Source organism: Tessaracoccus sp. MC1865 (genome assembly GCF_017815535.1).
Classification (GTDB): domain Bacteria; phylum Actinomycetota; class Actinomycetes; order Propionibacteriales; family Propionibacteriaceae; genus Arachnia.
This window is the reverse complement of record NZ_CP072596.1, coordinates 2,862,312-2,918,928: the sequence shown is the minus strand read 5'-3', so window position 1 is coordinate 2,918,928 and position 56,617 is coordinate 2,862,312. Positions and strand designations below refer to the sequence as shown.

The window sequence follows — 56,617 nt, the reverse complement described above, 5'->3', positions numbered from 1 at the left end:
ACGCGGCGTGAGGCTTGTCCACCACTGCCTGAGTCTTGTCCACAGGCCTGTGGATGAAGCTGTGGACAGGGGATGGGCGCGGCGTAGACCAGCCACCAGCAGGGTGAGGCCCAACCCGACCGCGCACCCCATGGCGGCCGCCACCATCACCCCCACAGCGACGCCCCGTCGAACTCCGCGAGTTCCGCGGACATGGCGGCCTCAGGCTGGAACCACTCCTGCTGGGAGGCGGTTGCCGCCCGGTAGACGAGGTGCGTGGCGGGGCGGCCGGCTTCGACGGACCCGGTGAGTTGGCGCACCTCCGAGACGAAGCGGCGACGCTGACCGCCGCGCCACGTGTCGTCGGTGAGTTGCACGTGCACGAGGAAGTCAATGTGGTGCGCGATCTGGTTCATCGCGTCCTCGATGCTGAGCACGCGTCCCTGCGCCACCCGCGCGGCCAGACGGTCGATGGTGGAGGTGGCCGAGTGGGAGTGCGTGGTACTCAGCACCCCCGCGCCCGATTGCAGGGCCTCAAACATGGCGCCAGCCTCTGCGCCACGCACCTCTCCGACGACCAGCCGGGTGAGGTTCTGCCGCAGCGCCTCGGGGATGAGGTCTGCGACGGTGTAGTCGCCGACCCCGACGCCGCCGGAGGTCTCGCCCATCCCCACGCGGGCCTGGAGGGCGAGGACGTTGCGACGGTTGTGCAGCAGGTGGGTCAGGAGTTCGTAGTCCGTCTCCAGGGTGCCGAATCGTTCGTTGGGGTGGATGGCGGCAATCAGTGCCCGCAGGAGGGTGGTCTTGCCGGCCCCCTGGTCTCCCGAGATCACCACGGATTTCCTGGCGAGCACCGCCGACTGCAGCAGCCTGGCGACGTACGGCGGCAACATGCCGGTTTCGGCCAGGTCTGACAGCGTCACGTCGGTGAGCCGGTGCTGCCGGATGACGACGCTCGGCCGGTACGACAGGCCGAAGCCGATCGCGTGCAGGCGGAAGCGGCTCCCGAGGGCGAGGGTCATCGTCGGATGGAGGTCGTCGAAGGGGCGCGGCGGCGAGGCGGTCTCGCCCAGGAAGCGGATCGCGTCGACCAGCTCCTCGTCGGAATCCGCGACGGCGGGGTGGGCCACCCGCCTGCCGTCGCCGTACTGGATCATCACGGAGTCGCAGCCGTGGATCTCGATGTTCTCGGCCTCCGGGATCTCGAAGAGCGGTTGGAGCCGCCCGTAGCCGAAGATGGCGCTCTCCACGGCGTCGGCGTAGCGCGTCTCGAGTTCCATGGGCCACAGCGCCTCGCCGGAGTCGCCGAGTGCCTGGGCGTGAGCGTGGACCACGCGTCGGATGATGGAGCGGCCCTGGACGCGTCTATCGGCCTCAGGCATGGGCTGGCCGTGGCCGTTGAGCCATTCGGAACCGGCGAGCGAGATCGCCTCGGCCGCCTCCCGTCGGAGTGTCACCACCAGCTGCCAGTCCACGGTCGACGGCGGCCCAGGGAGGCGCGGTGGCGTGGCGGGCGAGCTGGCACCGCGTGAGGCCCGCGTCGGCAGCGTGGGCCCGGCCGGGGAGGCGCCGAGCCTGCCGAGCGCCCCTGACAACGGTGGGAGTTCATGCACGCTCATCTGGCACCTCCGCTCACCAGCGTCGCCACCTGTCGCGCCCGGCTGAGTCGATCGGAGACCGCCTTCGCGTCAGCCCTCAGCCGGCCCATGAACGATCCCTCGAAGAACCGGCGCGGCTCGCGCTCGCCGTCACTCAGGACGTCGGCGGACTTCGGCTCCCACGGCACCTCGGCCCAGACGGGCACGGCGAATTGGGCCGCGATCTCCGAGGCGGAGTACGGCCGTCCGGCGCCCACCACGGCCAGGCCCACAGCCGGCTGCTGAGGAAGCGCCGCCACTTGGTCACTCAGCGTGGGCAGGTGGATCCGCGCCCCCGCCAGAGAACGAGTGAGGAACGGACGGTCAGCAGGACCACGTCCGTGGCGCTGAGGAGCCCCAGCGGGAGGCCGCCCGTCGAGAGGCGACCCGCGTCGATCAGCACGTCCACGCCCTGGCCGTCGAGCGATTCGAGCGCCTCGCCGAGGACCGGCCACACATGCTCGAAGAGCCGGGACGCGCCAGGGGAGGTGAACCCGGGGAGGAACCGCCGTTGCACGTCGCCGCCGTCGACGAGGGGGAGGGTCTGGCGCCACAGCTCTGGGGCCAACGGGCTGCCCTCCCGGTTGAGGTGCGCGAGGCTCATGAGGCCCCGGCCCCCGTGGTCCATGCCCCGCAGATAACCGGCCTGCACCGACTGGCCGGGTTCGCGGTCGCAATCTGCCAACAGCACGTGGCGCGGCCAGGTGAGCGCGAGGCCGAGCGACGCCGTCGTCACGCCGGGGGCGCCGGTGGCGGAGGTGAGGAGGATGACAGCCATCAGCCCTCCGTCGTCACGACGAGGGCCACCTGATCCGCTGCCGACAGCCTGGCGACGGTGTCGGCCTCCCCGTCTGCCACCTGGACGTCGAGCGCGTAGCTGGCGCCGTCGTCGAGCAGTTGCGGGCGGGTGGCAACCAGGGCGTCGACGGCGGTGTCGGCACCGTCGAGCAGCCCGACCAGGCGCACCGTGGTGCCGGGCGGCAGGTCGCTGGCCGGCAATTTACCGGGCGCCAACCGGAGGCCCACGAGGGTCTGTCCTGCGGGGAGCGGGTCCTCACCCACGTGGCGGCTCAGGGGGAAGGACCCCTGAGGCAGATCTGTGCGCGCGATCTGCCCGACGAGCAACTCCAGCGATTCGGCACCCTCCGCCGCGACCGCCAGCGAACCGGGCACTTCGAGCACCATGAGGTCGTCGCGGTCCACCACGTCTCCCCTGGCCACATCGGTTGCCATGGCCACGACGGCCCGTTGGTCCGCGTTCATCGTGTAGAGCAGCGCGGCGCCTATGCCGCCCAGCGTCACCAGCAGCACACCCAGCGCGATGAGCTTCGGGCTGCGCCGGGCTCGGAGTTGGACCGCCTCGGGCCGCGGCGCCGAGGGCGGTGTGAGGTCTGGTTTCGTCGGTCTGTCCGTGTTGAGCATTGGCCCCCTCCTGCGAACGCGAATCTAGGCCGCGAAGGGGTCACTTCCTGCACTCAGCGCGAGGGCTGTGGATAACTCGGGCGGGCATCGGCAATCAGCCGCCGTGAGTGATGGCAACCGGTAGCATTGGCCGGGCTTGATTTCCTGAGAATTCTAAGGAACTCTTGTCTTGTCGGAATCGACGAAGATCATCGGAGACAACACGTGCGCACATGGATCGCCTCGCTCGCAGCGCTGGCTGCTGTAGCGGTTGGCTCGATCGCCGCCACCACCGCGGATGCGCTGCCGATCGCCCCTGAGCCGGTCGTCCCCGTCACCGGCATCCCCAGCCCCTGCGCCTCCACCTTCCCGTTCCCCGACGGCGCGTCCATCGAGGACATCCAGGCGCAGCTCGCCGCCAACTTCGGGTTCAAGCTGGCCGGCTCGCAGTGGACCGAGGCGCGCCGCCCGTCGATCAAGATCCTCTGGGAGACCCTCGACGCCATGGAGTGCACCTCCTACCGCACGGATCTGCAGAGCAAGGTCACCGGCACCGTCGGCATCAACACCACCAACATCCGCGGCTACGCGTGGGGCGACTGGAGCCTCACCAGGAGCGGCTACGTCTCCCTGGATTTCGCCAAGTTCCAGCGCGCGCTGGATTCCGGTGACGAGGGACGCCTGACCCGCCTCGTCGCCCACGAGCTGGCCCACGTGCTCAACTCGGACCGCTACTCGGAGCCGGCCTACTGGACCGACTTCACAAAGCTGTACGCCAAGGAAGGCCGCTTCTCGGAGTACGCCGGCAGCAAGGTCACCGAGGTCTGGGCAGACGTCATCGGCTACTACGTGGGCCGCTGCGCGCTGGACAACCCGTACGATACGGGCGAACACGACGCGTACTACGCCTACGCCAAGGACGTCATCTTCGGCGGCAAGGAATTCGGCCCGCCCCCCGGCGAGCCCATGAACTGCACCGTTCCGGACGCCAGCGCCGAGGCGCCCATGCCCGGGCCGGAGTCCGACGCCGAATGGCTCGTCGGTTTGGGCGGCGAGTAACCTCGGGTTCATGCCTGAGGTCATCGCCTACGCCATCGACTCGCCCACCGGCCGGTACGAGAAGACCACCATCACCCGCCGGGAACCCGGCCCCACAGAGGTCTACTTCGAGATCGCCTACGCGGGCATCTGTCACTCCGACATCCACACCGCGCGCTCCGAATGGGGCGACACCACCTACCCGCTCGTCGCGGGTCACGAGATCGCAGGCGTGGTCACGAAGGTGGGCCCAGAGGTCACCAAGTTCGCCGTCGGCGACCGTGTCGGCGTGGGCTGCTTCGTGGACTCCTGCGGCGAGTGCGAGATGTGCCGCGACGGCGAGGAGCAGTTCTGCACCGCGCCCGCCGGCCAGCGCACCGTCGGCACCTACAACGACCGCGGCCGCGACGGCGAACCCACCGCCGGCGGCTACTCGCAGGGCATCACCGTCGAGCAGGACTACCTCATGCGCGTGCCGGACGAGATGTCGCTCGAGCACGCGGCGCCGCTCATGTGCGCCGGCATCACCACCTACAGCCCGCTGAAGCACTGGGGCGCCGGGCCGGGCAAGCGGGTCGCCGTCATCGGCATGGGCGGGCTCGGCCACGTCGCCGTGCAGTTCGCCGCCAAGATGGGCGCAGACGTCACCGTATTCGGCCGCACGCTCGCCAAGCGCGACGACGGGCTGAAGCTCGGCGCGTCGGATTACGTCTCCACCCAGGACCGCGACGCCATGAAGAAGATGCGCGCCTCCTTCGACATCGTGCTGTCGACCATCTCAGACGGCGTGGACCTCAACGTCCTCGTCGGCCTCACCAGGCCCCACGGTGTCGTCGTCAACGTCGGCCTCCCGTCGGACGGCAACGCCACCGTCGGCCTGGGCCGCCTCATCAGCGGCAACCGCGTCATCGCCGGCTCCAACATCGGCGGCATCCGCGAGACCCAGGAGATGCTCGACTTCTGCGCCGACTACGAAGTCCGGCCCATCATCGAGGTGATCCCGGCCAGCCAGATCAACGAGGCCTACGACAACGTGGTGGCCTCGAAGGTGCGCTACCGCTACGTGATCGACGCCTCGACGCTGGCAGACTGAGCGCGCCTCAGCTCTCCAGCACCAGGCGGAGTTGCTCCAGCGCCCAGTCGATCTCCGTCTCGCCGATCACCAGCGGCGGCGCGATGCGGATGGTCTGCCCGTGCGTGTCCTTGACGAGGACGCCGCGCGCCATCAGCTTCTCGCTGATCTCGCGCCCGGTGCCGAGCGGGGGATCGATGTCGACGCCCGCCCACAGGCCGGCCACGCGAATGGCCGTGACGCCGTGCCCGAGCAGCCTCCCGAGCCCCTGGGCGAGATGCTCGCCGAGCCTGCGTGCACGCTCCTGGAACTCGCCGGTCTCCAGCATCTCCACCACGCGCAGCCCCACCGCCGCGGCCAGCGGGTTGCCGCCGAAGGTGGAGCCGTGTTCCCCGGGGCGCAGCACGCCGAGCACCGCGCGGTCCCCGACGACGGCGGAGACGGGCAGGATGCCTCCGCCGAGCGCCTTGCCCAGCAGGTAGAGATCGGGCGCGACGCCCTCCCGGTCGCAGGCGAAGGTCTCGCCGACACGGCCCAGTCCTGACTGGATCTCGTCGGCGATGAACAGCACGTTGCGCTCGTCGCAGATCTCGCGGATTCGCCGCAGGTAGCCCCGGGGCGGGATGATCACGCCCGCCTCACCCTGGATCGGCTCGATGAGCACCGCCGCAGTCTCCTCCGTGATGGCGGCGGCGACGGCGCCGGCGTCCCCGTAGGGCACCTCGTCGAAACCGGGCGTGAACGGGCCGAAGTCGTTGTGCGCCACGGGGTCGTCGCTGAAGCTGATGATGGTGGTGGTGCGGCCGTGGAAGTTGCCCGCGGCCACGATGATGCGCGCCTTGTCCGTGGGGATGCCCTTGACGCGGTAACCCCAGGCGCGGGCCACCTTGATGCCGGTCTCGACGGCCTCGGCGCCGGTGTTCATGGGCAGCACCAAGTCCTTGCCGCAGAGCCTCGCGAGCGCCTCGGCGAACGGCTCGAGGCGGTCGGTCATGAAGGCGCGGCTCGTGAGCGTGACCCGCTCCAGTTGGCGGGTGGCGGCGTCGACGAGTGCCGGATGGCGGTGGCCGAAGTTCACCGCCGAGTAGGCGGCGAGAAGGTCGAGATAGCGCCTCCCGTCCACGTCGGTCATCCAGACGCCCTCGGCGGACGCGATCGTCACCGGCAGCGGGTGGTAGTTGTGGGCGACGTGCGCCTCCGCACCTTCGGGGTGCGGGCCCGCCGTCGCCATGTGGCTGCCGCGCAGCTCCAGGGTGCAGCACTTGATGCCGCCGCCCCCGAGCAGCAGCTCGGACAGGTCGAGCGGGATGGGGTTGTAGCCGCGTGCGCGCAGCTGGTTCGCGAAGTCCTCGGCCCCGGGCGCGATGACGACGTTGTAGCCGTCGCTCACGCAGTTCAGCCCGAACACGGCACCGTCCTCGTCCGACACGCGGATGGCGTCGGGGTAGCGGTCCTCGAGGATGGCGCGGCTGGCCGCGTCGAAGGCCCCGGGCAGGTACGCGATGTTGGCCCTGGCCGGCGCCCCGTGCTCCGTGCCCTGGACGGGGTCGAGCACGGCGATGGCTGTGTCGAGGTGGTAGTAGCGCGCGTCGATGAGGTTCAGCGAGACCACGTCGCGGCCGAAGATGGCCCCCACTTCGCGGTGGCTGTCGTCCGTGGAGCGGAACCCGGTGCCGGCCAGGATGGTGTTGCCGACAAGGAGGAAATCTCCCTCGCCCTCGTTGACCTCCGTCGGCTCCACTGTGTCGAAGCCGTGGGTGCGGAACCACTCGGCGAACGCCGGGGCCTCCCCGGCCCGCTCCTCGAAGAGGCACTTCGGCAGGTAGGCGCGGCCGTCGATGAGGAAGCCGCCGTTGGCCGTGTAGACCATGTCGGGATAGCCGGGGACCGGTTCGATCAGCTCCACCTCGTGGCCCAGGCTCAGATACAGGTCGTGCAGCTTCTGCCACTGCGCGATGGCGCGGGCGGTGTCGGTGGGCCTGCCCGGCTCCATCCAGGGATTGATCGCGTAGGTGACCGTGAAATGCTCCGGCCGGCACATCAGGTAGCGACGGTGCTGGGCGGTGCGTCGCTCCATCGCGCGGATGGGGGTGGGGGCTGGGGCCGTTTCCGTCGTGGACATGATGCTCCTCGGGAATAGACGAGGCGGACGCTGTCCCAGGGCCCGGCGGAACTTCCACCCGCCGCCCATCAGGAGCGGGCGGGGAAGATGCGACACGGGCACGCCAATTTCATTCTGGCATCCGTCCCCGCGGTTTACCACCCCCATTTCGGGGGTCGCGGTGAGCCGGTCGCGACCTCGTAGGCTGGGGCCCATGAGCCGCTTCACGGTCACGCTGCACGCCGATTGTCCGCCTCCCGAAGCGCTCAGCCGCGTGCTCGACCTCCGAGCCCACAGCAGGCACATCCCCTTCACCACCTTGGCCCCCGCGCCCTCGTTCGCCGAACTGGAGACCGGTGTGCGGTTCGTCGCCCGCACCGCGATCGGGCCGTTCGGCTTCGACGACCCCATGGTCGTCGAACACATCGACGCGGGTCCCGGCCGCTGCTCGGCCCGGCTGCGCAAGCAGGGGCGCGCCATCCGTGGGCTGATCCGCGTGGAGTGCCTGCCCGACGACGGCGGGGCCACCGTCATCTGGCGGCAGGCGGTGCACCTGCCGTGGTGGCCACGCAGGCTCCACTGGCTCGCCGTGCCGGTGCTGCGGGCCGGCTACCGCCGGGTCCTCCAGCGCTTGCTTTCCGAATCACTGGCTCCGTAACCGACACGAGTAGGGTTCGTTTTGTGAGTACAAGCGGGTACGGCCGAGCGGCCTGGGTGGTGTGGGGCGTTGCCCTCCTCGCCTACGCGGTCGCCGTCATGCACCGCACCTCGCTCGGCGTGGCCGGGCTCGAGGCCGCCCAGCATTTCGGCACCACACCGGGCATCATCTCTACCTTCGTGGTGCTGCAGCTCGCGGTCTACGCGCTGGCCCAGGTGCCCGTCGGGCTGCTGCTCGACCGGTACGGATCGCGCGTCGTGCTGACCGGCGGCATCCTGGTGATCGTCGCTGGCCAGATGGTGCTCGCCCTGGCCACCGAGCTGCCGCTGGCCTATGTCGCCCGGATCCTGCTGGGCGTGGGCGACGCCTGCATCTTCAACGGCATCCTCAAACTCCTGCCCCGCTGGTTCGAACCGCGTCGGATCCCGGTGCTCACCCAGATCACCGGCATGTTCGCCGGCTTCGGCCAGATCGCTTCGGTGATCATCGTGCTGCCGGTGATCCAGCTCCTCGGCTGGCGGCTGGGGCTCCTCATGGTGTCCGGCGCCAGCGCGCTGGCGGTGCTGGCGATCATCGGGTGGGTGCGCAACGCCCCGCCGGGGGAGGACGCGGGCATCGTCGTCGACCCGCTGCGCGAGATCCCGGGGCGGATCGCCGACGTGACGCGCCATCCGGCGACGCAGCTCGGCTTCTGGGTGCACTTCACCTCCGGCTTCTCGATGAACGCCTTCCTTTTCATGTGGGGCATGCCGTACCTGGTCGTCGCCCAAGGACTGTCGCAGCTCCAGGCGTCCGGGCTGTTCACGGTGCTGTCTGTCGCGTCGATGTTCGCGGGGCCTGTCATCGGCGCCCTCACCGCCCGGCATCCGCTGCGCCGCAGCACGCTGGCGCTCATCGTGGTGTGCTCGTTGATCGTGGTGTGGGCCGCGGTGCTGCTCTGGCCGGGGCGCGCCCCGGGGGCGCTGCTGTTCCTGCTGGTGCTGGTCCTCGCCGTGGGCGGACCGGGCACAGGCATCGGCTTCGACTTCCCCCGCACGTCGTTGCCGTCGACGCGGCTGGGGGCGGCCAACGGCATCGTCATCACCGGAGCGTTCACCGGCGGCACCCTGCTCATCCTGCTGATGGGCGTGTTCCTCGACTGGATCGCGGGCGGCAACGCCTACACGCCGGAGCACCTGCGCCTGGCGTGGGCGCTGCAGGCGCCGTTCTTCATCGTCGGCATCGGCGGGATTCTGCTCAGCCGCCGGAAGCTCCGCACGCTGATGGAATCCCAGGGTGTCCTCGTGCCGAGCTGGCGCGAGGTGCTCGAGAGGCTGCGTCGCCGCCGGGGCTTGGGCGACTGACCCGCATCCACGGGGTCAGAAGAGACCCTCCGGCTGGGGCGGCGGGGCGTGCGACGGATCCACGTCGTTGAACAGCTTCGAGACGGAGCGGCCGTTGTGGATCCGGTCGATGGCGCTGGCGAACAACTGAGCGACACTCAGGCACGTGAGGCCCGGGAAGTTCTCTGGTGCAGGCACGGTGTTGGTCGACACGATCTCCTTGATGGCGTCCACGCTCAGCAGCTTCTCGACCGCGTTGCCGGTGAACAGCCCGTGCGTGCAGGCGACACTCACCTCGGCGGCGCCGAAGGCCTGCAGCGCGCGCACGATCTCCACGATTGAGCCGCCGGTGGCGATCTCGTCGTCGAGCACGATGGCGCGCTTGCCACGGACGTCGCCGACGATGGCGTCGATGACCACCCGGTCGTCGGCCAGCCGCTGCTTCGAGCCCGCGGCGACGGGGAGATTGAGCAGCCGCGACAGGAGAGTGGCCTGCTTGGCGTTGCCCAGGTCCGGGGAGACGACGACGCAGTCTGTGAGGTCCCGCTCGCGGTAGTGGTCGGCGATGACGCCCAGCGCGGTGAGGTGGTCCACCGGCACCGAGAAGAAGCCGTGCACCTGCGGTGCGTGCAACGCCATGGTGAGCACCCGGTCGACGCCTGCCGTCGCGAGCATGTCGGCCACCAGCTTGCCGCCGATGGAGATGCGCGAGGCGTCCTTCTTGTCGGAGCGGGCGTAGGCGTAGTGCGGGATGACGGCGGTGATCTGACCTGCCGACGCGCCGCGGGCGGCGTCGATCATCAGGAGCAGCTCCATCAGGTGCTCCTGGGTGGGAGGCACCAGCGGCTGCACGATGTAGACGTCGCGTTGGCGGCAGTTTTCCAGCAACTGGGCCTGGAGGCAGTCGTTGCTGAAACGGGAGATCTTGACGCCGGAGCGCCTCAGCCCCAGGTGGTCACAGATCTCGTCGGCCAGCTCATGATGCGCCGACCCGGAGAACACGACGATGCCCTTCACCGGCAGGCCCCTATCTTGTTGGACTGGCCTCAGCCTACCCAGCCGCGCAGGGTCCAGGGTCAGGCATTCACCGACGGCCAGCTGCACGCCGCGTTTCCCACTGGTCGTCGGAGCCTCGGCAGCCACGCCGCGCCGCTCTGCTGGTCGGCCGCCCCCGTCGCTGAGTACTACTGGTTGTAGGATCGCGGGCATGTCGCACCCACATGCCATGCACCAGCCGCAGTCGAAGGGAGTGGTGCGCACCCTGCACCACGACGCCGGCGATCGGCCCCACGTCCTGGTGTGGGAGGTCACCCGGGCGTGCCAGTTGGCGTGTCGGCACTGCCGGGCTGACGCGTTCACGCGGGCGGACCCGCGCCAGCTGACCACCGAGCAGGGCAAGGCCCTGCTCGACGACTTCGCCGCCTACGGCACCCCGAAGCCCATCGTGATCTTCTCCGGCGGCGACGCTTTCGAGCGCCCCGACCTGGAGGAGCTCATCGCCTACGGCACCTCCATCGGGCTGCCCATCGCGCTGTCGCCGTCGGTCACCCCGCTGCTGACCGACGAGCGGCTCGCGTCCGTCCGGGAGGCCGGGGTGAAGGCGTTCTCGCTGTCACTCGACGGCGCCACCGCCGAGACCCACGACTCGTTCCGCGGCATCGAGGGCACGTTCGACGACACGATGAAGGCCGCCGAGCTCGTGGTCAAGCACGGGTTCCGGTTCCAGGTGAACACCACCATCTGCCGCAACAACCTGCGGGAACTGCCGCAGCTGCTCGCCACCACCATGAGCATGAAGGCGCACATGTGGTACGTGCTGTTCCTCGTGCCGATGGGCCGCGGCTCCAACCTCGAACCGCTCGACCCGGAGGAGATGGAGGACGTGCTGCACTGGCTGCACGACGTCTCCGACCGGGTCGCCGTCAAGGTGACGGAGGCGCCGAACTACCGTCGGGTCGCCATCCAGCGCGACGACCTCCGCGCCGCGGGCCGGCCCATGCCGGAGCGGGGCGAGCTGCACGCCTGGCTGACCGAGGAGACCGAGCGTTTGCTGGGCAGCGTGGGCGAACGCCGCACGCCGCGGCCGCCGATCGGCGTCAACAGCGGGCGGGGTTTCGCGTTCGTGGACCACATCGGCGACGTCTACCCGTCGGGCTTCCTGCCCCACAAGTGCGGCTCGGTGAAGGAGCAGTCGTTCCGCGAGATCTACGCGGAGGCGCCGATGATGAAGGCGCTGCGGGAACCGTCGTCCTACTCCGGCAAGTGCGGAATGTGCGAGTTCAACTGGATCTGCGGCGGCAGCCGCGCGCGGGCGCACGCCATGCTGGGCGACCCGCTCGCGTCGGACCCCACCTGCATCTACCAGCCTCAGGGGGCCTGACCGCACATCCCTCGGTGGTCGACGGGGTCACCTCGGGCCGGATCGCCGTGGGCAAGGGGGCGCCCTTCTCGCCCATGTGGGACCCCACCCGCCGGAGATGTGGTCTCCACCGAGCCAGTCGTCGGCGGGCACCCCCAACGCCCGACCTACCGCGAAGGGCGCCCCCTTGCCCACGGCTAAACGCAAGCTGTGCCGGATGGTTACTGTCGGCGCCTATGAACGGGCCCGGCGCGACCGACTCGCGGACCGGTCAAGAGTTGGCGGAGAGCAGCAGCGCTTCGCCCTGTCCTCCACCCCCACACAAGGCGACACCCGCACGCCCGGCGCCCCGGCGATGCAACTCCATCGCCGCATGCAGCGCCAACCTGGCCCCGGATGCCCCGACGGGGTGGCCCAGCGCGATGGCACCGCCGTGCAGGTTCGTCCTCTCCCACGGGAAGCCCAATTCCTTGAGCGACGCCAGGCCGACGGCGGCGAAGGCCTCGTTGATCTCGAGGAAGTCCAGATCGGCCACCTCCCAGCCAGCGCGCGCCAGCGCAGCGGCCAGGGCCTTGGACGGCTGCTCGTGCAGCTGCGTGTCCGGCCCGGCGACCTGCCCGGCCTCGCCCACCACGCACAGCACCGTCAGCCCGTTCGCCTCCGCGTACTCTCGGCTCGTGACCACCAAGGCTGCGGCGCCGTCGGAGATCGGCGACGCGTTGCCCGCCGTGATCGTCCCGTCCTCACGGAACGCCGGCCGCAGCTTCCCCAGCGTCTCGACGCTGGAATCGGCCCGCACGCCCTCGTCGCTGTCGAGCACCAGTGGTTCACCCCGTCGTTGCGGGATCGACACCGGCGCGATCTCCTCGTCGAACACCCCGTCGGCCGCGGCCGCAGCGGCCCGTGCGTGAGAGTCGGCCGCCACCGCGTCCTGCTCTTCCCGGGTGAAGCCGTGCCGTTCGTTGCCCTGCTCGGTGAGCAGCCCCATCGAGATGCAGTCCGCGGCGTCGTCCAGCCCGTCGGAGGCGACCGAGTCCTCCAGCGCAGCGGCCCCGTACTTCACCCCCGCGCGCACCCGCGCCAAGTGCGGCGCGTTGGTCATCGACTCCATGCCCCCGGCCACCACCACGTCGGCCTCGCCCAACCGGATCAGGCGGGCAGCGTTCGTGACGGCGGCCAGCCCGGAAAGACACACCTTGTTGATCGTCTCGGCGGGCACATGCAGGCTCAGCCCTGCCGACACCGCCGCCTGCTTCGCCGGGTTCTGCCCGCAGCCGGCCTGGATCACGTGACCCATCACGACGTACTGCACGGCCTCCGCCTCGACCCCGGCCCGCGACAGCGCGGAACGAATCGCGTGCGCCCCCAGCTCGACGGCCGTCAGCGAGGCCAGCTGCCCCAGCAGCCGGCCCTGCGGGGTGCGGGCCCCGCCCACGATCACGACGTCCCTCATGCCACTTCCTCCAGCTCCACCGAGAACTCGGCCCCGGTCTTGGTCTCAATCTCATCAGCCGAATGACCGGGGGCGATGCGTCGCAGCACCAGCGCGCCGTCGACCACGTCGAATACGCAGAGGTCGGTGATGATCCGCTGCACCACGCCCCGGCCGGTCAACGGCAAGGTGCATTCGGCCACGATCTTCGGCGACCCGTCCTTGGCGACGTGCTCCGTCAGGACGATCACCCGGTCGGTGCCGGCCACCAGGTCCATCGCGCCGCCCATGCCCTTCACGAGCTTGCCGGGGATCTGCCAGTTCGCCAGGTCGCCGGCGCCCGAGACCTGCATCGCGCCCAGGATGGCGGCCGCCATCTTGCCGCCGCGGATCATGGCGAAGCTCGTGGCCGAGTCGAAGATAGCCGCGCCCGGCAGCAGCGTCACCGTCTGCTTGCCGGCGTTGATCAGGTCTGGGTGTTCGTCGCCCTCGTACGGGAACGGGCCCATCCCGAGGATGCCGTTCTCGCTCTGTAGCACCACGTGCACGCCCTCGGGCAGGTTGTTGGCCACCAGGGTGGGCATGCCGATGCCCAGGTTCACGTAGTCGCCGTCCTGCAGTTCGGCGGCCGCCATGGCCGCCATCTCGTCGCGGGTCCAGGCCATCGTCTAAGCCTCCTGACGCGCACGCACGGTGCGCTGCTCGATGGGCTTCTCGCGCCCGGAATACTGCGCCACGTGGTGCACGTAGACACCCGGCAGGTGCACGGCGTCGGGGTCGATGCCGCCCAGTTCGACGATGTGCTCGGCCTCAACGAACGTCACCCGCCCCGCCGTCGCGACATTGGGGTTGAAGTTGCGGGCCGTCCGGTTGAACACCAGGTTGCCGCTGACGTCGGCGGTGTGGGCGTGCACCAGCGACACGTCGGCGACGATGGCGCGCTCCAGCACGTACTCCCGGCCGTCGAAGGTCTGCACCGGCTTGCCGTCGGCGATGATCGTGCCCACGCCGGTGGCTGTGTAGAACGCGGGGATGCCGGCCCCGCCCGCACGCAGCCGCTCCGCGAGGGTGCCCTGCGGCACGAACTCCACCTCCAGTTCGCCGCTGATGTACTGCGCCATGAACGTCTTGTTCTCGCCAACGTAGGACGCCAGCACCTTGTGGACCTGTTTGTTGTCGAGCAACATGCCCAGGCCCACGCCGTCGACGCCCATGTTGTTCGACACCACGGTCAGGTCCCGGACGCCCGAATCCCGGACGATCTCAATCAGGTCCACCGGATTGCCGGACAACCCGAAGCCTCCGACGGCCAGCGTCATCCCGTCGAAGAGGTGCTCCGTCAGCGCCTCGGCGATGTTGGTCCGGACCTTGGTCATGGGGCCACCTCCTGGTGCAGCACGGCATCGGCGACCACGGCGGCTCCGCGTTCCGACAACGTGATCGTGTAGTGATTGACCCCCGGCACCTCCACGACGGTGAACTCGGGCAGCCGGGCCGCCCACCGGGCTGCGTAGTCAGCGGGGAAGAGCCCGCCCGGCTCGTCCATCATTCCCCGCTCGGCGCGCAGGAACACCGTCGGCACCGCCAGGCCCTGCAGCGCGTCGAGGAACGTGTTGCCCTCGGCGCGCACCAGGTCCTGGTAGTCGCCGGCCATGGCGTCGTAGCTGGTGGAGGGCCGGTAGGGGGCCTCGTCGCCGTGCAGGTCGTAGCGGACGTAGCGCTCCACGTCCGGCGTCCACGTGGCGAAGGCGGGGTGCTGCTGCCAGAACGCCACGTACTCCTCGGGGGAGTCGAACGTCATCGACAGCCGTTGCGCGGCTGGGCCGAGGATCGCCTGCAGCGCGTCCTCCGGGGCGAGGCCCTCGGGCATCGGCAGCGGGAGGCCGCCGTCGACGAGCACCAGCCGGTCCATGAGCTGCGGGTGCCGGTGGGCGAGCGTCACGGAGACGAACCCGCCCATCGAGTGCCCCACTGGCAGCACGTGGTGGATGCCGAGGTGCTCCAGCGCGGCGGCCACGTCGTCGGCGTGCTGTGCCATCCCGTGCGGCCCGGGCAGGGCGTTCGACCGCCCCCTCCCGCGCAGGTCCGGGGCGACGATCCGCCACCCGGGCAGGTGCCGGGCCAATGGTTCCCAGGCGCGCGATGACGAGGTGATGCCGTGCACGGCGAGCACCGTGCCGACGGGGTCGGCCGAGGGTTCCCAGACGTGGCAGTAGAGCCCGCCGGGCACCGTGACGTCTCGGCGGCTCATCGCGCGATCCACCCGCCGTCCATGACATAGCTGGCGCCGGTGGCCATGCGGCCGTGCGGGCCGGCGAGGAACGACACCAGGGCGCCCAGGTCGCCGGGCTCCACGAACTCCTTGACGGCCGGCTGCACCAGCATCACCTTCTCGATCACCTCGGCCTCGGAGATGCCGTGCGTCCTGGCCTGGTCCGCCACCTGGCCCTCGACGAGCGGGGTGCGCACGTAACCCGGGTTGACGCACACGGAGGTGACCCCGTGCGGGCCGCCCTCCAGCGCCGTCACCTTCGACAGCCCTTCCAGGCCGTGCTTGGCCGACACGTAGGCAGCCTTGAACGGCGAGGCCACCAGGCCGTGCACCGACGAGATGTTGATGATGCGGCCGAACCCCTGCGAGTACATGTGCGGCAGCGCAGCGCGGATGAGCAGGAACGGCGCCTCCAGCATGATGCGGTGCAGCAGCCGGAACGCGGCCGGGTCGAACTCCTCGATGGGGGAGACCCGCTGGATGCCGGCGCAGTTGACCAGGATGTCGCAGTCGAGGCTCAGGTCCTCGAGCGCGGCGGTGTCGGACAGGTCGACGACCCAGGCCTCGCCGCCCAGTTCCTCGGCGGTCGCGCGTGCGGCGGCCTCGTTGAGATCAGCGACGACGACGCGCGCGCCGTCGACGGCCAACGCCTGTGCGCAGGCGAGCCCGATGCCGCTGGCGCCGCCGGTGACGAGCGCCTTCCGGTCGCTCAGTGGGGTGCTCATGCGTGTCCTCCTCGAGGTTGCAGTGCGTTGGTGACGAAGTCCATGACGGCCTCGAACACGTCGTCGGGGATCTTGGCGGCAGGGTGGCCGGCGTCCCAACTGAGGTAGCGCATGCCCACCACTTCGCCGACGCCCATCAGCGCCCACGCAGCCACCTCCGGGTTCGCCACCGAGATCTCAGCCCGCCCTGCCGCATCGGCCAACGCCTCGGCGTAGCCCTCGAAGATGCGGGTGTAGTGGGTGCGCATCGCGTCGGGGGCCACGAACCAGGCCTCGCGGATGAGGGGGTAGACCTCGGGGTGTTCGGCGAGGAAGTCGAAGTAGGCGCGGAACCCGCCGCGCTCCGCCTCGAGCCGGTTGGCGGCGCCGTCGCTGCCCTGGCGCATGGCGTTGCGCAGCTGACGGTTCAGGTCGACGACCACCTCGTGGTAGAGCTCAGCCTTGCCGGGGAAGTAGAGGTAGAAGGTGCCCATGGCGACGCCCGCGCCCTCGGTGATCTTCACGATCGACGCCTCGTGGTACCCATGGGTGGCGAACGCGGTGCGCGCCGACTCCAGGATCTTGGCCTTGGTGCGTTCACCGCGGGCGGTGCGGGGGGTGATGGTCGTCATCGGCGACTCTCTTCTCTCAGTGCCCGGCGGCTGACCTTGTCGATGCCGGCGGTGGGCAGGGCGTCGGCGAACGTGATCCTCGCCGGGGCTTTGAAGGCGGCCAGTTGCGCCCGCACGTGGGCGATCAGCTCGGCGCTGTCGACGGTGGCGCCCGGGCGCAGGACCACGTGGGCGTGGCCGACCTCGCCCCAGATGTCGTCCGGCACGCCCACGACTGCGGCCTGGGCGACCGCGGGATGCGTCAGCAGCGCCTCCTCCACCTCGACGGGGGCGATGTTCTCGCCGCCGGAGATGTACACGTCGTCGGTGCGGCCGAGGATGGAGTAGTAGCCGGCCTCGTCGCGGGTGGCGAGGTCGCCGGTGTGCAGCCAGCCGTCGCGCAGCGCGTCGTCGGTGGCGACGGGGTCGCCGAGGTAGCCGGCGAACAGCCCCGGCCCCCGCACCAGCAGCTCCCCGGTGGCCGGCCCGACGACGGGCTCGCCGTTGACCGGCTCTGCCAGCGCCACCTCCACGTGGGGGTACGGGCGGCCCGCCGAGCCCACCCGCTCGAGGGCGTCCTCGGGCGGGAGGCACAGCACGTTGGGTCCGGCCTCGGTCAGCCCGTAGCCCTGGGTGAGTCGCACGCCGCGGGCGTGCCAGGTGCGCAGCACGGCGGCGGAGGCGGGGGCGCCGCCCACGACTGCGGTGCGCAACGTGGAGAGGTCGGTCTCGGCGAAGGTGTACTCCTCGCTGAGCCGCCGGTAGTGCGTGGGCACGCCCATCATGGCGGTGATGCCGCGCGCGGGGATGAGCTGCAGGATGCGGCGGGCGTCGAACGTGCGCTCCAGCACGACGGTGGCACCCACCGACCAGGCCAGCAGCGGCTGCACGTTCCACCCGCCGGCGTGGTGCTGGGGCAGCACCGAGAGCACCACGTCGTCGCGGTTCAACGGCACGACGCGCGAGAAGGACAGGTTGGTCCAGAAGCACGTGTCGTGGGTGAGGACGGCGGCCTTGGGGCGGCCGGTGCTGCCGGAGGTGAAGATGATCAGCAGGGGGTCGTCGTTGTGCGGCCCGCGGCGCGGCCCTGCAGGCGTGTGGTGGGCGCGGGGCGGCACGCCGTAGGTGTCGAACCTGGCGGTGTTGATGGGCTCCGGCAGCAGGGCCAGCCCTTCCCCCGCGACGGTGGCGTAGGCGTCCTCGACCACCACCAGCATCGGATCGGCGACCCTCAGGGCGTGGGCCAGTTCCGCCGGCGCCGAACGCCAGGACAGCGGGACGAGCGCGATGCCCAGGCGGGCGCAGGCGAAGAACCAGACCACGTGATCGGTGCTGCTGCCGGTGACGGTGGCGATGCGGTCGCCCGCGCGGTAGCCCCCGCGGGTGAGCCGCTCCGACAACCGCCCGACGCGGCGCTCCAGACCGGCGTAGGTGGTGCCCACGCCGCGGTCGTCGACGGCCACCCGGTCCGGGTAGGAACGGGCGCTGTCGGTGAGCCAGCGGTCGATCGTGTGGTCGGTGTTCACGCGATGTCCTCCAGCGCCTCGCGCGGGTCGTTCCCGCGTCGGCGGCCGGCGAGGCGGTTGAGCGTGCCGGACACGCCGCCGGGCAGGAACAGCACGATCAGGATGAACAACGTGCCCAGGATGAACATGGGCTCCGACAACGGGATCCGCAGGATGGCCGGCAGGTCCGCGATCGCCGGCGAGCTGGCCAGCGCGTTGAGGCGCTGGTTCAGCAGCGTGTAGATGATGGCACCGACGACGGCTCCCCACCGCGAGCCCACGCCGCCGAGGACCACCATGGTGAGCAGCGAGATGGTGAACTCGGTGGACACCGCCGTCGCGGAGGCGCCGGATTGGAGCAGCAGGAACACCATGCCGGTGAACGTGGCCAACGTGCCGCCGACGGCGAACGCGATGAGCTTGACCAGGTACGGGCGGCCGCCCAGCACGCGGACCCGGGTGTCGTTCTCGCGCACCGCGGCGACGTTGTGGCCCAGGCGGGAGTTCTCGATCCAGGCGACGATCACGTAGACGACGGCGACGGTGACCAGCGCCACCCAGTAGAGGTTGCGGGTGTTGATGACGCCGATGAGGAAGTCCGGCACGTTGTCGCTGGCCATGGACAGGCCCTCTTCGCCGCCGGTGAGGCGACCGGGGTTGCGGCGCACCAGCACGTTGCCGGCCTGCGCGAACGCCAGCGTCACCATGGCGAACGAGATGCCGCTGACCCGCAGGCTGATGGCGCCCAGCACATTGGCGACGAAGATGCCGATGACCAGCACCACGGCCCCCGCCGCCAGCAGCGGCAGCTCTGTGTTCCGCAGCACGATGGCCAGCCCGTAGACGCCCACGCCGAAGTACAGTGCGTGGCCGAACGACAGCAGGCCGGCGACGCCGAAGATCAGGTGGTAGGACAGCACGACGGCCACCATCAGCATGGTGAACGCCATCAGGTGCATGGAGCCGGCCGAATACGTGGGGCCGGGCAGGATGCCGAGGCCGGGGATGGCCAGCAGCGGCGCCACGAACAGGGCGACGACGACGACAAGGGCGATCAGGTAACCGCGGCCTTCGCGGGGGAGGAGCCTCTTCATGCTGCGGCCTTTCCGAGGAGGCCCTGGGGGCGGACGAGCAGGACGACGCCGAGCAGCAGCACCACGATGAAGTCGCCGACGCCGAGGTAGAAGTTGGCGAACTGCTGGAGCAGCGCCACCAGCACCGACGCGATGGCCGCCCCGGCGAGGGACCCCATGCCGCCGATGACGGTGACGATGAACGCGAAGATCAGGAGCGAACCGCCGAGCAGCGGCGAGACGTAGCCGAAGAAGTGGCTGGCGAGCACGCCGCCGATGCCGGCCGCGATGCCGCCGATGGTGAACACCAGCGTGAACGCCTTGCGCACGTCGATGCCGAGCGCGGTGACCATCGAGCGGTTCTCGACGCCGGCGCGGATGATCAGGCCGTAGCGCGTCTTGTTGAGGAACAGCACCAGGCCACCCAGCACGATGAGCGCCGCCAGGATGGTGACGAAGCGGTCGTTGGGGATGCGGGCGCCGAGGATCTCGGTGGTCTCGCGCAGCCAGCCGCTGGAATCCAGGAAGATCGGGTCCGGGCCCCAGATGCCCTCGAACAGCGCCACGGTGGCCAGGGACAGGCCCACCGTGACGAGCAGTTGCTCGATGTGGCGTTTATAGAGCGGCCGGATGAGCAGCAGTTCGGTGGCCGCGGCGAAGAGACCGCCCACAACCGCACCCACCAGGATGGAGCCGAAGAAGCCGGCGAACGTGCCGGCACCCAGCCGTCGGCCCACCTCGAACCCGGCGAACGCGGAGAGGGTGAGGAACGAGCCGTGGGCGAAGTTCAACACTCCCATCAGGCCGTAGATCAGGCTGAGGCCGGAGGCCACCAGGAAGTACAGGGCGCCGAGGCCCAGCCCGGTGAAGGTCAACAGGACGAGCGTGCTCACTTCGTGGCCTCCCCATGGACGCCGAGGAACCGCTGGACACGTTCGGTGTCGTCGAGCAGTTCGCGGGCGTCGCCGGTATGGACGACGCGGCCGGAGTCGATGACGATGACGCGGCTCGCGAGACGGTTGATGACCTGCAGGTTCTGTTCCACCAGCAGGATCGGGACGGTGCGGGCGGCCTCGTCGAGGACGGCGGCCACCTCCTGGACGATCTTCGGCGCCAACCCCTTCGTCGGTTCGTCGATGAGGAGGAGCCGGTTGTCGTTGATCAGCGCGCGGCCGAGCGAGACCATCTGCTGCTGGCCGCCGGAGAGGGTGCCGGCCCGCTGCTGCGCGCGCTGCTTGAGCTCCGGGAAGAGCTGGGTGACGAACTCCCACCGCGGCTCGTCCTGGCGCGCGGCGAGCGTGAGGTTCTCGTGCACGGTCAGCATGCTGAAGACCTCGCGGTCCTCCGGCACGTAGCCGATGCCGCGCTGGACGATGCGGTGGGTGGGTTCGTGGTCGATGCGTTCGCCGTCGAAGGTGACGGTGCCGGTGCGGTCGTAGAGGCCCAGGATGCCCTTGAGGGTCGACGACTTGCCGACGCCGTTGCGGCCCAGCACGGCGGTGACCCCGCTGGCGGGCACCTCGAACGTGATGTCCTCGACGACCTGCTGGCCGCCGACGGTGGCGCGGAGGTGCTCAACGGTGAGCAGGCTCATGCGATGTCTCCCAGGTAGGCCGACTGCACCGTCGGGGTGGCCATGATGGCGCCGGGCTCGTCGAACGCGAGGAGTTCGCCGTGGTGCATGACGGCGACCCTGCTGACCAGGCCGAGCACCACCTCGAGGTGGTGTTCGACGATCATGACGGTCTTGCCCAAGTTGTTGAGGTCGCGGATGACCTCGGTGAGCCCCGGCACGTCGGCGTGGGCCACGCCAGCCATGGGCTCGTCGAGGAGGATCACGCTGGGGTCCTGGGCGAGGAGGACGGCGATCTCGAGCTTGCGCTTGTCGCCGTGGCTGAGGTCGCCGGCGAAGCTGCGGCGGGACCCCAACTGCACGATGTCGAGCATCTCGCGGGCAAGACGGGTGGCGTCGTCGGCGCTGCGCGGGAACTTCAGGATGGAGAGCGAGCCGCCGAGGCGCTGTTGCGCCGCGAGCCGCACGTTCTCCAGGACGGACAACCGTGGGAACAGGCTGGAGGTCTGGAAGGTGCGGCCGAGGCCGGCCCTGGCCCGGGACGCCACTGAGTGTTTCGTTACGTCCTTGCCCAGGAGGAGCACCCGGCCACTGCTGACCGGATTGATGCCGCTGATCAGGTTGAACAGCGACGTCTTGCCCGCACCGTTGGGGCCGATGACCCCCACCATCTCCCCGGGGGCGACGGCCAGACTCACGTCCCGCACGATGCGTGCGCCGCCCACCTGCCAGCAGAGGTCCCGGACCTCCAGCGCTGGTCCCACAGCTGTCTCTTGCATCATTAGGATCCGCTCACGACGCTTCCGGCGGGGCCACGTCGGCGCCGTCCATGGTTTCGACGAGCTCAGGCACCCACTGGCCGCCCTCGTCCTTGAGCTTCACCACGAACATCGGCTGGATCATGGCGTGGTCCGATTCACGGATCTGCTGGGGGCCCTTCGGAGCGTCGAACTCCCAGCCCTCGAGCGAGGCGATCATCTCTTCGACGTCGTCTCCGCCGCCCTCGCGCACTGCCTGGACGATCATCTGCGCGGCGACGAAACCGTCGGGCGAGAACAGATCGGCCTTGTGGCCACCCTCGTCGAGGAACGACACCATCGCGTCGTTGACCTCGTTGTCCGGGGCACCGGGGAAGTAGTGGTTGAGGAAGTTGATCTTGTCGGAGGCCTCACCGTACGCGCCGTAGGTGGAGAGGTCGCCGAGGCCGGTCATCACGTTGGTGCTCTCAAGCACGCCCTGCTGCGACAGCGCCTGCCACATCGCGCCGGAGGTGGCTCCCGCCCAGGCGACGAAGACCAGATCAGGCTTCGCGTCGAGGATGCGGGCCGCGAACGGCGTGAACTCGGTCTCGGCCTCCGGCACGAGGAGTTCGGAGACGACGGCGCCCTTGGGCTCCAGGATCGCCTTGGCGGCTGCCACGTTGCCCTGACCGAACGCGCTGTTCTGCGCGAACACGAGCACCTTGGAACCGTCAGAGATCTGGCCGGAGGTGGTGGCGACGTCCTGCAGCGACTGGCGGCCGGAGCGGAACGTGTAGCGGTTGATGCCGGTGATGGCGTCGGCCGCGGCCGGGCCGGAGATGTAGAGCACCTTGTTCTGCTCGGCCTGCTCGGCGAGCGGCCCGGCGACACCGGAGGAAACCGTGCCGCCCATGATCTGGGTGCCGTTGCCGATGGCCTCCTTGGCCGCGGCGACCGCCTTGTCGGGGTCACCGCCGTCGTCGGTGTAGGTGATCTCGAGCTCGCGGCCGTCGACTGCGCCGGAGCCGTCGGTGGCGTAGTCAAGGCCTGCCTGGAAGCCCTGGTAGTAGGTCTCGCCGTAGGCGGCGAGAGGACCGGTCTTGGAGTAGATGATGGCGACCTTCACCGGATCGCCGGTGGCGGTCTCGGAGGCGCTCTCCGAGGCCTCGGCCGACGCGCTGCCGCTGGCGCCGGAGGTGGTTTCGCCCCCGGCGCTCTCTGAGGTGGTGGCGCCGCTGGCCGTGGTGTCGGCCGGAGCGGGAGTGGTGCTGGGCGCACAGGCGGCCAGCATCATTGACAGGCCCACAGCTACTGCTGCGAGTACGGGCTTCTTTGTCCGCATGGGGTTCCTTCCGCTGAACATGAAAGGTGATTCAGGTATGAGGATCGTGCCCTGTGCGCAGAGGGCCTGTCAAGGGTTTCAGGTCACGTTTCGATCACGACGGGTGAGCGCCGCGTGAGTCGCTTCCCTTCCGGGGGTGGGGCTAGTGGTCGGCCAACTGATGGAGGTGGGCGTGGATGACCTCCCACACCGTCGGGTCGCTCACGGGGCGGAAGTGGCCCTCGACGCTGAGCGTGACGTTCGTGGCGTCGTCGAGATGCGAGCCGCCGGGGATCATCTGGTCGAACGCCGGGGCCAGCGACACGATCCGACGGTTGACCTCCCGCTCGGCGATCAGCGCCGCGAGCTCCGGGTGCTCCGGGTGGAACAGCCCGAGGGGTGAGCGCCGCAGCAGGAACATCCGCTGCAGGCGGTTCCAGAGTTGCGAGCCACTGAACGGCGTCGCCACGGCCACCATGCCGGCCAGCACGCCGTCGGATCTGGGGCTGAGCAGCATGGCCTTGCCGATGAGCCCGCCCTTGGAGTGGGCGACGACGACGGCGTCGCGCACCTCGAGCGACTCCAACGCGTCGAGGCCCTGGTTGACGGACGCGGTGAGCCCCCGCAGGTTCCAGCCGAGCGCCGGCAACTGGTGGACCGTGTGCCCGTGGGAGACGAGCCACTGCTGCAACGGCGCCAGGTATCGCGGGTTCTCCAGGATGCCGGGGATGAGGACGACGGCGGGGCCGGTGCAGTCGCCTGGGGTGCCGGACGTCTCGTCCCTGCGGGCGCGGAGCGAGAGGTACTGGTCGCGCAGCGCCACCGCCCAGTCCTGGGCGGCGACCCGGACCGACCGGGGGCTGCGGAGTACCGACCAGGCCGAGACAGGCGGGTGGGGCGCAGCCCCGCCGGATCCAGATGCGGCGTCGTCCCGGACCCCGGATCCAGATGTGGGGTCCTCGGGCCCGGACGAGGCCAGGATCAGCTCGGCCACCCTCTCGGCGTGGGTGTGCATCGCCTGGTGCGCGCCCGGCACCACGGCGACCTGGGCGCGGCCGCCGGCCCGATCAGCCAGTTCCTCCAGCCAGCGGCGCGGCGCCATCAGGTCGAGTTCGCCCGCCACGAGCAGCGTCTCGACGTGGGTCAGGGAGATCCGGTCCTCGATGGGGTAGTTCAGCATCGCGGGGAAGATCTGCCACATCCACTTCGGCCCGCAGCTGAGGAAGGCCCGGACCGACGCGGCGGCCGAGCTGGGTTTCTCCTTCAGCGCCGACTGGCTGAACTGGCGCACGAGGGTGCGCGCCCGGCGGCTCGTGCGGTCGACCACCGGCGACAGCAGCACCATGCGGGAGCAGAGCCCGGGTTGCTGGGCCTCCGCCTCGACGACCACCTGGGCACCCATCGAGTGCCCGATCCACACGGCCCCCTCGACCCCCAGCTCGGCCACCGCGCGGCGGGCCAACGTGGCGAACTCGGCGATCCGGAGCGTCTGGTCCGGCTCTGGGGTGGGCCCGAAGCCGGGCAGGTTGAGCAGCACCAGCCGGCCGCTGCGCCCCAGCGCCTCGGCCAACGGCTCGAAGTAGCTGGACGCCACCCCCAGCCCGTGCACCAGCACGAGGGTGCGAGCGTGGTCACCGGTGGACGTGAGGGCCTGCAGATGGAAGCCGTGGACGTCGATCGAGGTGCTCGTCAGGTGCATCGCCCCAGCGTAATCACCCGACGGGGCGCGCGGCCCCGTCCTGGGTCAGCCCACGCGGGCGGCAACGAGCTCGTCCTCGGGAGGCAGCGTGTGCTTCGGCGGCTCCTTCACGAACAGCGCCACGATCAGGCCGATCAGCAGCACCAGGACGATGCCGAGGATTCCCCAGTGCTGCGCGGACTCCTCGTCGCCGGCGCCCGTCACCGCGAGCCCGAGCGCGATCGCCAGGCCGAACATGAGCGGGGCCAGGAAGCTCACGGCCCGGCCCGTTGTCGCGTAGAGGCCGAACATCTCGCCGCTCATGCCCTTGGGGATGAGGCGGGCGAGGAAGGAACGGCTGGCGGACTGCGCCGGGCCCACGAACAGGCACATGGCCAGGCCGAGGCCCCAGAACACGGGCTTGCCGCCGTCGTGGAACACGAACACCCCCAGCCCGAGCAGCACCAGCGCGACGAGCGAGCCGATGATCACGCTCTTGGGGCCGAGGCGGTCGTCGAGCAGGCCGAAGAGGATCGTCGAGACGCCGGCCACGACGTTGGCGGCGACGCCGAAGATCACCACCTCGCTGAACTCGAACCCGAAGGTGCCGGCCGCAAGCACGCCACCGAAGGTGAAGACGCCGGCCAGCCCGTCGCGGAAGAGTGCTGCGGCGATCAGGAAGAACAGCGTGTTGGGCGCGGTGCGGGACAGCCGCTTGATGGAGCTGAAGAGGGCCCGGTAGGAGCCGACGATGCCCAGCGACGGCGCGGGATGCGCCGGCCGGCGGTCCTTGATCGCGATGAAGATCGGGATGGAGAAGACCAGCGTCCAGGCGCCACACAGCAGCATCGACAGGCGCACCTGGTCCGCGTCGAAGCCGGAGCCCATGAGCGCGATGATGAGCAGCAGGATGGAGATGCCGCCCAGGTAGCCGAGGCCCCATCCGAGGCCGGAGACGCGGCCCACGTTGCGCGGGGTCGACACCTGGTCGATGGCCGCGTAGTAGTTGACGTTGGCGATCTCGGAGACGACGTTGCCCGCGCCCAAGAGGATGGCGCCCAGCAGGAAGTACTCGGGGGCGGGCGCCACGAAGTACATCGCGGCGCAGATGGCGGCCAGCAACCAGGTCTGCCATCTGAGGTGGAACATCCGCTTGCCGGAACGGTCTGATCCCTGGCCCAGCACCGGGGCCAACAGGGCGATGAACAGCCCGGCGATCCCCGTGGCCCAGGCCAGCTTCATCGTGACCTCGTCCTTCGGGCCGAAGGCCGAACTGGTCAGGTAGACCGCGAAGACGAAGGTGGTGATGACCGTGGCGAAAGGCTGTGTTCCCCAATCCCACAGTGCCCACGAAAAGACCTTGCCCTTACTGGCCTGCGCCGAGGAAAGGGCACCGGTCGTCTCGGGCGACGGCGTGATGTCTGGGATTGCGGATGTGCTCACCAGCGCAGATTAACGCGCGCGAGTTAACTTTCGGTGAACCCATGCCAACACACCCAAAAGTATGAGAGAAACCCATATACCTGCCCGTGGAAAGGCGTTACGGTGATTATGTGGGCTGCCGTCCACGCGAAACTGAAACAAGGAGGAACCATGCGAATCGGTTCTGGCATCATCCTCATGGCCATCGGCGCCATCCTGGTGTGGGCCGTCGATGCTGAGGTGCCTTACGTCAGCCTCGACATGATCGGCTACATCCTGATCGCCGCCGGCGTCATCGGGCTCATCTGGGCACTTCTGGCCTCGCAGCGCACCCGCGTCACCGAGGCCCGCACCGTCCAGGATCCCAACACGGGCGAGACGGTGCACCGCGCTGAATCGCACGACGGTCTCTGATTAGAACTCAACAATAAGGGTCCGCTCCTTCGGGGGCGGACCCTTCGTTTTGGTGGGACCCCTCCAGACTTGGACGATCGATTTTGTGGACTCGATCCAAGTTGTAAGGTGGGGGCGCAGCCATAGGAACCCACACCGGCGCCCACGACGGTCGCACGGGGGTAGAAGGAAAGGCATACGCATGACCGACAACGGAGTCCTCAAATACGGGGATCTCGAGCTCGATCTGCCGATCGTGGAGGCCACACAGGGGAACAACGGTTTCGACGTCAGCAAACTGCTGTCGAGCACGGGGCTCACCACCCTGGACCCTGGCTTCGTTAACACAGCGTCGTGCACTTCGGCCATCACATTCATCGACGGCGACAAGGGGATCCTGCAGTACCGCGGGTACCCCATCGAACAGCTCGCAGAGAAAGCCACCTTCATCGAAGTGGCCTACCTGCTCATCTACGGCGAACTGCCCACCCAGGCAGAACTCGACGAGTTCTACGGCAAGATCTCCCGCCGCATGACCCTCGACGAGCGACTCCGTGAGCTGTACCGCAGCTTCCCGCGGGGGGCCCACCCCATGCAGGTGCTCGCTGCCGGTGTCACCGCATTGGGTGCGTTCCACCGCGAACACCTCGACGTGCACAACCCGGAGCATGTGGAGGAGTCGTCGCTCAGGCTCCTCGGCTCCATGCCGACGCTGGCGGCCTACGCCTACAAGTCGTCCATCGGCGCGCCGTTCCTCTACCCCCAGACCAAGCTGGGCTACGTCGAGAACTACCTCCGCCTCTCCTTCGGCACGCCGTCGGAGGAGTACGAGATCGACCCCGACGTCGTACGTGCCTTCGAGACGCTGTTCATCCTCCACGCAGATCACGAGCAGAACGCCTCCACCTCGACGGTGCGCCTCGTCGGCTCTGCAGACGCCAACATCTACGCCTCCATGAGCTCCGGTGTGGCGGCCCTGTCCGGCCCGCTGCACGGCGGCGCCAACCAGGCGGTCCTCGAGATGCTGCGTGAGATCAGCGCCGAAGGCCTCAACATCAAGGACTTCGTGTCCCAGGTGAAGGACAAGAAGTCCGGCGTGAAGCTGATGGGCTTCGGCCACCGCGTGTACAAGAACTACGACCCGCGGGCCAAGATCATCAAGGGCCACGCCGACACGCTCCTGCGCAGCACTGACAAGAACAACCACCTCCTCGACATGGCCCTGGAGCTGGAGGAGACGGCGCTGAACGACGAGTACTTCATCGAGCGCAAGCTGTACCCGAACGTCGACTTCTACACGGGCCTGATCTACGAGGCGATGGGCTTCCCCGCGTCGCACTTCACCGCTCTGTTCGCTCTCGGCCGGCTCCCAGGCTGGATCGCGCAGTGGCGTGAGCAGCATGCGGACCCGCATCGCAAGATCGGCCGCCCGCGCCAGATCTACGTCGGTGAGAAGGAACGCGACTACCGGCCGATCAACGAACGCTGATCCCGTCCAACCGCCTCTGACAAGGGCCCTGGTCTACCAGGGCCCTTGTTTTGTGCCCGTTGGGCTCGAAGAGCTGGCGGCCGACGACGGATCGGGTGCGGCTGCGTCGTTCCTCGCCTCGGCGGCCGAGCGCAAGAAGGCCACCACCACCTACCGCGTGGACGGGCTCAACAGTCTGACCCCGGTGGCTGACAGGTACATCCCGAAGGTGGGCGACACCCGCTTCGACACCTTCCTCCAGGAGGCCTATGGCCGCTACCTGACGTGGCTGGGCGTGGAGCCCTACGCGTCGGAGACGTTGCCGGGCACGCCCGCGCGGTCCGCCAGACTGGGCCAGTGCCAGACCAACGCCATCGAGCGGATCGTCGACGGGCCACGCCGAGCACTCCGGGGCGCTTCGAGCCGAAGCCGCCATACACGGCGCCCGGCGTCTTCGAGCTCAACGGCCGCCAGTGGATGACCACCTGCGAGCCCTACTCGCAGACCGAGCGGTGCCGCACGGAGATCTGGGCCACGATCGTCCGGGTCCGGGGTGGCGAGTACGTCCGCGAGAACGCCTGGGCGTTCAACAACCTGACGTACCTGCCCTACATGACGCGGGCGGCGTGGAAGGGCAACCCGCTCGGCGACGCGGGCGCGACCGACGACGGGGTGTCCACCTCGGGTGGGCGCCAGTGGCGCACCGAGTGCGACACCGCCGCCACAGGCCGCGGCGCGTGCCGCAGCTACACGTGGACGACGGTGTACGCGGCCACCGCCAAGCCGGGCGGGGGCTACGCCTTCAGCCAGTCGAACCAGTGGGTCTTCAACAACATCGTGATGTTCCGTACCGGCTCTGAGCCGACCTCGGGCGACAGCGACGGCCCGAAGTTGTACTCGGCCGGTTCCTGAAAACCGGCAAGCGAGGGACGAGCGCAGCGCTCACGAAGGACCCCCGAAGGCGATCTGACACCTGAATGAGGACCCCGGAGTTGAAGGACTCCGGGGTCCCCACTCATGGAGGCGTTCCAGTCAGCCGGCCGCGGGGTCCTCGTCCGGGGAGCCGACCTCAGCGAGCTGCAGTGCCCCCGTCGGGCAGTTGCGCACGGTGGTGCGGAGGCGCTCTTCGCGTTCGGCGTCATCGGCGACCGACGGGTTGATCCACGGACGGTTGGCCGTGTTGAACACCTCGGGCATGGTGCGCACGCACTGGCCGTTGTGGTTGCACAGCGCGGAGTCGAACGTCACGTCCACCAGCGGGCCGGTGTAGCGCTTGCGGCCGTGCGTGGGGATGTCGCGCTCCGACGCGGGCCTGGCCACGGCGACCGCGCCCACCATCTCGCCCTGGTCGTTGCGCAGCGCAGCGAACGTCATGTCGATGTAGACGCTCCCGCCGTCCTCCCGCAGCGACTTGGTGCGGCGGGCTTGGCCGTCCGACGCCAGCGCGCCGCGCAGCATCGCGGACGAGAAGCCCCGGTGGTGCGCCTCGCGCAGTTTCAGCGGGATCATGAAGTCGACGTCGCGCCCCAGCGCGTACTCCTTCGACCAGCCGAACAGGTCCACGCACGCCCGGTTCCAGGCGCGCACCAGGCCGTCCTCGTCGATCACGATGATGGCGTCCGTGGCGCTGTCCAGCGCCCAGCCCGCGACCTCTGCGCTCAGCGCACCGTCGGCGGCGGTCCAGTTGATCATGTGCCCTCCTGATCTCGCGCCCCATCATTCAGCAACCGGCGCGGATAAGTCCAGGGAACCGGGAGAAAACCCGCCTCCAGCCGCATGCCATACCTCCGCGCTGCGCGAGAGGAGTTCTTCCAAGCTCGGCGCGTCAGAATGTGCTCCATCAGGGCAGGGTGGTGCCTTGGGCGGCGGGGTGAGTTCGCGTAGTAGGTGGCGGGGGTGTTGTCGTGGTGTGCGGGCTGGGTCGATGTGCCGGGGTGGGGTGAACCACGGCATCCCTGTGTCCGGATCCAGGTGCACTTGCCACTGCGATTCGGCTGATTGTTGCGGGTCTGGCTCGACGAGGCGGTGGTGGTGTGGACACAGCAGGACTGCGTTGACTATCGAGGATTCACCGCCGGCCCACCACGGGATGATGTGGTGCGCTTCGCAAGAGGCGGGGCGGACGGTGCAGCCGGGGAACGCGCAGCCGCCGTCGCGGAGGATGAGTGCGGTGCGGATGGCGGGGGTGAACAGGCGATGCTTCCGGCCGACGTCGAGTGGGCGGGAGGTCCCGCCGAGGACGGCGGGGATGAGGTCTGCGTCGCAGGCCAACCGGCGGGCGTCGCCGGCGGAGAGCCCGTCGAGATCGTCGGCGCCCACGATGCCGGCCCTGCCGAGCCCGGTGAGCAGGGTGTCGTAGTTCAGGGTGACGGTGACCTGCGGCCTGTCCCCACCGTGGGCGGGCAGTTGCCCGGTGGCGGCGGCGGCCTAGACCAGCAGCACCAGGGCATCGGCGCGGCGGACCTCCCGGCTGGGCAGTTCTCCTGCCTCGCGGTAGGAGGACAGGGGCGGCTCGATGGCGTCGAGTTGCGCCTCGAGCAGGTGGGCGTGGGCGGTGGGCAGCAGCGCGGTGACTCTGGTGCCGCCGTGGTGGTCTGGGGTGAAACGCAGGTACCGGTTGCGCAGGGCGGCGCGGTCTTGGGCGTCGAGGCGTTGTTGCGCGGCGGCGTCTGCGCCGTCGGGGTCGACCAGTTCGTGGAGGCGGGTGGCGAGGGCGCGCAGTTCGGCCGGGCCGAGGGTGTCGACGTGTTCGAGGATGGCTTCCTGGCACTTCGCCAGGTCTGCGCGGGTGAGGGAGCGGGGGAGTTTCCGCAGGCCGTCGATGATGCCCTCGGCTTGGGCGAGGGAGATGACGCCTTCGTGGAGGGCGGCGGCGATCAGCGGGAACCGCTCGGCGAGGTCTGTGGCGAGTTTCAGGGAGGCGACCGCCTGGCCGGTGGTGGTGCGTACCGAGTGGCGTACCTGGTCGATGACGGGTGCGGCGGCGGCGAGCCGGGCCTCGTGGATGAGGTGCAGCCGCAGCCCGGCCAGCTGGGCTTCGGCCTCGGCTACCGCGGCCACCATGCCGGCGAGCCGATCGACCGTGTCGTGGCCGGTGCTGAACGTGGGCACGGCGTCCCAGAGCGCGGCGATGTACCGCTGCCCCAGATCACGCATGTCGTCCATACACACTATTAAAATAGACAGCACTGACAAAACCGTGCCGGATTGGCCCAAGGCGGGAAATCCTCGAGGGGCCGTGGATGCTGCGCGCACGAGCGAGCGCCAACGATAGGAGCCACGTCGCGCGAGTCAAGGTGCGATAGTCCAGGTACATGCCGGGACCCGTCACACGCTGACGGGCTCAACCAGCGTTGCGCTCAGCCCACCAGCTTTTCAGCAGCTCGACGGCGTCGTCGTGGTCCATGGGCCCGTTCTCCGTGCGGTGTTCGAGCAGGAACGCGTAGGCGGCGCCCACCTCGCGGCCCGGCTTGATGTCCAGGATCTCCATGATCTGCGTGCCGTCCAGGTGGGGACGCAGCGCGCTGAGCTCCTCCTGCTCGGCGAGCTCGTCGATGCGCCACTCCAACTCCTCGTAGGCCCGGCGCAGTTTGGTGGCCTTGCGCACGTTGCGGGTGGTGCAGTCCGCCCGGGTCAGGATGTGCAGGTGCTCGAGTTCGTCGCCCGCGTCGCGCACGTACCGGCGCACCGCCGAGTCGCTCCACTCACCGTCGGCGTACCCGTGGAAGCGGAGGTGGAGGTCGATCAGCTTGGCCACGGACTTCACCACCGTGTTCGGGTACATCAGGGCCTTGAGCCGCTTGGTGGCCATCTTCGCGCCGACGACGTCGTGGTGGTGGAACGTCACCTTCGACGCCTCGAAGCGGCGGGTGGGCGGCTTGCCGATGTCGTGCAGCAACGCGGCCAGGCGGTTGACGATGTCCGGCTCGTGGCCGCGGGCCTTCTCGAGCTCGATCGCCTGGTCCAGCACGGTCAGCGAATGCTCGTAGACGTCCTTGTGCCGGGAGTGCTCGTCGATCTCGAGCTGCAGCGCGGGCAGCTCAGGCAGGATGATCTCCGCCACCCCGGTGCGCACCAGCAGGTCGATGCCCTCGCGGGGCTGGTCGGTCAGCAGCAGGCCGGTCAGCTCGGCCTGGATGCGCTCGGCCGAGACGATCCCGATCCGCTCCGCCATGTCCTTCATCGCCTGCACCACCTCGGGCGCGACGGTGAAGCCCAGCCGGGCGGCGAACCGGGCGGCGCGCATCATCCGCAGCGGGTCGTCGGAGAAGCTGGCCTCGGGTGTGCCGGGGGTGCGGATGAGGCCGTCGGCGAGGTCCTCGAGGCCTCCGTACGGGTCCACGAACTGCCGCGTGGCCACGTTGATGGCCATGGCGTTGATGGTGAAGTCGCGGCGCACGAGGTCGCCGTCGATGTCGTCACCGAAGTTGACCTCGGGTTTACGGGACTCGCTGCGGTAGATGTCGGCCCGGAACGTGGTGATCTCGATCTGCCACTCGCTGTCGGCGGTCTTCTTGTGGGCGCCGATGGTGCCGAAGTCGCGGCCGATGTCCCACGTCGACGGGGTGAACTTCTTCAGCAGCGCGTGCGTCTGGTCCGGGCGGGCGGAGGTGGTGAAGTCGAGGTCGTGACCCAGTTGGCCGAGCAGCGCGTCGCGCACCGAGCCGCCGACGAGGTACAACTCGTGGCCGGCGTTGCGGAACAGCCTGCCCAGGTCATCGATGACGGGCGCGATGCGCAGGAGTTCCTGCATCGCGTTGGTCTGGGCGGCGGTCAAGCTGGGCACGGGCGTCGATTCTACCCTTCGCGCGCAGGGCAGAATGTGGCCATGCCTGATTTCTGGGAGAAGCTGCTGTTGGCCGGCATCGTGATCGCGGTGGCGCTCATCCTGCGCCTCGTCCTGATGTTCGCCATCGGCCGCACGGTCAAGAGCCTCGCCTCGCGCGAGCGTGCCGTGGGTGACGACCTGGGCACCCGGGCCCGGCGCATCCTCGCCCGCGCCAGCGGCGTCAGCGCCGAGAGGCACCGCCAGCGGGTGGAGACGCTCGGCTCGCTGTTGCGCAACGTCGTCGACATCGTGCTGCTGGTGGTCGTCCTCCTCACCGTGTTGGCCACGTTCGGCGTGCCGATGGGCCCGCTGATCGCGTCGGCCGGTGTCGGCGGCGTGGCTCTCGGCTTCGGCGCCCAGTCGTTGGTGAAGGACTACCTCTCCGGGGTGTTCATGCTGGCCGAGGACCAGTTCGGGGTCGGCGACCTCATCCGCGTCGGCGACCTCACCGGCACCGTCCAGGAGGTCACCCTCCGCGTGACGAAGCTGCGGGACGCGACGGGCACCGTCTGGTACGTGCGCAACGGCGAGGTGCTGACGCTCGGCAACGTGTCGCAGGGCTTCTCCACCGCCACCATCGACGTGCCGGTGGCCATCGACGAGGACCCGGAGAAGGTGCAGGACCTGCTGCGCGCCGCCGTCGGACGGATGGATGAGGAGCCGGAGTTCGCCGAGCAGTTGCTCGAGGCGCCGACGGTGCTGGGCGTGGGGGCCATGGAGGGCGGCACCATGACGGTGCAGGTGCTGATCAAGACCGGCCCCAACCAGCAGTGGGCGCCCATGCGTGCCGTGCGGGCCCGCGCCCAACGGGCGTTGGCGGAGGCCGGGATCCGCGGCCCGATCCTGCCCGGCGGGATGAAGCCGCCGTCGCTCTGACGGGCCACCCGCCAGGCATGCCGAGGCATATCTGAGTTGTGCATCGACTCCGCTGTACAACTTCACTCTGCCCGACCCGCGGCTCGGCCCAAAGCCCCGATTCGGTCTGCTTGAGCGCGACACTTACCCTGGAAAGGGTCGGCTCTGCGGGGTCGGCGTGGTTGTCAACGGTGAGAGGGACACATGGCCACGACTGGCAAGAAGGCTGCGGCGAAGCGTACTGCGGGTAAGAAGGGTGCGCAGAAATCGCGCGCCCGGAAGATCTGGGGGCGCATCGGCATCACCGCCCTGGTGCTGTTCATCATCGGTGGCCTCGTGGGCATCGGCGGCTTCGCGTACCTCTACAACACCACGGACCTGCCGGACCCGAACTCGGATTTCACCACCAACACGACGTTCCTCTACTACCAGGACGGCGCCAACCAGCTGGGGTCGCTCGCGGTGCAGAACCGCGTCACCATCCCCTACGACGAGATGCCGCAGTTGATGAAGGACGCCGTCATCGCGGCGGAGAACCGGTCCTTCTGGGAGGACCCGGGATTCTCGGTGCCCGGCATGCTGCGCGGCGCCTGGTCGATCGCCCGCGGCGGCGAGGTGCAGGGCGGCTCCACCATCACGCAGCAGTACATCAAGATCCTCTACCTCGATTCCAGCCGGACGATGTCGCGCAAGGTGCGCGAGCTGTTCCTGGCCACCAAGATGGGCCGTGAGATGCCCAAGGAGGAGATCCTCGAGGGCTACCTCAACACCATCTACTTCGGCCGCGGCGCGTACGGCATCCAGGCCGCCGCGAAGTCCTACTTCCTCAAGGACTCGAAGGACCTCACCGTCGGCGAGTCCGCCGCCCTCGCGGCCATCCTGAACAACCCCGCCGGGTTCAACCCCTCGGGCGGCCAGGAGAAGCTCGACAGGCTGCTGGGTCGCTATCAGTACGTGCTGGACGGCATGCTCGAGATGGGCGCCATCTCGCAGGCCGAGCACGACGCGGCGCGCCCCGCGCTGCCCACGTTCCCCGAGGTGCCGGTCAACGACCGCTACGGCGGCCCCAAGGGCTTCCTGATCAAGATGGTCGAGGACGAACTGCTCGCCAACGGCTTCTCCGAGGGGGAGATCCAGGGCGGCGGCCTCAGGATCGTCACCACGCTCAGCAAACCCATGCAGGAGGCCGCCATCCAGGAGGCCCAGCGCTACACCGCTCAGGCCGCGGCCGACGCGGAGGGCACGCCTGACCCGTCCAAGCTGCACGTGGCCATCTCCTCCGTCGACACGGCCAGCGGCGGCGTGCTGTCGCTCTACGGCGGCGCCGACTACGTGAAGAGCTCCCGCAACTGGTCGCTGACCAAGCGCCCCGCCGCGTCGACCTTCAAGCCGTTCGCCACCATCGCGGGCCTGCGCAACGGGTTCTCCCTGCAGTCCATCCTCAAGGGCGACACCTTCACCCCCCGCGGCGACACCCAGCCCGTCCGCAACGAGTTCAGCAACCAGTACGGCCCGGTCACGCTGCGCAAGGCGACGGCGGACTCGATCAACACCGCGTTCGTCGACCTCACCGAGCAGATGGAGAACGGCCAGCAGGAAGTGATCAAGGCCGCCAACGACGCGGGTGCCCCCACCGGGCCCGCCTGGGAGGAATCCGGCAACCGCATCGCGCTGGGCTTCGGCGAGGTCAGCCCCGTCGACATGGCCAACTCCTACGCCACGCTCGCCAACTCCGGCCAGCGCAACGCCACCCACATCGTGAAGCAGGTCCTGGACCGCGACGGGCAGGTGGTCTACGAGGCCAAGCCCGCCAACGAACAGACCATCGACGCCAACGTGGCCGCCAACGTGACGGACTCCCTGCGCTCCGTCGTCCAGGAGGGCACGGGTCGTCGCGCCCAGGAGTTGGGCCGCCCGGTAGCGGGCAAGACCGGCACCAACGGCGTCGAGGACGCCATCACGTCGGCCTGGTTCGTGGGCTACACCAAGCAGATCTCGACGGCGGTGATGTACGTCGCCGGCGACGGGGGCAACGAGGACCTCGAGCCTTACAAGCGCCCCCAGGACCGGACGTTCTTCGGCTCCAGCTATCCGCTCATGACCTGGGTGTCCTACATGGCCCGCGCCACCGAGGGCATGCCGGTGGAGGAGTTCGACGAGCCCAAGGACATCAAGGCGGACAAGGGCGAGACGACCGACGAGTCCGAGCCGCCGGCCAGCGAGGAGCCCTCGCCGTCACCCACCCCGTCGCCGACGCCGTCCCCCACCCCCACGCCGTCGCCGACCCCTTCGGAGGAGCCGACGGTGGAGCCCACGCCGTCGCCCACGCCCACCGTCGCGGAGACCACGGAGGCGCCGGCGACGACGCCCCCGGCCACCACGCAGGCTCCGAAACCGAAACCGAAGCCGAAGCCCACCAAGGAGGAGACCGAACAGCCGGCCCCCACCGTGGCGCCGGAACCCACCGCGGAGCCGACGGTGGCGCCGTCGCCGACGGTCACCGCGGCTGTGCAGGACGCGGTGACGACGGAGCCGTAAACGTCGGGGCGGCTACAGTGAGCGCGTGAAGAACGCGCTGCTGCCCGGCCTCGGGGGCCCCATGGGCCGTCATGCCAACCCGCGGGGTATCTGGTTCAACCCGTTGCCGTGGGCCTTCCTGTTGGCAACGGCCGTGTTCCTGGTGCTGTTCGTGCGTCACGTGCCGTGCGTCCAGACCACGGCGCACCAGCAGATCGACATGTACAAGGTGCTCTGTTACACCGACATCCAGTCGTCGTGGCTGGGGCAGGGCTTCGGGCGGGGCAACTCGCCACTGGGCAGCGCGACGATGCTGTTCGCGCCGCTGATCGCCGCAGCCATCCTGGTCACGCGCAAGACGGCGACGGTGCTGTTCGATGCGCCCATCCGCCGCAGCGCCAGCCTCGCCGACGAGGTGGACTCCAGCGTCGTCTTCTTCGGCCTGACGGTGCTGGGGCTCTTCGTCTGTTTCCTGATCCTGGTGGCGTGTGTCGCCTGGCTGGGTCGTCGCAGGCCCGGACGCCCGTCCTGGGACGCCCTGATCGTGGCCGCCTCGCCGGTGGTGCTGGCCGTGGGGCTCGTCAACTGGGACCTGGTCCCGGTGGCGTTCACCGCGCTCGGCCTGGTGCAGGTGGCCCGCGGGCGGCTGCTGGAGGCGGGCATCGTGCTCGGCCTGGCCGCCTCAGCCGGCACGATGCCGATCGGCGTGATCCTGGCGGTACTCGTCAGCCTGGGCCTTCGGGGAGGCTGGCGCAGGGCCACCGCGTTCATCGCGCCGGCCCTGGTCACGTTCTTCGCCGTGCACCTGCCGCTGCTGCTCCAGAACTTCGACCGCGTCTACCTGTACTACCACGGCGAGATCAACAAGGGCACCAGCTACGGCTCGCTCTGGTACGTCCTCGAGCTGATGTTCGGCCTGCAGCTGCGGGAGTCCGGGCCGCTGCTCTTCGTGGTGCTGCTTCTGGCGCTGGGCGCCTTCATCGCCTACCTGTACGTGGCTCAGAAGCGGCCGCGGGTGGGTTCGATGGTGGCGGTGGTGGTCTTCGCCACGCTGCTGATGGGCCCCGCGTTCCCGCCGCAGTCCGCCCTCTGGCTGCTGCTGGCGCTCGTGCTGGCCCGCCCGTACAAGCCTGAACTGATCGCCCTGTCCATCACCCAGGTGGCCTACTACATCGCCATCTGGGGGTGGCTCGGCGGGTGGCTGACCACCAACCAGAACGGTCCGTTCATGCTCTACTGGGCGGCCATCCTCCTGCACGTCGCGGTGGAGGTGTGGATCTTGGCCGAGGTGGTTGCCGACGTCGTGCGCCCTTCCCGCGATCCGCTCCGCGACCCGGTGCTCCCCGACGAGAAGGACTACCTCGCCGGCTTCGAGCGCCCCACCGCCGCCGCGGTGGTCTGAGCCTCAGCTCCCCTCGGGCCAGTTGTCCGGCGACTCCCGTCCGCCCTCCACCACATCCTCCTTCTTCAGGTTCGCGACGGAATCCTCGGGCCGGTAGCCCAGCTCCAGCATGGTGTTGGTGAGGTCCCAGCGGCGGTTCGGGTTGTCCGAGATGGCGTAGTAGAGGCCGTAGCCGACGTTCTCCGCCTCGATCGCGCGCCGGAACACCCGCTCAGTGTCGTCGCTGCTCAGCCACATGGCGTGGAGCAGTTCCTCCTCTGCCGCCAGCGGGTCCTCCGTGGACCAGCCGATGCGCAGCGAGATGAACTCGATGCCGTACTTGTCGTGGTAGTACCGGCCCAGCGCCTCGCCGAAGACCTTGGACACGCCGTACAGCGAATCAGGCCGCGGGAGGTGGTGGGGGTAGACCGGCCAGTCCTCGTCGCGGTCGTACATGCCCATCGCGTGGTTGGACGAGGCGAACACGAACCGGCGCACGCCCGCGTCGCGGGCCGCCTCCAGGACGTTGCGGAAACCGATGATGTTGGGGCCCACCACCTCGTCCCACTCGGCCTCGGGGGAGGCCTGACCGGCGAGGTGGAGGACCACCTCGACCCCGTCCATGAGCGCGCGCACCTCGTCGTAGTTCTCGAGGTCCGCCGTGCGGAGGCGCTTGGCCTGCTCGTCGTTGGCGGGGGTGCGGCCGTGGGAGACGACGTCGTAATCCGCCATGAGGCGCTCCTCGAGGAGCAGCCCGATCCCGCCGGTGGCACCGGTGATGAGAATCCTGCGCTTGTTGTCAGCCATGATCCATCTTCACAAATGACCGGGCCAACCGCTCAGGTCCAGAAGATCTCGTCCGGGGTCGCCGTCGTCATGCGGGTGGTGACCGGCACCTCGTCGCCGACCTTCGTGAGCGGGTACTCGCCGGGCACGAACACCATCGACGAGTGCATGTGCGGGGGTTCGGCGAAACTCCGCTTCTTCCCGCCGATCTCATACGGCGACAGCGTGCGGCCGACGGCGTCCAGCAGGCCCTGCGCGAGAGTCACGCCGCGCTGCTTCAAGGAGCGCTGCGGCACGGGAGCCGCCATGGCCACGCCGTGGGCGGTGCCGCCGGAGACGATGACGATCCACCCGTCCTTCGGCGCGGGCACTCCGTGGTAGCCCAGCACCTGCCCCTTCTTGATGCGGTGCACGTCGAGCACGGTGGCGGTGGTCCGGTAGGCCTGCTTGTCGCCGAGCCAGAGCCGGGTGCCGACGCGCAGATAGGTGGGCACGCTCACGCTCGCCGCGAAGGTGCGGTAGTCGTCGACGCTGAGGTGCGACAGCCACACGGGGCCGGTGCGGGTGGCCAGACCCGTCTGCGCGAGGCGGTTCGCCTCCGCGAGCGAGCCGTCGGCCGGGAGGTGGACGGCCCAGCCCTCGAACCAGAGGTCGCCGAACGCGTCTGCTGTCAGTTGGCGCGGATCCAGCCCGTGGCGGTGCATCGCGGTCTCGATCTCGACGATGACCCTGGCCTTCGGATGCGACTGGGTCAGCGCGCGGAGATCCTCGGCGCGCGAGACGGTGGTGATGACCTTCGGGTCGTTCAACAGGGCGGTGGCCGCCGCGTCGAAGGGGCGCCAGGGGTTGAGCACCACGATGTCGTCGTCCCAGCCGCCCGACCGCACGGCTGCGACCTCCTGGGCGATGCCGACGGCGAGCGTCTGCGTGCCCAGCCGCTTGGCCTCCGCGGCCAGCGTGCCGAGGCCGAAACCGTAGCCGTTGCCCTTCGCAACGGGGACGAGCCCGCCCACCTGCCGCTGGAAGCCGTCGAGGTGGGCGCGCCAGCGGTGCGCGTCGATGTTCAGCGTCAGCGTCATGTCATCGCCTCTTGAGGTACTGGTTGAACGCCCAGTGGATGGGCTTGTTGATGGCGTAGTCCCATTCGCCCAGGTACGCCACGGCCTCGCCGCCGGTGCCCACCTTGAACTGGATCAGGCCGATTTCGGGATGGTCTGCGCCCACGCCCTCGACGATGCCGCGCATGTCGTAGACGGCGCAGCCCGCGGCGTTCGCGTCGCGGATCATCTGCCACTGGACGGCGTTGGAGCCGCGCACCTCCCGCTTGGCCGTGGTGGAGGCGCCATAGGAGTACCAGGCGTGCTCGCCGACGGTGACCATGGTGGTGGCGGCGACGAGGTCGCCGTCGTGCTCCGCCAGGTAGACCTTCATCCGCTCCGGGGTCTCCGCGTTGAGGGCGTCCCACATCACCTCGAAGTAGGAGAGGCTGCGGCCGGTGAAGCCGTCGCGCTGCGCCGTCTCGAGGTAGATGCGGTGGAATGCCGCCAGGTCTTCCCGGGTGCCGACGCGGACGGTGACGCCCTCCTTGTCGGCCTTCTTGATGTTGCGGCGCCACTGCTGGTTCATGCCCTTCAGCAGCTCGTCGTCGCTCTTCTGGGTGCCGTCCCCGTGGCGCAGCGGCAGGTGGAAGTTGAACTTCGGCTGGCCGGCCGCGAAGCCCTCGCCCTTCTCGTCGGTCACCCAGCCGGCGTGCAGCAGGGCGTTGCGCACCCGGGTGCCCACCAGGCTGGTCTCGTCCGGTTCCTGCTGGGAGAGGAGCGTGACGTCGTCGTCCGCGACGGCGTCCTTGATGGTCTTCGCCAGCCAGCGGCGGTGCGTGAGCCACGGCCCGATCCGCACCGCGAACGCCTTGCGCTGCTTCGCGTGCCTGACCAGGGCGTCGACGTGCTCGTCGACGTCTGGCCGCGCCCAGTCGAGGACGGGCCCTTCGGGGAGGTAGGCGAGGTAGCGCTTCACCTTCGGCAGCTGCCGGTAGAGGATGAGGCCGACGCCCGTCAGCTCCTCGTCGGCGAAGAACCCGACGGACTCGGAGCGCCACTCCCGCTTCACCTTGCCCCACGCCGGGGTCTGGAGGAACGATGCGGAACCGCGCGCCTCGATGAAGGCGAGGTGCTCCTCGGCAGGGATGGGTCGACACTCGATGCTCACGAACCACAGGCTACCCAAGTCGGCCCGTCGGCCGTGCCGCCGTAGGATCTCTCCATGCCCGACGTCCGTACCCTTGTCCTACGAGCCGTCGACACCTATCTGCATTCCTGGGTGCTGCGCCTCCTGGCGCTGGGGTGGCTGGGGTACCTCACGTACAGCTGGCTTTACGGCTTCCCGGGCGAGGACTTCATCCCGTACCGCATCGACTTCGACGTCTACCGCATCGGCGGCCAGGTGTTCCGCGACGGCGGCGACCTCTACGGACGCATGCCGGACACGATCGTCGGCGTGAGCCTCCCGTTCACCTATCCGCCGATCGCGGCGGCCATCTTCTCCGCCTTCACGTTCGTGTCCTGGCGGGTGGGCTCGGTGACGCTGTCCGCGCTGACGGTGGCCGCCATGCTCGGCGTGTTGTACCTGGTGGTGCGTGAACTGGGCAGCAACCGGCGCGACGCGGTGTGGCTCACCGTCGCGCTGGGCTGCCTCGCGCTGCACCTCGACCCGCTGGCTGAGACGGTCGAGTTCGGCCAGATCAACGCCGTCCTGATGGCGCTGGTGATGGTCGACCTGCTGGCCGGGAGGGGCAAGTGGTGGCAGGGCTCGCTGGTGGGGCTCGCCTTCGCGGTGAAGCTGACGCCGGTGGTGTTCCTCGCGTGGTTCCTGATGCGGCGCGACTGGCGCTCCCTCATCGTCGGGGTGGGCTCGGCGCTGCTGTACACGGGGATCGGGTTCGCGCTGCGGCCGCGCGATTCCATCGCCTACTGGACGCGGGTGCTGCCGGATTCGGAGCGGATCGGCGAGCCGGCCTACCCGGCCAACCAGTCGCTCAACGGCATGGTGCACCGCGCGCTCAGCGGGGACGCCGCCACCTGGATCTGGTTCGTGGCCTGCGTCCTGATCGGCCTGGCCTGTTTGGCGCTCCTCCGCGTGCTCTTCGCGCAGGGCGACGACATGACCCCCGCCGTCGTGCTGGGGCTCTACGCATTGGTGGCCTCGCCGGTGTCGTGGAGCCACCACTTCGTCTGGGCCGCCCCCGCCCTGGTCGTCGTCACGGCCTGGGCGTGGCGGCTCGGGCCGGTGTGGGCGGCCTGGCTGACGGCACTGACCGGGGCCGCCGGGCTCTGGGTCTTCCGCCACTCACCCCACTGGGACTTCCCGCACCCGCCCGAGCAGAACCCCAACTGGACGCCCTTCCAGCAGGTGGTGGGCGGCGCCTACTTCTGGTGGGTCCTCGGCGCGCTCGTCGTCCTGGGCCTCGCGGCGTTCGTCCACCGCCGCAGCCTACGCAGCGGGCCGTCGAGCTTGTAGGGTCGACACCATGGCAAACATGAATGAGAAGCCGGAGATCGACTTCCCCGGTGGCGAGCCCCCGGCAGATCTGGACATCACGGACATCGTGGAGGGTGACGGCGCGGTGGCCGCGGCCGGCGACGTCGCGCACGTGCACTACGTGGGTGTCGCCTTCAGCTCCGGCGAGGAGTTCGACTCCTCCTGGAACCGCGGCGAGCCGCTCTCGTTCCGGCTCGGCATCGGCCAGGTCATCCAGGGCTGGGACAAGGGCATCCAGGGCATGAAGGTCGGCGGCCGCCGTCAGCTGGTCATCCCGTCGCACCTCGCCTACGGCGAGCGTGGCGCAGGTGGCGTCATCGCCCCGGGCGAGACGCTGATCTTCGTCTGCGACCTCATCGGCCTCAACTGATCGCCCACGGCTAGGCGAAGTGAATCCCGGTGGCAAGCGGGTGGTCGGCGTACGCGACGTCGCCACCCTCGCGGGTGTGTCGCGTCAGACGGTGTCGAGGGTCCTCAACAACAACCCCGACGTCGCGGAGGCCACCAAGGCCCGCGTCGTCCGGGCGATGGAGGAGCTCGGCTACCGGATGAACAACGCCGCCCGTGCCCTGGGCACGCGCCGCTCCCGCACGCTCGGGATCCTCGCCTCCGATGCGCTGCTGTACGGCCCGTCCCGCTCGGTCGCCGCCATCGAGGCGTCGGCGCGGGTGGCGGGCTACTGGATCAGCGCCGCGTTCGCGCAGGCCGACGACGACACCGCAGTGGCCGCCGCCATCGAGCACCTCGTGGCTCAGGGGGTGGAGGGCATCGTCGTCGTGGCCCCCCACGAACAGACGCTGCGCACCATCGACGCGCTGGCGACGGGCGTTCGTGTCCTCACCCTGCACTCGGCCGGTCACGGCGCGCCCTGGCTCTCCGTGGACCAGGCCGAGGGCGCCCGCCTAGCCGTGGACGCGCTGGCGGATGCCGGGCACGTGCGCATCGCCCACCTCGCCGGGCCGGCGAGTTGGCTGGAGGCCGAGGCCCGGGCCGCCGGCTTCACCGCCGAGACGCAGGCCCGGGGCCTCGACGGCGTCGTCCTCCACCTGGGCGACTGGACGGCGCGCTCCGGCTACGAGGCGGCCGCGGCGGTGCTCGAATCCGGTGCCACCGGCGTCTTCACCGCCAACGACCAGATGGCGCTCGGTCTCATCGGCGGGCTGCACGAGGCGGGGGTCACCGTGCCGGGCGACATCAGCGTCGTCGGCTTCGACGACATCCCCGACGCCGCGTACTACTGGCCGCAGCTCACCACCGTGCGCCAGGACTTCGAGGAACTCGGCCGCCGGGCCGTTGAAGCCTTCATCGCGGGTCCGGATGCCGCGGCGCCCGCACTGGAACCCGTCGCGCCGGTGTTGATCCCGCGCGCGTCGGTCGCCCGCCCCATCGCTGACCGCCTGGGTCCTTGACCTACGGCGCTGTTGGGGATACGCTTGTGTGACCGGTCACAGTCGACTCTGGGAGGTCACCCGTGAGCACACCCTTCTCCGCCGAGGTCCAAGCCGCCATCAGCAGCGTCCGGGCTGATGTCGCCCGGCTGCACGGCGAACTCGTGCGCTACAACCTGATCGTCTGGACGGGCGGCAACGTCTCCGGCCGGGTGCCCGGGGCGGACCTGTTCGTCATCAAGCCGTCCGGCGTCAGCTACGACGACCTGACCCCGCAGAACATGATCCTGTGTGATCTGGACGGCAACGTCATACCCGGCTCCGAGGGCAGCGAACGCTCGCCGTCGAGCGACACCGCGGCGCACGCCTACGTCTACCGCAACATGCCCGACGTCGGCGGCGTCGTGCACACCCACTCCACGTTCGCCGTCGCCTGGGCGGCGCGCGGCGAGGAGATCCCGTGCGTCATCACGGCCATGGCGGACGAGTTCGGCGGCCCCATCCCCGTGGGCCCGTTCGCCATCATCGGCGACGACTCCATCGGCCGCGGCATCGTCGAGACCCTCCGGGGCCACCGCAGCCGCGCCGTGCTCATGCAGAACCACGGCCCCTTCACCATCGGCGTGGACGCGAAGGACGCCGTCAAGGCCGCCATCATGGTGGAGGACGTCGCCCGCACCGTGCACTACGCGCGCGAGGCCGGACCGCTCGTCCCCATCCCGCAGGAGGCGATCGACAGCCTCTTCGACCGCTACCAGAACGTCTACGGCCAGAGCACCGACGCTCGCCGCTGACACCCCACCCCACCACCGCGCACCGACGCAGCCTCAGCCACCGAAAGGTCCATCCGCATGCCCAAGCTCACCACTTCCCTCGACGGCTACGAGGTCTGGTTCCTCACCGGAAGCCAGCACCTGTACGGGCCCGAAACGCTCGCCCAGGTGGCGGAGCAGTCCAAGGAGATCGCCCGGGTACTCGACGAGGCGGGCGACGTTCCGGTCTCGATCGTCTGGAAGCCCGTGCTCACGGACTCCGCCGCGATCAAGCGCGTCGCCCTCGAGGCGAACGCCGACGACCGGGTGATCGGCCTGATCGCGTGGATGCACACGTTCAGCCCCGCGAAGATGTGGATCGCCGGCCTCGACGCGCTGCAGAAGCCGCTGGCGCACCTCCACACCCAGGCCAACGTCGAGCTGCCGTGGGCGGACATCGACTTCGACTTCATGAACCTCAACCAGGCCGCGCACGGCGACCGTGAGTTCGGCTACATCCAGACCCGGCTCGGGGTGCCGCGCAAGACGATCGTCGGGCACGCCTCGGATCCGCAGGTCCAGCGCGAGCTGGGCACCTGGCAGCGCGCGGCCGCCGGACTCGCCGCCTCCCGCAGCCTCAAGCTCGCCCGCTTCGGCGACAACATGCGCTTCGTCGCCGTCACCGAGGGTGACAAGACCGAGGCCGAGCTGCGCTTCGGCGTCCAGGTGAACACCTGGGGCGTCAACGAGCTGGCCGAAGCCGTGGCCGCGGTGTCCGAGGATGCCGTCGATGCGCTGGTCGCCGAGTATGAGGAGCTGTACGAGGTCGCTCCGGAACTGCGTAAGGGAGGGGAGCGGCACCAGTCGCTCCGCGACGGCGCGGCGATCGAGCTCGGCCTGCGCTCCTTCCTGGAGGAGGGCGGCTTCGGCGCCTTCACCACCAGCTTTGAAGACCTCGGGGCCCTCAAGCAGCTGCCGGGGTTGGCGGTGCAGCGCCTCATGGCCGAGGGCTACGGCTTCGGTGCCGAGGGCGACTGGAAGACCGCCATCCTGGTGCGGATCGCCAACGTCATGGGCGCCGGCCTGCCCGGCGGGGCGAGCCTGATGGAGGACTACACCTACGACATGACGCCGGGTGACGAGCTCATCCTCGGGGCGCACATGCTGGAGGTGTCGCCGTCGCTGACCACCGCGAAGCCCACCCTGGAGATCCATCCGCTCGGCATCGGCGGCAAGGAGGACCCGGTGCGCCTGGTCTTCACGGCGGACCCGGGGCCCGCCGTGGTCGTCGCGCTGAGCGACATGCGCGACCGCTTCCGGCTCACCGCCAACGTCGTCGAGAACGTCGAGCCCCGCGCCGCGCTGCCCAAGCTTCCGGTGGGCCGCGCCGTCTGGAAGCCGCAGCCGGACTTCAGGACCAGCGCCGCCGCGTGGCTCACCGCCGGTGCCGCGCACCACACCGTGATGTCGACGGCCGTGGGCATCGAGGCGTTCCGCGACTTCGCGGACATGGCCCAGGTGGAGCTCCTGGTGATCGACGACGCCACGACGCTGCCGGAGTTCCAGCAGCTGGTCCGCTGGAACCAGGCCTACTACCGCCTGGCCCAGGGCCTCTGACCGCCGAACCCGGTCCGCGCCGCCGGGGGAGCGGGCCGGGCCGGGTCAGGCGAACGGGTCGGCGAAACCGACGTACATCGTCTCCAGGTACGCCTCGATGCCCTCGGGGCCGCCCTCGCGCCCGAGGCCGGAGTGCTTCACGCCACCGAACGGCGCGGCCGCATTCGAGATGGTGCCGCCGTTGACGCCGAGCATGCCCGTCTCCAGGCGCTCGGTCATCCGCCAGACCCTGGCGATGTCGCCGGTGTGCAGGTAGGCGGAGAGCCCGACGGGGGAGGCGTTGACCCGCTCGACCACCTCGTCCTCGGTCTCGAAGGTCGTGACGGGGGCCACTGGGCCGAAGATCTCCGTGGACGCGATGGCCGCGTCGGCGGTGACCCCGGTGAGCACGGTGGGGGCGTAGAAGTACCCCGGTCCGTTGACAGGGCCCCCGCCGGTCAGCACCTTCGCGCCCTGCTGCACCGCCTCGTCAACCAGGTCTCCGACGCCCTTGCGTGCACCGTCGGAGATCAGGGGACCCACCTGGGTGCCCTCCTCGAGGCCGTCGCCGACGGCGAGCGCGGCCAGACGCGCCGCCAGCCGCTCGGCGAACTCGTCGGCCACCCCCGCCTGGACGTAGAAGGTATTGGCCGCGTTGCAGGCCTCGCCCATGTTGCGCATCTTCGTCTGGTAGGCCGACTCCACGGCCTTGCCGAGGTCCGCGTCGTCGAACACGATGAACGGCGCGCAGCCGCCCAACTCCATCGACGTGCGCACCACGTTGCCGGCGCACTCCTCGAGCAGCGCCATACCGACGGCGGTGGAGCCGGTGAACGACAGCTTCCTCAGGCGACGGTCGCGGATGATGGGGCCGGTCACCGGCTGGGCGTCCTGCGTCGGGATGACGTTCACCACGCCCTGGGGCACGCCCACCTCTTCCAGGAGGCGCACGAAGGCCAGCGAGGTGAGCGGCGTCAGGGCGGCGGGCTTCAGGATGGTGGTGCAGCCTGCCGCCAACGCCGGGGCGATCTTGCGGGTGGCCATCGCGAGCGGGAAGTTCCACGGCGTGATGAACAGGCAGGCCCCAACGGGGCGGCGCACCGTCAGCATGCGCAGGTTGCCCTCCGGCGAGGGGGAGTAGCGGCCGTTGATCCGGACGGCCTCCTCGGCGAACCAGCGGAGGAACTCCCCGCCGTAGGTCACCTCGCCCCTGGCCTCGGCCAGCGGCTTGCCCATCTCGATGGTCATCAGCGTGGCGAACTCGTCGGCGCGCTCCATCAGCAGGTCGTAGGCCCGACGCAGCAGCTCAGAGCGCTCCCTCGCCGGGGTACGCGCCCAGCCCGATGCGGCGCCGTCGGCAGCCGCCAGCGCGGCCATGCCGTCGTCCGGCGTGGCGGAGGGGACCCGGGTGAGCACCTCGCCGGTGGCGGGGTTGTGCACGGCGAAGGTCTCGCCGGAGGATGAAGGGCGCCACACGCCGTCGATGAAGAGTTCGGCTGGCGCCAAGGCCAACGCGCGGGCGGTGCGGTCTGTGGACATGGTCACTCCTGACATCTGCGGCTGGGAGTCGCTGCCCCCAGTCTACGAACGACGCGCCGGGCGCGTGGTGATCGACTCTTGACGCGGGGCGTGGCGGCGGTGAGGCTGGGGGCACGAACCGGCACCGGAGCACACGAGGAGTAGCCATGCCCCAGTTCCTGCTATCAGTCATCCACGACGGCAAGCCGTTCGCGGAAGACGCCGACCAGAGCGAGATCTTCGCGGCGGTCGACGCCCTCAACCGGGAGATGATGGACGCCGGCGCCTGGGTGTTCGCCGGCGGGCTCACCCCGCCGTCGGACGCCCGGTACGTCACGTCTGAGGGCGTCGTCGTCGAGGGCCCGGTGCTGCAGTACCCGGACCAGGTCAACGGGTTCTGGGTCATCGACGTCGAGGACGACGCGGCCGCGCTCGACTGGGCGAAACGGGCGGTGGCCACCGGCTGCAACCCCACCGTCGAGGTGCGGCCCTTCCAGGGCTGAGCGGGGCGCCCAAGCCGGCTGGCCGACGAACACGCGAGGCCCGGATCTCCCTGGGGGAGGGAGATCCGGGCCTTGTGCCGAGCGGTTCCGACTCGGAATAGGGGTCAGGCGTCGATCGCGACAGCCTCGGTTGTCCGATCGATCTCCATCTCCGACATGTTCTCGTTGATGCGCATGCCGTAGAAGGAGCGGTGGACGAAGAACAGCGACGCGAAGAAGAACGCCGCGGCCAGCACCCAGGTCAGCACCTGGCCGCCCTGAGCGTTCAGGGAGACCGCGAGTTCGACCGCGAGGAGACCGAACAGGGTGGTGAACTTGATCACGGGGTTCAGCGCCACCGACGAGGTGTCCTTGTAGGGATCGCCGACGGTGTCGCCGATGATGGTGGCGTCGTGCAGGGCCGTGCCCTTGGCGTCGAGATCCACTTCGACGATCTTCTTCGCGTTGTCCCAGGCGCCGCCCGCATTGGCCATGAAGATGGCCTGGTACAGGCCGAACAGGGCCATCGCGATCAGGTAGCCGATGAAGAAGAACGGCTCCACGAACGCGAACGCGAGGGTGGAGAAGAAGACGCCGAGGAAGATGTTGAACATGCCCTTCTGGGCGTACTGGGTGCAGATCTGGACGACCTTGGCCGAGTCCTCCTCGCTCGCGCGGGTCACCCCGTCGAGTTTGATGTTGGCGCCGATGAACTCGACGGCCCGGTAGGCGCCGGTTGTCACGGCCTGGATGGACGCACCGGTGAACCAGTAGATGACGGCACCACCGACGAGCAGGCCGAGCAGGAACGGGGCGTGCAGCAGCGACAGGTTCGCGACGGCCTCCGCGTTCTCCAGGCCGTCGGTGAGGCCCATCATGATCGAGAAGATCATGGTGGTGGCGCCGACGACCGCGGTGCCGATCAGTACGGGCTTCGCCGTCGCCTTGAACGTGTTGCCCGCGCCGTCGTTGGCCTCGAGGAAGTACTTGGCGCGCTCGAAGTCGGGCTCATGGCCGAACTCGGTGGCCAACTCGTCGGCCGCGCTGGGGTCATGTTCCACCGTCGACAGCTCGAAGACGGACTGCGCGTTGTCGGTCACCGGGCCGTAGGAGTCCACCGCGATGGTGACAGGGCCCATGCCCAGGAAGCCGAAGGCGACCAGGCCGAAGGCGAAGACGGCCGGGGCCAGCATCATGTCGCTCAGGCCGAGGGTGGAGATGCCGTAGGCGACGGCCATCAGGGCCGCGATCGCCATCCCCAGCCAGTAGGCGGAGAAGTTGCCCGAGACGAGGCCGGAGAGGATGCCCAGCGAGGGGCCGCCCTTGTTGGAGGAGATGACCACTTCCTGCGTGTGGCGGGCGCTGGTGGAGGTGAACACCTTGACCAGTTCGGGGATGAGGGCGCCGGCCAGCGTGCCGCAGCTGACGATCAACGACAGCTTCCACCAGAGGCCACCCTCGAGGTTGCCGATGAGCAGGATCGAGGTGAGGAATGTGGTGGCGATGCAGACGGCCGAGGTGATCCAGACCAGCGAGGTCAGGGGCGCCTCGAAGTCCATGTCGTCGGCGTTGGCGTAGCGGGCCTTCGCCCAGGCACGGTTGGCGAAGTAGGAGATGCCGGAGGCGACCACCATGGCGGCGCGGATGACGAACAGCCACACGAGCAGGGTCACCTGCATGCTGACTTCCGGCACGCCGATGAGGATGAAGGTGATCAGCGCCACGCCTGTTACGCCGTAGGTCTCGAAGCCGTCGGCCGAGGGGCCGACGGAGTCGCCGGCGTTGTCGCCGGTGCAGTCGGCGATGACGCCGGGGTTGCGGGCGTCGTCTTCCTTGATCTTGAAGACGATCTTCATGAGGTCGGCGCCGATGTCGGCGATCTTGGTGAAGATGCCGCCGGCGATGCGGAGGGCGGACGCGCCGAGGGACTCGCCGATGGCGAAGCCGATGAAGCAGGCGCCGGCGATCTCACCGGGCAGGAACACCATGATGATGAGCATCATCGCGAGTTCGACCGAGATCAGCACCATGCCGATGCTCATGCCGGAGCGCAGCGGGATGTCGTGGCAGGGGTAGGGCTTGCCGCCGAGCGCTGCGTGCGCGGTGCGCGAGTTCGCCAGCGTGTTGACGCGGATGCCGTACCAGGCGACGCCGTAGGAGCCGGCCATGCCGATCAGCGAGAACGCGATCACGATGGCGGTCTTCCCGACGCCGAAGCCGACGAGGAACAGGTAGTAGAAGATGATGATCGCGGCGATGAACGCCCACAGCACCAGCAGGAACTTGCCCTGCTGCTTCAGGTAGGCCTTGCAGGTGGTGTAGATGAGTTCCGAGATCTCGCGCATCGCCGAATGGGCGGGCATGCGCTTGAGTTGCGTGTAGGTCATGAGGCCGAAACCGAGGCCCAGCGCGCACACGATGAGGCCGAGCCCGAGGAGCGCGGAACCGGGGATGCCGAGGAAATCGACGCTGCCGAGATCCGGCAGCTGAAGATTGGCCTCACCTCCGACGTGGGTCTCGCCGGGCGGGGCGCCGTCGCCCGAACAGCCGGTGATTCCGAGTGCCGTGAGTCCTGCGATTGCCAGCGCAGCCCAGCGGGCGCGCCTCATCCCTCTGCTGGAGAGCATGGTTGCCATAATGACCGTCTTCTTCCTTGAAACCGGGCCGCGACGCAATGTGCCGTCCCCTCATACTACTTCCGGTAGTGGCCGAAGTCAGCGGGGGTTGGGTTTGATCGCTCAACGTCGCTGTCGCCTGGGCGCCGCACGCGTTGAAGGTGGCCGCCGCGGCCGGCGTCCGGCGACCCTAGGCTGTCCGCATGACCGAAGACGTGCTGGACCTGGACGCGCCGCCGGCACCAGACCCCACCGGGCGACTGGGTGGGTGGTCCAGAGGCCGCACTGCCGTCGTGGCGGTGGCCGTGGCGATGGCGCTGGCGCTGGGGCTAGGGGTGGTCCTCCTCCTCAGGTCGCCGCCGCCCCCCGCGCCGCAGGTCCTCGGCCTCCAGGACGGGCCCGTCGAGGCGTGGCGATGGGGCGACGACGGGAGGGCGTACGGGGGTTTCGTGCCCGTCAGCGGCGACCGCCTCCTGGTCTCTGTCGGAGGCGGGGACCCGGCGCCGCCTCAGGTGGCACTGCTCGCGGCAGGGTCCGGCGAAGAGCTGTGGCGGACCTCGGTGCAGGGCGTGTGGGGCTTCGACGAGTCGCATCTCACCGATCTGCCGGGGACCCCGTGGGTCGGCGTGCCTCTCAGAGGGGCGACGGCGTTACTTGACCGCGAGACCGGCCGGGAGATGCACCGGCTGGAGATGCCGGTGTTCGATTCCACGGAGTACACGGACTCGGCCGGGAACGTCTTCGAGTCGCCTGGCGGGTACAGCTGGGTTTCTTCAAGCAACAACGGCACGTTGTTCCTGGCGGTACGCCAGAACGACGAGGACCCCTACGGTCCTGGCGCGGCCAGATTGATGGCGTACGACCCCGGCGATCTGGTGCACCCGCTGTGGGATGTCGACGTCGACGCCGGGGGTGGATGGTCCGGAGGCTTTGCGAGGCAGGTCCTGGAGTCTGACGGATTCGCGTACCTCGCGCCGGACTCGGCCGCCTCTGAGTTCGCCGCCTACCGCTACGTGTTCCGGATGTCCGACGGCGCGCAGCCCGACTGGCAGCCTACGCGGCCGTCGATGCACGTGGTGGACGGCGTGACGGTCATCAACGAGTTCGGCGCGGTCCGTGCCATCGAGCCCGCATCGGGGGAGGAGGTGTGGCGCTCCGAGGTGGGCAACTGGGGGACCGTGGTCGACGACGGGCTCCTCTACCTCCTGCCCCTGAGCGGCAAGGGGGAGCTGCAACGGCTCGACCCGCGCACAGGCAAGGTGCGGTGGGTGACACCGCTGGCAAACCAGCTGTGGGGGGATCCGCAGGGTGCTGCGCCCGGAGCGCTGTGGGGCGACGACCTCATCGTCCTCGAGGGAGCCTACGGTTCCGCAGCCATGGCGGTGCTGCGCTTCGACGCCACCACCGGACGCGAGGTGATGCGCACCCCCATCGAGGCGCGCGCCGGTGAAGCGGCCGTGTACGTGGGGGAGGGGCAGCTCGTCGTGCTGATCACGCCGTCAGATCCGCAGACAGGCGAGACCACCCAGCCGAAAGCGTTGGGCATCGACCCCGACACCGGCGAGGTCAGGTGGGAGCGGACGTTGCACGGGTATGCCACCGTGTACGGAGGGCGGTTGGTGGTGGGCGACGACGACAGCGTCGCGGTCTATCGGTGAGCCAACACCGTGTTCCACGCGGCCGTCGCGACGGCGGGGTGGGCCCTCCGGCCCACCCCGCCGCCGCAATTGCGTCAGGCCTGGTCGTCGAGTTTCCGGAGCGCGGTCTCCCAGCGCTCGGTCAACGACTCAGGGGCGTAGCCATCTTCGATGAGTTCGTGGGTCAGGTGAAGCTCGGTGCCGCCGTCGACGGGTTTCATCTGCAGGTCGACGAGGCTGCGGGGAGCGCCTTCGGCTTCATGCCAGGAGAACCGGATCTGTTCCATGGGGTGGAAGCTCCGGGTGACGCCGTGTGGGCCGTCGGTGGACGCCCAGTCGACCCCCTTCGATCCCAGTTGACCACCCTTGCCCAGCAACGGCTCCTGGCCGTTGGGTTGCATGAGCGCCGCCCACACCTTCTCGAGCGGTTTGGCGACCTTGTGGGTCACCTTCACGCTCTTGGTTTCCGCCGTCTCCTCCACAACTGCATCCATCTGTGTGCACCTCCTGGGTACTGCGGGCAACTTCCGTGGTGCCCTGGTATCCAAGCCTAGCCCTGCGATCCCAGGAGGGAAGAGTGGCCGGGGAAATACTCCGGAAGTCCTCGCCGCGCGGCGTAAGGTGACTGTCATGTCAGCAGAGCCGCTGGAGATCCACATCATCGCCGACTCCACCGGCGAGACCGCGGCCCGTATCGCTCGGGCCGCCATCACGCAGTTCCCGACGCGGGAGTTCAGCCTGGTCCGCCACCGCAAGGTGGGCACCACGGCGTCATTGCTCACCGCGCTCGAGACCATCAAGGAGAGCACGGAGCGGGCGCCCGTCGCGGTGTTCTTCACGCTCGTCAGCGAGGAGCAGGCTGAGTTGGTCAAGTCGTTCTGCAACGACATCGACGTGCCGTTCGCCGATCTGATGACGCAGGCGATGGGTGCGCTGGAACGGATCAGTGGCATCGAGGCCGACCAGGTGCCCATGCGGCCGCTCGGCGTGGAAGCGGAGTACTTCGTGCGCATGGCCGCCATCGACTTCGCCGTGCGCCACGACGACGGGTCGCTCCCGGAGGCGCTCAAGGAGTGCGACATCTGCCTGGTGGGCCCGTCGCGCTCCGGCAAGACCCCGCTGTCGATCTACCTCGGCTACCTCGGCTACAAGGCGGTCAACGTGCCCCTGGTGCCGGGCATCGATCCGCCGAAGGAACTCTGGGACCTGGATCGTTGGCGCATCATCGGGCTCACGATGGACGCCGAGCGGCTCAACCAGATCCGCGGCCAGCGGGTCCGCGGCATGGGTGGCTTCGGCACCAAGGACGGGTACGCGGACCTGGTGAAGATCTACGACGAGCTCGACGAGGTCGGCCGCACCCAGCGCAAGCTCGGCTGCCCCATCATCGACACCACCGGCGTCGCCATCGAGGAGGCCGCCTCGCGCATCATCGACGTGGTCGATGACCGGGCCCGCAAGGTGGGCCAACGCCTCCGTCGTCCCCCCGGGATCGTGCGGCCGGGCGGCGCCTGGGCGCCTCCTCCCAAGTGATCCACGCTCCGCGGGCGTGGGGTGCCCGCTCCGCAGCCTGACGAAGGTGGGGTGGGCTGGGATTCTCCCACCCCGCCCCCTTCGCCGGGCTTGTCAGGACTAGTCTTGGGGCAGCGGGGAGCCAAAGGCGGTTCCCCAGGGTTTGTCAAAGGAGATATCCCCACATGAGCGAGGATCGCTACATCTACGACCTGTCCGAGGGCGACGCCACGATGCGCAGCCTCCTCGGCGGTAAGGGCGCCAACGTCGCCGAGATGGCGAAGGTCGGCCTTCCCGTCCCGGACCTGTTCACCGTCACCACCACGGCCTGCGTTCAGACGATGAACAACGGTGGAAAGTGGCCAGATGGCCTGGCCGACGGCATCGCCGCGGCGCTGAAGCGCCTCGAGCAGCGCACCGGCCGTGTGCTGGGTGCCGCCGAGAAGCCCCTCCTCCTCTCCGTGCGTTCCGGCGCCGTCCACTCCATGCCCGGTATGATGGACACCGTCCTCAACCTCGGCATCTCCGACGAATCCGTCAAGGCGCTCGCGGAGGAATCCGGCAACGAGCGCTTCGCGTGGGATTCCTACCGACGCTTCATCCAGATGTACGGCGAAGTCGTCGAGGGCGTCCCGGGCCACCTCTTCGAGGACGCGCTCAGCGCGCTGAAGCACGAGCGCGGCGTCGAGCAGGACACGGATCTCACCGCCGACGACCTCAAGGAGCTGGTGGCCACCTACAAGGAGATCTCCAACGAGTACCTCGGCGGGGAATGGTCCTCGGACCCCCATGAACAGCTCAACCGTGCCGTCGACGCCGTCTTCCGCTCGTGGGGCAACCCCCGGGCAGAGGTGTACCGCCGCGCCCACAACATCTCCGCCTCGCTCGGCACCGCCGTCAACATCCAGCAGATGGTGTTCGGCAACCGCGGCGACACCTCCGCCACCGGCGTCTGCTTCACCCGCAACCCGTCCACCGGCGAGAACGCGCTCTACGGAGAGTTCCTCGTCAACGCCCAGGGCGAGGACGTCGTCGCCGGCATCCGCACCCCGCGCCAGCTCCACGAGATGGAGGAGGTGCTGCCGGAGGCGTACGCCCAGCTCGTCAAGACCATGAAGGACATGGAACTGCACTACCGCGACATGCAGGACATGGAGTTCACCATCGAGGACGGCAAGCTCTACATGCTGCAGACGCGCAACGGCAAGCGCACCGCGGCCGCCGCGCTGAAGATCGCCTCGGACCTGGTGGACGAGGGCGTCATCTCGCAGGAGGACGCGCTGATGCGCATCGAACCGGGCCAGCTGGACCAGCTGCTCCACCCGGCGATCCCGCCGGACCACGGCAACGACGCGATCGCCACCGGCCTGCCGGCCTCGCCGGGTGCTGCCGTCGGTGGCGTGGTGTTCGACGCGGACACCGCGGCGGATCTCGGCGGCAAGGGCGAGGCAGTCGTCCTGGTGCGCTACGAGACCACCCCCGACGACATCCACGGCGTCATCGTCGCCCAGGGCATCCTCACCGCCCACGGCGGCATGACCTCGCACGCCGCCGTCGTGGCGCGCGGCATGGGCAAGCCCTGCGTGGCCGGCGCGCACGGCATCAAGATCGACACTGTGGCCAAGACCCTGACGATCGGCGACCGCGTCATCCATGAGGGCGACGTCATCACGCTCGACGGTTCCCAGGGCAAGGTTTACGGCGAGAAGCTCGATCTCATCCCGCCGCAGATCAACGAGGACTTCCTCAAGGTCGTGCAGTGGGCCGACGACGTGCGCCGCCTGGGCGTACGCGCCAACGCCGACAACTTCGAGGACGCCACCAAGGCCCGCGAGCTGGGCGCCGAGGGCATCGGGTTGTGCCGCACCGAACACATGTTCATGGCCCAGGACCGCCTGCCCGCTGTCCGCAAGATGATCCTCGCCGAGAGCCCCGAGCAGCGCGCCGCCGCGCTCGAGGAGATCCTGCCCATGCAGCAGCAGGACTTCGAGGGCATCTTCACCGCCATGAAGGGCCTCCCCGTCACCGTCCGGCTGCTGGACCCGCCGCTGCACGAGTTCCTGCCCAACCTGGTGGAGCAGTCGCTGCTGGTGCAGCGGCTGGAACTGACCAATGGCGACGGTCAGCAGCTCACCGAGGCCCGCGAGACGCTGACCCAGGTCAAGCGCCTGCACGAGCTCAACCCGATGCTCGGCACCCGCGGCGTCCGCCTGGCCATGCTGTACCCGGAGATCCCGGACATGCAGGCCCGTGCCATCATCCGCGCCGCCCTGGCGGTCAAGGAGCGCGAGGGCGAGACCGTCGGCGTGGAGATCATGATCCCGCTGGTGGCGCTCACGCAGGAGCTCGAGGCGCAGCGGGCCATCGTCGTGGCAGCGGTTGACGACGAACTGGCAAAGGCGGGTCAGCAACTCGACTACACCATCGGCACCATGATCGAGCTGCCGCGCGCGGCGCTCGTGGCCGACAAGATCGCCGAGTTCGCCGACTTCTTCTCCTTCGGCACCAACGACCTCACCCAGACCACCATCGGCATCTCGCGCGACGACGCGGAGAACGGCTTCCTCACGAACTACGTGATGGACCACGTGCTGGAGCGCAACCCGTTCGAGACCATCGACGTGGACGGCGTGGGCGCCCTGGTGGAGATGGGCGTGGCCAAGGGTCGGCAGACCAAGCCCAAGCTCAAGACGGGCGTCTGTGGCGAGCACGGTGGTGATCCGGATTCCGTGACGTTCTTCCACGGCGCCGGCCTCGACTACGTGAGCTGCTCGCCGTTCCGCGTGCCGATCGCCCGGTTCGCGGCCGCCAAGGCGGTGCTGCAGGAGCGCGCCGGCTGACCCGCAACGTGCAGAGGCTGCGGCCCCGTCGGCCTACACTGGCCCCGAGACTAGGAGGTCAGGGTGTCGAACGACCAGTACCCGCCGTCGGAGCCGCAGCCGCAGCCGTACGGCACGCCGAGGGGGCCGGAATTCGGCGGGCCCAGCTACGACCCCTACCTCGAGGACCCGTTCACTGCGCCGACGCCCCCGCCGGCCCAGCCCGTCCCCACGTACCTGCCCCCGGTCGCGTCGCCCGCCCCGGTGGTGCCGCCCACGCCGCAGCAGCCGCCGTACGGCTACCCGGTGCCCTACCAGCAGCCCATGCAGCCGCCGCCCCAACCGTATTACGGCTACCAGTTGGCAAAGCCGGAGCACCCCTCGTCGGTGGCCGTGCTGGTCCTGGGCGTCCTCAGCGTGTTCGTGGTGGTCACCGCACCATTCGCCTGGTACATGGGCAGCAAGGCGAAGAAGGAGATCGCCCTCGGCGCGCCCTACCAGTGGGGTGCCGGCGGGCAGGTCGGCTGGGTGCTGGGCATCATCTACTCCGTGTTCATGATGCTGTTCGCAGCGCTGATCATGCTGGGGATCATGGCCAGCATGTGAGCGGTTGCCGTGACCTTCGGCGGCCCTTG

General features: G+C 69.4%; 51 protein-coding genes and 2 pseudogenes. 22 read left to right on the top strand and 31 right to left on the bottom strand.

The genetic code is table 11. The features are described from left to right. Window positions 1-146: 146 nt before the first annotated feature. Genes J7D54_RS13565 through J7D54_RS13550 form a run of 4 tightly spaced genes read right to left on the bottom strand, consistent with a single transcriptional unit; the run spans window position 147 to window position 3,038 of the window. Entirely contained in the window at window positions 147-1,598 is a 1,452-nt protein-coding gene (locus tag J7D54_RS13565; RefSeq protein WP_182763191.1) for a CpaF family protein, read from the bottom strand. Further along, window positions 1,595-1,876, bottom strand: coding sequence for a hypothetical protein (locus J7D54_RS13560; protein ID WP_182763192.1), 282 nt, complete (start codon window positions 1,874-1,876; stop codon window positions 1,595-1,597). Before J7D54_RS13560 ends, J7D54_RS13565 begins: the two co-directional genes overlap by 4 nt. Window positions 1,877-1,884: 8 nt before the next feature. Then, entirely contained in the window at window positions 1,885-2,394 is a 510-nt protein-coding gene (locus tag J7D54_RS13555; RefSeq protein ID WP_182763193.1) for a hypothetical protein, read from the bottom strand. Continuing rightward, window positions 2,394-3,038: an SAF domain-containing protein gene (locus J7D54_RS13550; protein ID WP_182763194.1), complete on the bottom strand. Its 645-nt coding sequence runs from the start codon at window positions 3,036-3,038 to the stop codon at window positions 2,394-2,396. Before J7D54_RS13550 ends, J7D54_RS13555 begins: the two co-directional genes overlap by 1 nt. Before the next feature lie 204 nt (window positions 3,039-3,242). On the opposite strand from J7D54_RS13550, the gene J7D54_RS13545 reads away from it, so the two are divergent. After that, window positions 3,243-4,076 carry a hypothetical protein gene (locus J7D54_RS13545; RefSeq protein ID WP_182763195.1) on the top strand — a complete coding sequence of 278 codons (834 nt, stop codon included), beginning with the start codon at window positions 3,243-3,245 and terminating at the stop codon, window positions 4,074-4,076. A gap of 10 nt (window positions 4,077-4,086) precedes the next feature. After that, window positions 4,087-5,148, top strand: a complete 1,062-nt coding sequence (locus J7D54_RS13540) for an NAD(P)-dependent alcohol dehydrogenase (RefSeq protein ID WP_182763196.1) — start codon at window positions 4,087-4,089, stop codon at window positions 5,146-5,148. A 7-nt stretch (window positions 5,149-5,155) separates the two neighbouring features. Here the strand turns inward: J7D54_RS13540 and rocD are convergent, their stop codons facing one another. After that, a complete protein-coding gene (rocD, locus tag J7D54_RS13535; protein WP_209455291.1) occupies window positions 5,156-6,358 on the bottom strand; it encodes an ornithine--oxo-acid transaminase in 1,203 nt (400 codons plus the stop codon). 24 nt (window positions 6,359-6,382) lie between these two features. Then, window positions 6,383-7,204, bottom strand: a pseudogene (ddaH, locus tag J7D54_RS14490) (dimethylargininase); the annotation flags it as partial. 238 nt (window positions 7,205-7,442) lie between these two features. On the opposite strand from ddaH, the gene J7D54_RS13525 reads away from it, so the two are divergent. After that, window positions 7,443-7,886: a hypothetical protein gene (locus tag J7D54_RS13525; protein WP_182763197.1), complete on the top strand. Its 444-nt coding sequence runs from the start codon at window positions 7,443-7,445 to the stop codon at window positions 7,884-7,886. A gap of 23 nt (window positions 7,887-7,909) precedes the next feature. Continuing rightward, window positions 7,910-9,229 carry a nitrate/nitrite transporter gene (locus tag J7D54_RS13520; protein ID WP_209455150.1) on the top strand — a complete coding sequence of 440 codons (1,320 nt, stop codon included), beginning with the start codon at window positions 7,910-7,912 and terminating at the stop codon, window positions 9,227-9,229. Between the two features lie 15 nt (window positions 9,230-9,244). Here the strand turns inward: J7D54_RS13520 and J7D54_RS13515 are convergent, their stop codons facing one another. Then, complete coding sequence (locus J7D54_RS13515) at window positions 9,245-10,225, bottom strand: ribose-phosphate pyrophosphokinase (RefSeq protein WP_182763198.1); 981 nt, start codon at window positions 10,223-10,225, stop codon at window positions 9,245-9,247. A gap of 190 nt (window positions 10,226-10,415) precedes the next feature. Between J7D54_RS13515 and J7D54_RS13510 the strand changes: the two genes are divergently transcribed. Continuing rightward, window positions 10,416-11,588 (top strand): TIGR04053 family radical SAM/SPASM domain-containing protein, encoded by a 1,173-nt coding sequence (locus J7D54_RS13510; protein ID WP_245244031.1) that lies wholly within the window; start codon window positions 10,416-10,418, stop codon window positions 11,586-11,588. 250 nt (window positions 11,589-11,838) lie between these two features. Here the strand turns inward: J7D54_RS13510 and J7D54_RS13505 are convergent, their stop codons facing one another. From J7D54_RS13505 to J7D54_RS13440, 14 genes are all read right to left on the bottom strand, one after another. Continuing rightward, a complete protein-coding gene (locus J7D54_RS13505) occupies window positions 11,839-13,020 on the bottom strand; it encodes an acetyl-CoA C-acetyltransferase (protein ID WP_182763199.1) in 1,182 nt (393 codons plus the stop codon). Then, on the bottom strand, window positions 13,017-13,664 hold the full coding sequence (locus J7D54_RS13500; protein ID WP_182763200.1) for a 3-oxoacid CoA-transferase subunit B: 648 nt from the start codon (window positions 13,662-13,664) through the stop codon (window positions 13,017-13,019). Before J7D54_RS13500 ends, J7D54_RS13505 begins: the two co-directional genes overlap by 4 nt. A 3-nt stretch (window positions 13,665-13,667) precedes the next feature. Beyond that, window positions 13,668-14,375, bottom strand: a complete 708-nt coding sequence (locus J7D54_RS13495) for a CoA transferase subunit A (RefSeq protein WP_182763201.1) — start codon at window positions 14,373-14,375, stop codon at window positions 13,668-13,670. Then, entirely contained in the window at window positions 14,372-15,250 is an 879-nt protein-coding gene (locus J7D54_RS13490; protein ID WP_182763202.1) for an alpha/beta fold hydrolase, read from the bottom strand. The genes J7D54_RS13495 and J7D54_RS13490 overlap by 4 nt, the downstream gene beginning before the upstream one ends. Beyond that, entirely contained in the window at window positions 15,247-15,996 is a 750-nt protein-coding gene (locus J7D54_RS13485) for a 3-hydroxybutyrate dehydrogenase (protein WP_182763203.1), read from the bottom strand. The genes J7D54_RS13490 and J7D54_RS13485 overlap by 4 nt, the downstream gene beginning before the upstream one ends. Then, window positions 15,993-16,607, bottom strand: a complete 615-nt coding sequence (locus J7D54_RS13480) for a TetR/AcrR family transcriptional regulator (protein WP_182763204.1) — start codon at window positions 16,605-16,607, stop codon at window positions 15,993-15,995. The genes J7D54_RS13485 and J7D54_RS13480 overlap by 4 nt, the downstream gene beginning before the upstream one ends. Next, window positions 16,604-18,112, bottom strand: a complete 1,509-nt coding sequence (locus J7D54_RS13475) for a class I adenylate-forming enzyme family protein (RefSeq protein WP_182763205.1) — start codon at window positions 18,110-18,112, stop codon at window positions 16,604-16,606. The genes J7D54_RS13480 and J7D54_RS13475 overlap by 4 nt, the downstream gene beginning before the upstream one ends. After that, window positions 18,109-19,185: a branched-chain amino acid ABC transporter permease gene (locus tag J7D54_RS13470; RefSeq protein ID WP_182763206.1), complete on the bottom strand. Its 1,077-nt coding sequence runs from the start codon at window positions 19,183-19,185 to the stop codon at window positions 18,109-18,111. The genes J7D54_RS13475 and J7D54_RS13470 overlap by 4 nt, the downstream gene beginning before the upstream one ends. Next, window positions 19,182-20,057, bottom strand: a complete 876-nt coding sequence (locus J7D54_RS13465; RefSeq protein WP_076061496.1) for a branched-chain amino acid ABC transporter permease — start codon at window positions 20,055-20,057, stop codon at window positions 19,182-19,184. The genes J7D54_RS13470 and J7D54_RS13465 overlap by 4 nt, the downstream gene beginning before the upstream one ends. Further along, window positions 20,054-20,758 (bottom strand): ABC transporter ATP-binding protein, encoded by a 705-nt coding sequence (locus J7D54_RS13460; RefSeq protein ID WP_182763207.1) that lies wholly within the window; start codon window positions 20,756-20,758, stop codon window positions 20,054-20,056. Before J7D54_RS13460 ends, J7D54_RS13465 begins: the two co-directional genes overlap by 4 nt. After that, a complete protein-coding gene (locus tag J7D54_RS13455; RefSeq protein WP_182763208.1) occupies window positions 20,755-21,516 on the bottom strand; it encodes an ABC transporter ATP-binding protein in 762 nt (253 codons plus the stop codon). The genes J7D54_RS13460 and J7D54_RS13455 overlap by 4 nt, the downstream gene beginning before the upstream one ends. A 13-nt stretch (window positions 21,517-21,529) precedes the next feature. Further along, window positions 21,530-22,819 (bottom strand): substrate-binding domain-containing protein, encoded by a 1,290-nt coding sequence (locus J7D54_RS13450; protein ID WP_209455149.1) that lies wholly within the window; start codon window positions 22,817-22,819, stop codon window positions 21,530-21,532. Window positions 22,820-22,961: 142 nt separating this feature from the next. Continuing rightward, on the bottom strand, window positions 22,962-24,497 hold the full coding sequence (locus J7D54_RS13445) for an alpha/beta hydrolase (protein WP_182763209.1): 1,536 nt from the start codon (window positions 24,495-24,497) through the stop codon (window positions 22,962-22,964). Window positions 24,498-24,542: 45 nt separating this feature from the next. Continuing rightward, window positions 24,543-25,919: an MFS transporter gene (locus J7D54_RS13440; protein WP_182763210.1), complete on the bottom strand. Its 1,377-nt coding sequence runs from the start codon at window positions 25,917-25,919 to the stop codon at window positions 24,543-24,545. A gap of 150 nt (window positions 25,920-26,069) precedes the next feature. Here J7D54_RS13440 and J7D54_RS13435 point away from each other — a divergent pair, with 150 nt between their 5' ends. The 4 genes from J7D54_RS13435 to J7D54_RS13420 all read left to right on the top strand — a co-directional run bounded on the left by J7D54_RS13435 (window position 26,070) and on the right by J7D54_RS13420 (window position 28,671). Beyond that, complete coding sequence (locus J7D54_RS13435) at window positions 26,070-26,312, top strand: DUF6458 family protein (protein ID WP_182763211.1); 243 nt, start codon at window positions 26,070-26,072, stop codon at window positions 26,310-26,312. Window positions 26,313-26,493: 181 nt separating this feature from the next. Next, entirely contained in the window at window positions 26,494-27,780 is a 1,287-nt protein-coding gene (locus J7D54_RS13430; RefSeq protein WP_182763212.1) for a citrate synthase, read from the top strand. Window positions 27,781-27,832: 52 nt separating this feature from the next. Then, window positions 27,833-28,240, top strand: coding sequence for a hypothetical protein (locus J7D54_RS13425; protein WP_182763213.1), 408 nt, complete (start codon window positions 27,833-27,835; stop codon window positions 28,238-28,240). After that, on the top strand, window positions 28,237-28,671 hold the full coding sequence (locus tag J7D54_RS13420) for a hypothetical protein (protein ID WP_182763214.1): 435 nt from the start codon (window positions 28,237-28,239) through the stop codon (window positions 28,669-28,671). The genes J7D54_RS13425 and J7D54_RS13420 overlap by 4 nt, the downstream gene beginning before the upstream one ends. A gap of 120 nt (window positions 28,672-28,791) precedes the next feature. Here the strand turns inward: J7D54_RS13420 and J7D54_RS14335 are convergent, their stop codons facing one another. The 4 genes and pseudogenes from J7D54_RS14335 to J7D54_RS13400 form a co-directional block, all read right to left on the bottom strand. Continuing rightward, window positions 28,792-29,451, bottom strand: a complete 660-nt coding sequence (locus J7D54_RS14335; protein ID WP_245244029.1) for a (4Fe-4S)-binding protein — start codon at window positions 29,449-29,451, stop codon at window positions 28,792-28,794. A gap of 24 nt (window positions 29,452-29,475) precedes the next feature. Beyond that, the gene (locus J7D54_RS14485; RefSeq protein ID WP_371811097.1) at window positions 29,476-29,922 is read right to left on the bottom strand and encodes an HNH endonuclease signature motif containing protein; all 447 of its coding nucleotides are present in this window, start codon (window positions 29,920-29,922) and stop codon (window positions 29,476-29,478) included. After that, window positions 29,923-30,822 (bottom strand): annotated as a pseudogene (locus tag J7D54_RS14330) (DUF222 domain-containing protein); the annotation flags it as partial. A gap of 280 nt (window positions 30,823-31,102) precedes the next feature. Further along, on the bottom strand, window positions 31,103-32,512 hold the full coding sequence (locus tag J7D54_RS13400; protein WP_182763379.1) for a CCA tRNA nucleotidyltransferase: 1,410 nt from the start codon (window positions 32,510-32,512) through the stop codon (window positions 31,103-31,105). Window positions 32,513-32,587: 75 nt separating this feature from the next. Here J7D54_RS13400 and J7D54_RS13395 point away from each other — a divergent pair, with 75 nt between their 5' ends. The 3 genes from J7D54_RS13395 (at window position 32,588) to J7D54_RS13385 (ending at window position 37,361) form a co-directional block, all read left to right on the top strand. Beyond that, complete coding sequence (locus J7D54_RS13395; RefSeq protein ID WP_182763217.1) at window positions 32,588-33,463, top strand: mechanosensitive ion channel family protein; 876 nt, start codon at window positions 32,588-32,590, stop codon at window positions 33,461-33,463. 183 nt (window positions 33,464-33,646) lie between these two features. Then, a complete protein-coding gene (locus tag J7D54_RS13390; RefSeq protein ID WP_182763218.1) occupies window positions 33,647-35,980 on the top strand; it encodes a transglycosylase domain-containing protein in 2,334 nt (777 codons plus the stop codon). 25 nt (window positions 35,981-36,005) lie between these two features. Beyond that, window positions 36,006-37,361, top strand: coding sequence for a glycosyltransferase 87 family protein (locus J7D54_RS13385; protein ID WP_182763219.1), 1,356 nt, complete (start codon window positions 36,006-36,008; stop codon window positions 37,359-37,361). Between the two features lie 3 nt (window positions 37,362-37,364). Here the strand turns inward: J7D54_RS13385 and J7D54_RS13380 are convergent, their stop codons facing one another. The 3 genes from J7D54_RS13380 to J7D54_RS13370 are packed head-to-tail and all read right to left on the bottom strand — an operon-like array spanning window position 37,365 to window position 40,334. Beyond that, window positions 37,365-38,147, bottom strand: a complete 783-nt coding sequence (locus J7D54_RS13380; RefSeq protein WP_182763220.1) for an NAD(P)-dependent oxidoreductase — start codon at window positions 38,145-38,147, stop codon at window positions 37,365-37,367. 32 nt (window positions 38,148-38,179) lie between these two features. After that, entirely contained in the window at window positions 38,180-39,205 is a 1,026-nt protein-coding gene (locus J7D54_RS13375) for an alanine racemase (RefSeq protein WP_182763221.1), read from the bottom strand. A 1-nt stretch (window position 39,206) separates the two neighbouring features. Beyond that, on the bottom strand, window positions 39,207-40,334 hold the full coding sequence (locus J7D54_RS13370; protein WP_182763222.1) for a peptidoglycan bridge formation glycyltransferase FemA/FemB family protein: 1,128 nt from the start codon (window positions 40,332-40,334) through the stop codon (window positions 39,207-39,209). A 54-nt stretch (window positions 40,335-40,388) separates the two neighbouring features. On the opposite strand from J7D54_RS13370, the gene J7D54_RS13365 reads away from it, so the two are divergent. The 5 genes from J7D54_RS13365 to araA all read left to right on the top strand — a co-directional run bounded on the left by J7D54_RS13365 (window position 40,389) and on the right by araA (window position 45,420). Then, the gene (locus tag J7D54_RS13365) at window positions 40,389-41,642 is read left to right on the top strand and encodes a glycosyltransferase 87 family protein (RefSeq protein WP_182763223.1); all 1,254 of its coding nucleotides are present in this window, start codon (window positions 40,389-40,391) and stop codon (window positions 41,640-41,642) included. A 19-nt stretch (window positions 41,643-41,661) separates the two neighbouring features. Next, window positions 41,662-42,033, top strand: a complete 372-nt coding sequence (locus J7D54_RS13360) for an FKBP-type peptidyl-prolyl cis-trans isomerase (protein WP_182763380.1) — start codon at window positions 41,662-41,664, stop codon at window positions 42,031-42,033. A 19-nt stretch (window positions 42,034-42,052) separates the two neighbouring features. Then, entirely contained in the window at window positions 42,053-43,072 is a 1,020-nt protein-coding gene (locus tag J7D54_RS13355) for a LacI family DNA-binding transcriptional regulator (RefSeq protein ID WP_182763224.1), read from the top strand. Between the two features lie 62 nt (window positions 43,073-43,134). Further along, a complete protein-coding gene (locus J7D54_RS13350; RefSeq protein WP_182763225.1) occupies window positions 43,135-43,845 on the top strand; it encodes an L-ribulose-5-phosphate 4-epimerase in 711 nt (236 codons plus the stop codon). A 57-nt stretch (window positions 43,846-43,902) separates the two neighbouring features. Then, window positions 43,903-45,420, top strand: coding sequence for an L-arabinose isomerase (gene araA, locus J7D54_RS13345; RefSeq protein ID WP_182763226.1), 1,518 nt, complete (start codon window positions 43,903-43,905; stop codon window positions 45,418-45,420). A 45-nt stretch (window positions 45,421-45,465) separates the two neighbouring features. Here the strand turns inward: araA and J7D54_RS13340 are convergent, their stop codons facing one another. Next, complete coding sequence (locus tag J7D54_RS13340) at window positions 45,466-46,938, bottom strand: NAD-dependent succinate-semialdehyde dehydrogenase (protein WP_209455148.1); 1,473 nt, start codon at window positions 46,936-46,938, stop codon at window positions 45,466-45,468. 146 nt (window positions 46,939-47,084) lie between these two features. Between J7D54_RS13340 and J7D54_RS13335 the strand changes: the two genes are divergently transcribed. Further along, window positions 47,085-47,420: a YciI family protein gene (locus J7D54_RS13335; RefSeq protein ID WP_076061457.1), complete on the top strand. Its 336-nt coding sequence runs from the start codon at window positions 47,085-47,087 to the stop codon at window positions 47,418-47,420. Between the two features lie 104 nt (window positions 47,421-47,524). On the opposite strand, the gene J7D54_RS13330 is transcribed toward J7D54_RS13335, so the two are convergent. Beyond that, window positions 47,525-50,008 carry a sodium-translocating pyrophosphatase gene (locus J7D54_RS13330; RefSeq protein ID WP_182763381.1) on the bottom strand — a complete coding sequence of 828 codons (2,484 nt, stop codon included), beginning with the start codon at window positions 50,006-50,008 and terminating at the stop codon, window positions 47,525-47,527. A gap of 209 nt (window positions 50,009-50,217) precedes the next feature. Here J7D54_RS13330 and J7D54_RS13325 point away from each other — a divergent pair, with 209 nt between their 5' ends. Continuing rightward, window positions 50,218-51,672: a PQQ-binding-like beta-propeller repeat protein gene (locus J7D54_RS13325; protein WP_182763228.1), complete on the top strand. Its 1,455-nt coding sequence runs from the start codon at window positions 50,218-50,220 to the stop codon at window positions 51,670-51,672. Between the two features lie 74 nt (window positions 51,673-51,746). Here J7D54_RS13325 and J7D54_RS13320 read toward each other — a convergent pair whose 3' ends face one another. Further along, entirely contained in the window at window positions 51,747-52,145 is a 399-nt protein-coding gene (locus J7D54_RS13320; protein WP_076061451.1) for an SRPBCC domain-containing protein, read from the bottom strand. 136 nt (window positions 52,146-52,281) lie between these two features. Between J7D54_RS13320 and J7D54_RS13315 the strand changes: the two genes are divergently transcribed. The 3 genes from J7D54_RS13315 to J7D54_RS13305 all read left to right on the top strand — a co-directional run bounded on the left by J7D54_RS13315 (window position 52,282) and on the right by J7D54_RS13305 (window position 56,588). Continuing rightward, window positions 52,282-53,184, top strand: a complete 903-nt coding sequence (locus J7D54_RS13315; RefSeq protein ID WP_182763229.1) for a pyruvate, water dikinase regulatory protein — start codon at window positions 52,282-52,284, stop codon at window positions 53,182-53,184. A 164-nt stretch (window positions 53,185-53,348) separates the two neighbouring features. After that, window positions 53,349-56,003, top strand: a complete 2,655-nt coding sequence (ppdK, locus tag J7D54_RS13310; protein ID WP_182763230.1) for a pyruvate, phosphate dikinase — start codon at window positions 53,349-53,351, stop codon at window positions 56,001-56,003. Between the two features lie 63 nt (window positions 56,004-56,066). Further along, the gene (locus J7D54_RS13305) at window positions 56,067-56,588 is read left to right on the top strand and encodes a DUF4190 domain-containing protein (protein WP_182763231.1); all 522 of its coding nucleotides are present in this window, start codon (window positions 56,067-56,069) and stop codon (window positions 56,586-56,588) included. The last annotated feature ends 29 nt before the right edge of the window (window positions 56,589-56,617 follow it).

Excerpts from the sequence above, each read along its gene's own strand:
- J7D54_RS13485 (WP_182763203.1), bottom strand. The coding sequence starts at position 15,996 with ATGAGCACCCCACTGAGCGACCGGAAGGCGCTCGTCACCGGCGGCGCC.
- J7D54_RS13450 (WP_209455149.1), bottom strand. The coding sequence starts at position 22,819 with ATGCGGACAAAGAAGCCCGTACTCGCAGCAGTAGCTGTGGGCCTGTCA.
- J7D54_RS13480 (WP_182763204.1), bottom strand. The coding sequence starts at position 16,607 with ATGACGACCATCACCCCCCGCACCGCCCGCGGTGAACGCACCAAGGCC.
- J7D54_RS13550 (WP_182763194.1), bottom strand. The coding sequence starts at position 3,038 with ATGCTCAACACGGACAGACCGACGAAACCAGACCTCACACCGCCCTCG.
- J7D54_RS13460 (WP_182763207.1), bottom strand. The coding sequence starts at position 20,758 with ATGAGCCTGCTCACCGTTGAGCACCTCCGCGCCACCGTCGGCGGCCAG.
- J7D54_RS13315 (WP_182763229.1), top strand. The coding sequence starts at position 52,282 with ATGTCAGCAGAGCCGCTGGAGATCCACATCATCGCCGACTCCACCGGC.
- J7D54_RS13555 (WP_182763193.1), bottom strand. The coding sequence starts at position 2,394 with ATGGCTGTCATCCTCCTCACCTCCGCCACCGGCGCCCCCGGCGTGACG.
- J7D54_RS13365 (WP_182763223.1), top strand. The coding sequence starts at position 40,389 with ATGCCCGACGTCCGTACCCTTGTCCTACGAGCCGTCGACACCTATCTG.
- J7D54_RS13325 (WP_182763228.1), top strand. The coding sequence starts at position 50,218 with ATGACCGAAGACGTGCTGGACCTGGACGCGCCGCCGGCACCAGACCCC.
- J7D54_RS13340 (WP_209455148.1), bottom strand. The coding sequence starts at position 46,938 with ATGTCCACAGACCGCACCGCCCGCGCGTTGGCCTTGGCGCCAGCCGAA.
- J7D54_RS13445 (WP_182763209.1), bottom strand. The coding sequence starts at position 24,497 with ATGCACCTGACGAGCACCTCGATCGACGTCCACGGCTTCCATCTGCAG.
- J7D54_RS13500 (WP_182763200.1), bottom strand. The coding sequence starts at position 13,664 with ATGGCCTGGACCCGCGACGAGATGGCGGCCATGGCGGCCGCCGAACTG.
- J7D54_RS14335 (WP_245244029.1), bottom strand. The coding sequence starts at position 29,451 with ATGATCAACTGGACCGCCGCCGACGGTGCGCTGAGCGCAGAGGTCGCG.
- J7D54_RS13565 (WP_182763191.1), bottom strand. The coding sequence starts at position 1,598 with ATGAGCGTGCATGAACTCCCACCGTTGTCAGGGGCGCTCGGCAGGCTC.
- rocD (WP_209455291.1), bottom strand. The coding sequence starts at position 6,358 with ATGGCGACGGCGGGCCCGCACCCCGAAGGTGCGGAGGCGCACGTCGCC.
- J7D54_RS13390 (WP_182763218.1), top strand. The coding sequence starts at position 33,647 with ATGGCCACGACTGGCAAGAAGGCTGCGGCGAAGCGTACTGCGGGTAAG.
- J7D54_RS13470 (WP_182763206.1), bottom strand. The coding sequence starts at position 19,185 with ATGAAGAGGCTCCTCCCCCGCGAAGGCCGCGGTTACCTGATCGCCCTT.
- J7D54_RS13540 (WP_182763196.1), top strand. The coding sequence starts at position 4,087 with ATGCCTGAGGTCATCGCCTACGCCATCGACTCGCCCACCGGCCGGTAC.
- J7D54_RS13330 (WP_182763381.1), bottom strand. The coding sequence starts at position 50,008 with ATGAGGCGCGCCCGCTGGGCTGCGCTGGCAATCGCAGGACTCACGGCA.
- J7D54_RS13495 (WP_182763201.1), bottom strand. The coding sequence starts at position 14,375 with ATGACCAAGGTCCGGACCAACATCGCCGAGGCGCTGACGGAGCACCTC.
- J7D54_RS13505 (WP_182763199.1), bottom strand. The coding sequence starts at position 13,020 with ATGAGGGACGTCGTGATCGTGGGCGGGGCCCGCACCCCGCAGGGCCGG.
- J7D54_RS13335 (WP_076061457.1), top strand. The coding sequence starts at position 47,085 with ATGCCCCAGTTCCTGCTATCAGTCATCCACGACGGCAAGCCGTTCGCG.
- J7D54_RS13430 (WP_182763212.1), top strand. The coding sequence starts at position 26,494 with ATGACCGACAACGGAGTCCTCAAATACGGGGATCTCGAGCTCGATCTG.
- J7D54_RS13375 (WP_182763221.1), bottom strand. The coding sequence starts at position 39,205 with ATGACGCTGACGCTGAACATCGACGCGCACCGCTGGCGCGCCCACCTC.
- J7D54_RS13490 (WP_182763202.1), bottom strand. The coding sequence starts at position 15,250 with ATGAGCCGCCGAGACGTCACGGTGCCCGGCGGGCTCTACTGCCACGTC.
- J7D54_RS13435 (WP_182763211.1), top strand. The coding sequence starts at position 26,070 with ATGCGAATCGGTTCTGGCATCATCCTCATGGCCATCGGCGCCATCCTG.
- J7D54_RS13420 (WP_182763214.1), top strand. The coding sequence starts at position 28,237 with ATGACCACCTGCGAGCCCTACTCGCAGACCGAGCGGTGCCGCACGGAG.
- J7D54_RS13400 (WP_182763379.1), bottom strand. The coding sequence starts at position 32,512 with ATGCAGGAACTCCTGCGCATCGCGCCCGTCATCGATGACCTGGGCAGG.
- J7D54_RS13510 (WP_245244031.1), top strand. The coding sequence starts at position 10,416 with ATGTCGCACCCACATGCCATGCACCAGCCGCAGTCGAAGGGAGTGGTG.
- J7D54_RS13380 (WP_182763220.1), bottom strand. The coding sequence starts at position 38,147 with ATGGCTGACAACAAGCGCAGGATTCTCATCACCGGTGCCACCGGCGGG.
- J7D54_RS13395 (WP_182763217.1), top strand. The coding sequence starts at position 32,588 with ATGCCTGATTTCTGGGAGAAGCTGCTGTTGGCCGGCATCGTGATCGCG.
- araA (WP_182763226.1), top strand. The coding sequence starts at position 43,903 with ATGCCCAAGCTCACCACTTCCCTCGACGGCTACGAGGTCTGGTTCCTC.
- J7D54_RS13455 (WP_182763208.1), bottom strand. The coding sequence starts at position 21,516 with ATGCAAGAGACAGCTGTGGGACCAGCGCTGGAGGTCCGGGACCTCTGC.
- ppdK (WP_182763230.1), top strand. The coding sequence starts at position 53,349 with ATGAGCGAGGATCGCTACATCTACGACCTGTCCGAGGGCGACGCCACG.
- J7D54_RS13320 (WP_076061451.1), bottom strand. The coding sequence starts at position 52,145 with ATGGATGCAGTTGTGGAGGAGACGGCGGAAACCAAGAGCGTGAAGGTG.
- J7D54_RS13360 (WP_182763380.1), top strand. The coding sequence starts at position 41,662 with ATGAATGAGAAGCCGGAGATCGACTTCCCCGGTGGCGAGCCCCCGGCA.
- J7D54_RS13525 (WP_182763197.1), top strand. The coding sequence starts at position 7,443 with ATGAGCCGCTTCACGGTCACGCTGCACGCCGATTGTCCGCCTCCCGAA.